45 protein-coding genes (2 of these 45 cut by a window edge) are annotated in these 57,671 nt (G+C 47.4%); 5 read left to right on the top strand and 40 right to left on the bottom strand.

Annotation, left to right across the window (positions count from 1 at the left end; genetic code table 11):
• The 17 genes from AC58PV_RS28550 to AC58PV_RS28470 form a co-directional block, all read right to left on the bottom strand.
• Nucleotides 1–249, bottom strand: partial view of a putative endonuclease domain-containing protein gene (locus AC58PV_RS28550; protein WP_497436143.1) — the start only. Its footprint begins 426 nt before the window's first position; the window shows 249 of its 675 coding nt (coding positions 1–249); its start codon is at nucleotides 247–249; the stop codon falls past the left edge of the window.
• A gap of 147 nt (nucleotides 250–396) precedes the next feature.
• Entirely contained in the window at nucleotides 397–1,278 is an 882-nt protein-coding gene (locus AC58PV_RS28545; protein WP_497436142.1) for a TolB family protein, read from the bottom strand.
• Nucleotides 1,279–1,374: 96 nt separating this feature from the next.
• Nucleotides 1,375–3,384, bottom strand: a complete 2,010-nt coding sequence (locus AC58PV_RS28540; protein ID WP_497436140.1) for a heparinase II/III domain-containing protein — start codon at nucleotides 3,382–3,384, stop codon at nucleotides 1,375–1,377.
• A 26-nt stretch (nucleotides 3,385–3,410) separates the two neighbouring features.
• Entirely contained in the window at nucleotides 3,411–4,181 is a 771-nt protein-coding gene (locus AC58PV_RS28535) for an SDR family NAD(P)-dependent oxidoreductase (RefSeq protein WP_497436139.1), read from the bottom strand.
• 40 nt (nucleotides 4,182–4,221) lie between these two features.
• Nucleotides 4,222–5,259: an SGNH/GDSL hydrolase family protein gene (locus tag AC58PV_RS28530; protein WP_497436138.1), complete on the bottom strand. Its 1,038-nt coding sequence runs from the start codon at nucleotides 5,257–5,259 to the stop codon at nucleotides 4,222–4,224.
• A gap of 33 nt (nucleotides 5,260–5,292) precedes the next feature.
• Nucleotides 5,293–8,901: a chondroitinase-B domain-containing protein gene (locus AC58PV_RS28525; RefSeq protein WP_497436137.1), complete on the bottom strand. Its 3,609-nt coding sequence runs from the start codon at nucleotides 8,899–8,901 to the stop codon at nucleotides 5,293–5,295.
• A gap of 247 nt (nucleotides 8,902–9,148) precedes the next feature.
• Nucleotides 9,149–10,957: a sensor histidine kinase gene (locus AC58PV_RS28520; RefSeq protein WP_497436135.1), complete on the bottom strand. Its 1,809-nt coding sequence runs from the start codon at nucleotides 10,955–10,957 to the stop codon at nucleotides 9,149–9,151.
• Nucleotides 10,954–11,967 (bottom strand): response regulator transcription factor, encoded by a 1,014-nt coding sequence (locus AC58PV_RS28515; RefSeq protein ID WP_497436134.1) that lies wholly within the window; start codon nucleotides 11,965–11,967, stop codon nucleotides 10,954–10,956. Before AC58PV_RS28515 ends, AC58PV_RS28520 begins: the two co-directional genes overlap by 4 nt.
• 82 nt (nucleotides 11,968–12,049) lie before the next feature.
• Entirely contained in the window at nucleotides 12,050–13,648 is a 1,599-nt protein-coding gene (locus AC58PV_RS28510; RefSeq protein WP_068662047.1) for an extracellular solute-binding protein, read from the bottom strand.
• A 108-nt stretch (nucleotides 13,649–13,756) separates the two neighbouring features.
• Complete coding sequence (locus AC58PV_RS28505; protein WP_497436133.1) at nucleotides 13,757–14,635, bottom strand: carbohydrate ABC transporter permease; 879 nt, start codon at nucleotides 14,633–14,635, stop codon at nucleotides 13,757–13,759.
• A 28-nt stretch (nucleotides 14,636–14,663) separates the two neighbouring features.
• Nucleotides 14,664–15,626 carry an ABC transporter permease gene (locus AC58PV_RS28500; protein WP_497436132.1) on the bottom strand — a complete coding sequence of 321 codons (963 nt, stop codon included), beginning with the start codon at nucleotides 15,624–15,626 and terminating at the stop codon, nucleotides 14,664–14,666.
• Between the two features lie 156 nt (nucleotides 15,627–15,782).
• Nucleotides 15,783–17,126, bottom strand: a complete 1,344-nt coding sequence (locus AC58PV_RS28495; RefSeq protein WP_497436130.1) for an LLM class flavin-dependent oxidoreductase — start codon at nucleotides 17,124–17,126, stop codon at nucleotides 15,783–15,785.
• 35 nt (nucleotides 17,127–17,161) lie between these two features.
• Nucleotides 17,162–17,971 carry an ABC transporter permease gene (locus AC58PV_RS28490; RefSeq protein WP_497436129.1) on the bottom strand — a complete coding sequence of 270 codons (810 nt, stop codon included), beginning with the start codon at nucleotides 17,969–17,971 and terminating at the stop codon, nucleotides 17,162–17,164.
• Complete coding sequence (locus AC58PV_RS28485) at nucleotides 17,968–18,825, bottom strand: ABC transporter permease (RefSeq protein WP_497436128.1); 858 nt, start codon at nucleotides 18,823–18,825, stop codon at nucleotides 17,968–17,970. Before AC58PV_RS28485 ends, AC58PV_RS28490 begins: the two co-directional genes overlap by 4 nt.
• Nucleotides 18,826–18,835: 10 nt before the next feature.
• Complete coding sequence (locus tag AC58PV_RS28480) at nucleotides 18,836–19,873, bottom strand: aliphatic sulfonate ABC transporter substrate-binding protein (RefSeq protein ID WP_497436127.1); 1,038 nt, start codon at nucleotides 19,871–19,873, stop codon at nucleotides 18,836–18,838.
• A gap of 27 nt (nucleotides 19,874–19,900) precedes the next feature.
• Nucleotides 19,901–20,677, bottom strand: coding sequence for an ABC transporter ATP-binding protein (locus tag AC58PV_RS28475; RefSeq protein ID WP_497436125.1), 777 nt, complete (start codon nucleotides 20,675–20,677; stop codon nucleotides 19,901–19,903).
• A 234-nt stretch (nucleotides 20,678–20,911) separates the two neighbouring features.
• Nucleotides 20,912–21,520: a TetR/AcrR family transcriptional regulator gene (locus tag AC58PV_RS28470; protein ID WP_497436124.1), complete on the bottom strand. Its 609-nt coding sequence runs from the start codon at nucleotides 21,518–21,520 to the stop codon at nucleotides 20,912–20,914.
• 546 nt (nucleotides 21,521–22,066) lie between these two features.
• Between AC58PV_RS28470 and AC58PV_RS28465 the strand changes: the two genes are divergently transcribed.
• Complete coding sequence (locus AC58PV_RS28465; RefSeq protein ID WP_497436123.1) at nucleotides 22,067–23,041, top strand: aldo/keto reductase family protein; 975 nt, start codon at nucleotides 22,067–22,069, stop codon at nucleotides 23,039–23,041.
• A gap of 604 nt (nucleotides 23,042–23,645) precedes the next feature.
• The gene (locus AC58PV_RS28460; protein ID WP_497436122.1) at nucleotides 23,646–25,118 is read left to right on the top strand and encodes an oligosaccharide flippase family protein; all 1,473 of its coding nucleotides are present in this window, start codon (nucleotides 23,646–23,648) and stop codon (nucleotides 25,116–25,118) included.
• 77 nt (nucleotides 25,119–25,195) lie between these two features.
• On the opposite strand, the gene AC58PV_RS28455 is transcribed toward AC58PV_RS28460, so the two are convergent.
• From AC58PV_RS28455 to AC58PV_RS28395, 13 genes are all read right to left on the bottom strand, one after another.
• Complete coding sequence (locus AC58PV_RS28455; protein WP_497436120.1) at nucleotides 25,196–25,975, bottom strand: ATP-binding cassette domain-containing protein; 780 nt, start codon at nucleotides 25,973–25,975, stop codon at nucleotides 25,196–25,198.
• A 15-nt stretch (nucleotides 25,976–25,990) separates the two neighbouring features.
• Nucleotides 25,991–26,773, bottom strand: coding sequence for an ABC transporter permease subunit (locus tag AC58PV_RS28450; RefSeq protein ID WP_068662060.1), 783 nt, complete (start codon nucleotides 26,771–26,773; stop codon nucleotides 25,991–25,993).
• Nucleotides 26,742–27,926: an FMNH2-dependent alkanesulfonate monooxygenase gene (gene ssuD / locus AC58PV_RS28445; protein ID WP_497436119.1), complete on the bottom strand. Its 1,185-nt coding sequence runs from the start codon at nucleotides 27,924–27,926 to the stop codon at nucleotides 26,742–26,744. Before ssuD ends, AC58PV_RS28450 begins: the two co-directional genes overlap by 32 nt.
• A gap of 38 nt (nucleotides 27,927–27,964) precedes the next feature.
• The gene (locus AC58PV_RS28440; protein WP_497436118.1) at nucleotides 27,965–28,969 is read right to left on the bottom strand and encodes a sulfonate ABC transporter substrate-binding protein; all 1,005 of its coding nucleotides are present in this window, start codon (nucleotides 28,967–28,969) and stop codon (nucleotides 27,965–27,967) included.
• Nucleotides 28,970–29,331: 362 nt separating this feature from the next.
• On the bottom strand, nucleotides 29,332–29,787 hold the full coding sequence (locus AC58PV_RS28435; protein ID WP_497436116.1) for a DinB family protein: 456 nt from the start codon (nucleotides 29,785–29,787) through the stop codon (nucleotides 29,332–29,334).
• A gap of 62 nt (nucleotides 29,788–29,849) precedes the next feature.
• Nucleotides 29,850–30,263 carry a GNAT family N-acetyltransferase gene (locus AC58PV_RS28430; RefSeq protein ID WP_497436115.1) on the bottom strand — a complete coding sequence of 138 codons (414 nt, stop codon included), beginning with the start codon at nucleotides 30,261–30,263 and terminating at the stop codon, nucleotides 29,850–29,852.
• 335 nt (nucleotides 30,264–30,598) lie between these two features.
• Nucleotides 30,599–32,089, bottom strand: coding sequence for a protein adenylyltransferase SelO (locus AC58PV_RS28425; protein ID WP_497436114.1), 1,491 nt, complete (start codon nucleotides 32,087–32,089; stop codon nucleotides 30,599–30,601).
• Nucleotides 32,090–32,257: 168 nt separating this feature from the next.
• The gene (locus AC58PV_RS28420; protein ID WP_497436112.1) at nucleotides 32,258–32,737 is read right to left on the bottom strand and encodes a DinB family protein; all 480 of its coding nucleotides are present in this window, start codon (nucleotides 32,735–32,737) and stop codon (nucleotides 32,258–32,260) included.
• A gap of 19 nt (nucleotides 32,738–32,756) precedes the next feature.
• The gene (locus AC58PV_RS28415) at nucleotides 32,757–33,632 is read right to left on the bottom strand and encodes a sugar phosphate isomerase/epimerase family protein (protein WP_497436111.1); all 876 of its coding nucleotides are present in this window, start codon (nucleotides 33,630–33,632) and stop codon (nucleotides 32,757–32,759) included.
• Nucleotides 33,633–33,637: 5 nt separating this feature from the next.
• Entirely contained in the window at nucleotides 33,638–34,924 is a 1,287-nt protein-coding gene (locus tag AC58PV_RS28410; protein WP_497436110.1) for a hypothetical protein, read from the bottom strand.
• Between the two features lie 124 nt (nucleotides 34,925–35,048).
• On the bottom strand, nucleotides 35,049–35,741 hold the full coding sequence (locus tag AC58PV_RS28405; protein ID WP_497436109.1) for a hypothetical protein: 693 nt from the start codon (nucleotides 35,739–35,741) through the stop codon (nucleotides 35,049–35,051).
• Between the two features lie 173 nt (nucleotides 35,742–35,914).
• Complete coding sequence (locus AC58PV_RS28400) at nucleotides 35,915–36,724, bottom strand: anti-sigma factor (protein WP_497436107.1); 810 nt, start codon at nucleotides 36,722–36,724, stop codon at nucleotides 35,915–35,917.
• Nucleotides 36,711–37,295, bottom strand: coding sequence for an RNA polymerase sigma factor (locus AC58PV_RS28395; protein WP_497436106.1), 585 nt, complete (start codon nucleotides 37,293–37,295; stop codon nucleotides 36,711–36,713). The genes AC58PV_RS28400 and AC58PV_RS28395 overlap by 14 nt, the downstream gene beginning before the upstream one ends.
• A 188-nt stretch (nucleotides 37,296–37,483) precedes the next feature.
• Between AC58PV_RS28395 and AC58PV_RS28390 the strand changes: the two genes are divergently transcribed.
• Nucleotides 37,484–39,091, top strand: coding sequence for a copper amine oxidase N-terminal domain-containing protein (locus tag AC58PV_RS28390; RefSeq protein ID WP_497436104.1), 1,608 nt, complete (start codon nucleotides 37,484–37,486; stop codon nucleotides 39,089–39,091).
• A gap of 65 nt (nucleotides 39,092–39,156) precedes the next feature.
• On the opposite strand, the gene AC58PV_RS28385 is transcribed toward AC58PV_RS28390, so the two are convergent.
• Nucleotides 39,157–41,190, bottom strand: coding sequence for a Na+/H+ antiporter (locus AC58PV_RS28385; RefSeq protein ID WP_497436102.1), 2,034 nt, complete (start codon nucleotides 41,188–41,190; stop codon nucleotides 39,157–39,159).
• A gap of 426 nt (nucleotides 41,191–41,616) precedes the next feature.
• Here AC58PV_RS28385 and AC58PV_RS28380 point away from each other — a divergent pair, with 426 nt between their 5' ends.
• Nucleotides 41,617–43,788 carry an amidase family protein gene (locus AC58PV_RS28380; RefSeq protein ID WP_497436101.1) on the top strand — a complete coding sequence of 724 codons (2,172 nt, stop codon included), beginning with the start codon at nucleotides 41,617–41,619 and terminating at the stop codon, nucleotides 43,786–43,788.
• A 143-nt stretch (nucleotides 43,789–43,931) separates the two neighbouring features.
• The gene (locus AC58PV_RS28375) at nucleotides 43,932–45,410 is read left to right on the top strand and encodes an S-layer homology domain-containing protein (RefSeq protein WP_497436099.1); all 1,479 of its coding nucleotides are present in this window, start codon (nucleotides 43,932–43,934) and stop codon (nucleotides 45,408–45,410) included.
• A 317-nt stretch (nucleotides 45,411–45,727) separates the two neighbouring features.
• Here the strand turns inward: AC58PV_RS28375 and AC58PV_RS28370 are convergent, their stop codons facing one another.
• The 9 genes from AC58PV_RS28370 to AC58PV_RS28330 all read right to left on the bottom strand — a co-directional run.
• A complete protein-coding gene (locus tag AC58PV_RS28370) occupies nucleotides 45,728–46,948 on the bottom strand; it encodes an ABC transporter permease (RefSeq protein ID WP_497436098.1) in 1,221 nt (406 codons plus the stop codon).
• A 16-nt stretch (nucleotides 46,949–46,964) separates the two neighbouring features.
• Entirely contained in the window at nucleotides 46,965–47,678 is a 714-nt protein-coding gene (locus AC58PV_RS28365) for an ABC transporter ATP-binding protein (RefSeq protein ID WP_057308850.1), read from the bottom strand.
• A gap of 492 nt (nucleotides 47,679–48,170) precedes the next feature.
• Nucleotides 48,171–49,685 (bottom strand): methyl-accepting chemotaxis protein, encoded by a 1,515-nt coding sequence (locus tag AC58PV_RS28360; protein ID WP_497436096.1) that lies wholly within the window; start codon nucleotides 49,683–49,685, stop codon nucleotides 48,171–48,173.
• Between the two features lie 201 nt (nucleotides 49,686–49,886).
• Nucleotides 49,887–50,867, bottom strand: a complete 981-nt coding sequence (locus AC58PV_RS28355; protein WP_497436095.1) for an ABC transporter substrate-binding protein — start codon at nucleotides 50,865–50,867, stop codon at nucleotides 49,887–49,889.
• 97 nt (nucleotides 50,868–50,964) lie between these two features.
• Nucleotides 50,965–52,806, bottom strand: a complete 1,842-nt coding sequence (locus tag AC58PV_RS28350) for a helix-turn-helix domain-containing protein (RefSeq protein WP_497436093.1) — start codon at nucleotides 52,804–52,806, stop codon at nucleotides 50,965–50,967.
• 276 nt (nucleotides 52,807–53,082) lie between these two features.
• Nucleotides 53,083–53,313: a hypothetical protein gene (locus AC58PV_RS28345; RefSeq protein ID WP_497436092.1), complete on the bottom strand. Its 231-nt coding sequence runs from the start codon at nucleotides 53,311–53,313 to the stop codon at nucleotides 53,083–53,085.
• A gap of 84 nt (nucleotides 53,314–53,397) precedes the next feature.
• Nucleotides 53,398–54,738 carry a glycoside hydrolase gene (locus AC58PV_RS28340; protein ID WP_497436090.1) on the bottom strand — a complete coding sequence of 447 codons (1,341 nt, stop codon included), beginning with the start codon at nucleotides 54,736–54,738 and terminating at the stop codon, nucleotides 53,398–53,400.
• Between the two features lie 152 nt (nucleotides 54,739–54,890).
• Nucleotides 54,891–55,979 carry a response regulator gene (locus AC58PV_RS28335; protein ID WP_497436088.1) on the bottom strand — a complete coding sequence of 363 codons (1,089 nt, stop codon included), beginning with the start codon at nucleotides 55,977–55,979 and terminating at the stop codon, nucleotides 54,891–54,893.
• Between the two features lie 18 nt (nucleotides 55,980–55,997).
• Nucleotides 55,998–57,671: the 3' portion of a sensor histidine kinase gene (locus AC58PV_RS28330; RefSeq protein ID WP_497436086.1), read on the bottom strand. It continues 126 nt past the right edge of the window; 1,674 of the gene's 1,800 nt are visible here — the last part of the coding sequence; the start codon falls outside the window, past its right edge; the stop codon is at nucleotides 55,998–56,000.

Here is a 57,671-nt window from a genome sequence, read left to right as displayed (position 1 = left end):
GATCTCGATGAGCAGCTTCACAAAGCCTGGCAACCATGCAAAATCCGCAAAGTAGGAACGACCTCGCCAATCAAGCACCTCATACTCAGGATGAAGATACTCGAAGTCGCCACGTAAAATCCACCAAATTTGTTTGGCAAAAAGCGCTTCCCCATGCCCATGTCCTCTCTCCAATCTACCTCGACGCTCCCCACTACGGTTATCCAAATGCTTCTTAATAAACACTTCGTGCTCTTCCACAACATTCATCGGTCTCATCCCTCTCTAGATAAACAGAAAAACGCCCCGCATCCACTCTGGTAGAATGGAACGGGACGTTCTTCGTCACTTGATTGACATTATAAGGTAATTGCTGACAAATGACTAGCCCTGATCATCGAAATTCCTTGAATTTATCTAACTCTTCAATTTATAGCTGACAAACGCTAATTTCTGACTATCTGGCGACCATGAATTGACGTTGATTGTCCCTTGTCCGCCAAACAGCGATACTAAGGTCCGAGAGGGACCTCCCTCACTTGCCATCAGTCGGATTTCAACTTCTTTGTTTGGAGGGTGTGCATTAGGTTCAACATCTCCTTCTCGATAAACAATATAGGCAACCGTATTCCCGTCTGGGGATACGTGAGGAAACCAATTATTACTAGGCTCATCTGTCATTTGCGTCTGCTCACTGCCGTCCACATTCATTCGCCACACTTGCATCAAGCCGGATCTTGTCGAATTAAACCAGATATGCTGACCATCAGGCGAATACTCAGGACCATCGTCAAGTCCTGGAACATCTGTGAGTTGACGTTCCACACCACCTTGAACCGGAATCGTATAAATATTGTACACGCCATTGCGTTCCGCACAATAGGATAATTCGCGACCATCCGGCGACCAGCCATGCAAATAACTTGGCGCCATCGGTGTAATCAAGGCAGGTTGTCCACCAGCTAACGGAAGGACATAAATACGTGACTGCCCATCTTCCTTGGTGTGATGACTCACTGCAATCTGCGTATTATCCGGGGACAGCACATGGTCATTATTGCACCAATCCGCATAGCCAGAATCGATTACTTTGCTTTCACCTGTAGCAATCTCATGGGCGTAGATCAGGCCTCTCCGATTGTAAATGAGGCGCTCGCCATCATTTGTCCAATTCGGTGCCTCAATCAAATCGTCGATTTCAGCCAATACCTGACGCTCACGAGTAGTTACATTTACAACTTCAAGTGTACTAGTAACATGCCGTTCCTCCCGCTTGCGTGGCTGCTGCAATGTATTCATGGGCTTCACCTACCTTTTTAGTCCCATCATACTCACTCCGTAAAAGTAGTGTCAAATTTGACCGAAATGGTACCTTCCTTAAGCAAAAAAGAGCCGCTAAACCATCAGCAGCCCTTGCTCTTGAGAAATGTGAACGGATGCTGTACGACCCTCCGACGTAATGCCTAGTCGATTATCGGCAGGATCATATTCAAGTCTTGCTCCCGTTCCAACCTGATACAAATGAATGAACTTTGCCTGTTTCCCCATCTGGCGATGCAGTAGCGCCGTCAACGGTATGCTAGGATCGATGGTATGGCCTGGCGTTTGAACTGTTAGCAACTCTTGATTCGGTAACACCATTGCCGTTTGGGAAAGCTCGGAATCTTCCTTAAGCCGATACTTCATGCCTACATGCAATGCCTCAGGGGTAAAGCATCCCACGATAGGCAAATCTGGCAAGTTTTCATGAATCGGAATAGGTGGGTAGTGGATTTTATCTGCAAAAGTTAGCTCTGCCAGCTGCCTCGATTGTGGCGCAACTACAGGATGCATCCACCATTCAATAGATTGGTCTTCCTCCGTCGTTAGCGTAACCTCGAACCAATCCAACAACCAATCGCTTGTTAAAAGAAGATGACGATTCAACAGGCACCCTTCGTAGGCTGCATCACTTTGCAACCACACGTAGGTGCTTGCTTCCGTTTGTTCAAAACGCACACAACGCCCCGTATGCTCAGCTTGTGATTTACCAGCCAGTGAAACCGTGTTATGACTGGCGGTCTCACCAAACCACGGACGCAGCGTGGACCCATACGGAACTACGCCGAAATCTGGCGATAGTGTTCGATCCTTATGCATCAATGTGAGATGCAGCTTATCAAGGTGCCCATGGGCGCCCCCGTGTTCGCCGAAATCCACAAGAAAAGATAGCGGATTGTCGGCCTGCCTCCCGATCACAAAACCGGAGGCGGGCCATAGCTTCGAGCCCCGCGGTTCCGCAGGGACGATGGCGGGATTCGTGATAGCTGGCGTAGTAGAGCCATACAGCAGGGCTTCAAGACCGCTGCGCGAGCCGTCGCCCGAGCCCATCTGCCGATAGGCTTCGCGCAGAATCGGCACGAGGCCTTCCACGGCATAGTGGCTCAAGCCCTGCTCGGCAACCTCCGCGATTTCGCGGGCATAGGGCAGCCGCTCCATCGGACCGTCGTGCAGCGCTGGCAGCACGCCTTGGTCATCGGCGAGCTCCGCCAGCGCCTCCACCATGCCGCGCATGGATTGCCCTAGCGCGCCATCGCACGCGTACAGATCCTTCCCACATCGCTTCGCCATCTCAGCGAAGATCAAATACGCCCGCAGCACGAAAACATGATAATACGTGCTGCCCTCGAATTCTAACTGATCGGGCTTCACGCCGATCGAGAGATGATGACGGAAGCCTCCCTCGGCTTCTACCAATGCTTCGAGCGCATGCCGCTCCCTGCGGGCGGCATATACACAGGCTAACGACGCATTCAGCCATGCGGTATAATTGTTCTCCGCATTGTTCCGGTCGTGGATCAAAATCCCACGATACGCGCGCATACTCTCTTCCAATAGATGAAGGAACACGTCTATCTTCTGCTGCTCATCTGAGCTGAACACAACCCCTTCATCCACCAGCAACACATATGCCCGAATCAGCGTCGTGGACCAGATCGATTCCGTCAGCGCTTGATGAAAAGCGCGTCCTTTCAGCATCCACGGCTGTGCATCCGGATGCACAGGATACACCGGAAACTGCGCCGCATAGTCCACGATCAGCCGCTTGCTGAGCGCAGCATAGACGTCGTCGCGCAGCGCCGCATACACCCCAGCAGCTTGCAGCGCGATCCGCGCGAGCTGCTGATGCTTATACACCAGCCAGGCGCCTCGATACTCGGCCCCCTCCACCACACAGCCGTGCGGACAATGGAATTGTGTCGCATCGGCTACGTAAGGATCGAACAGCAGCTCCGTATGGTGCTGCGGACATACATACTGGTGCCACCAGCCGCCTGGCTCCAGTGGAATGATTAGACTGCCGCTTGCCAGCAGCCCATCCATCTCCTCCTTCAGCGAGTTTGCCAGCTCACTCTTGGCGCGCATGAATTCCATCACCTTAACGGTCTCGCTCATCGCATCATCATCCCGCCGTTAACTTCAATCGTTTCCCCCGTCAGGTAGCCAGCTAAGTCTGATGCTAAGTACAGAACGGCACCAGCCACGTCCGCTGGTGTGCCCTCACGCCCAAGTGGAATGCCACCGATGGTAGCTTGACGTGCAGCGTCACTCGTGAAGGTGGCATGGAACATCGTGTTGCCAATGAAACCAGGCGACACGTTATTTACAGTAATTCCGCTCGCCGCCACTTCTTTGGCAAGCCCCTTTGAATAGGCCATCACAGCAGCTTTGCTAGCGGCATAAATGCTAGAACCAGGCCCACCGCCGTTATAGGCAGCAACCGATGACATATTAATAATGCGACCGGCGCCTTTGGCTTTCATGCCGAGCAGCACTCTTTTGCACATAAATACCGTGCTTTTCAAATTCACATTCAGGATTCGTTCGTACATCTCCTCGGTCATCTCTGTGTTCGGCACGCGCTGCACCAAATGGCCTGCATTATTCACAAGAATATCGATAGAACCGCCAAAAGCCTGCTCAACCTCGTTCACTAATCGATCAATCTGCTCGGAATCCGTCACATCCGCTTGCACCAAAATCGCTTCTCCGCCGGCCGCACGAATGGCTGCCACTGTTTCTTCGCCTTGGGCTATGTTACTGAGACAATTCACGCCAACCTTAGCGCCATTCGCAGCCAAAGCCTGAGCAATCGCTCGACCGATTCCCGCATTCGAACCTGTTACAAGTGCAATTTTTCCCGTTAATGTTATTTCATACATATGATTTCTGCCTCCTATTTAAGTGCTTATTATATGGTGATCAACCTTGTGCAGTCCGCAACTTATCCACAAAAGGTCGTAAAAACCCAGCTAATTGCTCTCCCATCCGACTATGTCCATAATCCGAAGGATGAATTAAATCACTTGTCAAAGACGTAAAATCAATCATGATCTGTGCCCCATCTAACAAGGTCAGATTTGCATGTTGGCGACTCTCTACGTATCGCTGTAGGATCTCATTAAATTGCTTTTCAGCCTGGCTAAATGGATGTGCCTTATCGTTAAAATACGTTGCCCGATTGGGATATATCGTTGTTACTAAGATCGGTTTAGTGGGATGATTACGGATAATGCCATCCAATAAATAGGTTGCTCGACGTTGAAAATCCTCCGTGCTCACAGTTCCCCTCATATTGACGCCCAGCTCCAGATAGGCCAAGTCCCAATCCTCCCGCTCCATCAAATGATCTGCCAGCAATGGCTCACAGTAGCAGGACCCGCTGAGACCTAGATTCAACACATCCATGCCAAGACGGCGTGCCGTCTGCTGGACATACCCGTTATAGTGGCTCAACGCGCCAGCCCCTTGTGTAATCGAGGAACCATAAGCGAGCATCGTTAAATGTGGTACTTCCTGACACTCCGGAGGCCTAATCGCATACCCATATGGATCTATATCATAAAAGATGGCTGTAAACCGGTCGCAATAGATACGCCACACCTTGGTAGAAAACGCACCATTATCTAGTAACGCTGCCGGTACTTCCAGGAATCTTTCGGGAGCTTCCAATTGTAAAGTGGTAACGACACCAGCCTTCAAGTCATACGCAGCATGGAAAAAATCTCCCTTGAAGACGAGCACTCGTCCATCCTTTTCTTGCGCTGCCATCGTCACCCTGATATTCGCAGCCTCAGATACAAACCGAATTTCACAGCCGCTAGACTCGGCAGCTTTGGTTCTGCCTTTCTCCGTTAGCGATTCACGAACCTGCTTGGGAAACCGCTGCAGTCTCACGCCAGGTAGATACGCTCTTGACTCCAACTCCGCTGTATTATGAAACTTCACGTTCTCCAGCATCGCTTCTCTCCACGCTTTCTCTCTATGTTTGAATTACGGGTTAATGGTTGTAAAAATCAAGGTTGGCGCCTTGTTCATATCCGTATATTCTCGGGTATATACCGTAGCTGGATTGTCGTCTGACACCATCGTTAATCGGAAGCTGAGTGTGCCATCGCTTTGGGTCTGAACATATTTCGTTACGTCAAAAGTCACGTAGGTGCCAGCACTCACTGGGAGATCGCCCCCATCCACATCCGTAAATGCTCGAACTGGTTGGTTCGCCGCAGTGATTAGCGTTGGATCCCAGCTATCCGTGGCAATCCCATGCAGCAGCAGATCGGCTCCGGCTTGTGCAGTCGCCACGTACAAGCGCAGCTGAACTGTATCGACAGTACCTGATAAGGTCGGCACGCCTACTTTCATGTACCCGGCTTGTTTCCCGCCATCTGTCTGAATGAGCATCGTGGTCGTTGTACTGTAGTTCGTATTGGCATTGGTCGATGTAACGCTGTCTACGTACGTATCTGCATCGACAACTTTCGTTGTTTGTGACGGCGTCTTTACCGTAATGGTCAGTGCGGAAGACGTAAATCCGTTATACGATGCAGATACATTGGCACTACCTAGACTAACCCCCGTAATACCACCGCTGCTCGATACCGAAACAATACTTCCCTGACTACTTGTAAAAGTAACACCTGCCCCAGTCGCGTTTTCCGTTGAAGCATCTGCGAAATGAGCGGTTACCTGAAGTTGCTTCACCCCACCGCCGAGTGCAATACTCGCAGGTACGCCTGAGATCGTAATGCCCGTCATCGCAGGCGTAGCCGCAGTGATCGTATTACTTACGGTTGTTCGGTTGGCTTGATCCATTGCTTCAACTTTAAACGTGTACGAAGTGCCCGGCAGAAGCTCAGTTGCGGTATACGAGGTCTTGTTGGCAAAAGTAGTATCGTACAGTACTCCGTTCCGATAAATGCGATATCCAACGATGTTCGTATCATCATTTGCTGAAGGCCAGTTCAACGTCACTTGGCGTGGCGTTATAGTGCCAAGGGATAACGGTGTGCCTGAGCTCCAGCTTGGTGCTGTAAGATCCGTCAGGGGATCTGCGGTGTACTCATCTGCTCCGACATCAGGAACACCCGCCCTTGTTTCGCGCTCGACATCTTCTGTCACGAACGAAAGTGCGCCGCCACTGCCGTAATTACCAACCGAGCTATTAATCGCGGGGCTATTGGCTGCAAGCTTTTTATAAGGAATCGATCTGAGTCGGTCATACTCACTTGAGGTCCAAAGCCATGCATAATCGGCTTGACTCAAATTTAGCACCGCTTCTTTCATCATCGGATAAGCAACTTTCACTTCAGATTCCGTAAGTGCTGCCGAATTCCCCGTGATAACGGGTACGCCATGCTGTGGAAACATGATATTGCCAGACCAGCTTAAGCCTGGAATCGGCGTCATGATTTTAATTAGTTCTTGCTGACCGCCCACCACCACATTATTGGCAAAAGTTACATTTTGCGGAGCCATGCCGTAACGCACAAACCCCAGCTCGATACCACTTTTGTTGTCTACGAGTGTATTGTTGGCGATCATGATATTCTTGGCAATGTAGTGATTATTACTCGGAATCGGTTGCGTCAGATTATCGTTATCTCCGGTTGTTAAGGCAATCGTTGCATCCCATTCCGTACCTGTCAGCCCCTGAAAATAATTGTTATACACCTTGTGATTCTGACCGTAAACGCGCACACCGCCCGTACCTAGCGTTCGGCTATCTGGGTTGGTTGGAAGCACTTCACGTCCATTTCCAATAAACATGTTGCCATAGACACTGGAACCATTCCCGGATCGAAGGGAGACTTCGCCTAGGGATTCAATGAAATAGTTGTAGCGAATGACATTGCCGCCGCTTTTGACAGAGACGTATTCAGGGTCGCTATCGACATGGTCGAAAATGTTGTACTGAATCGTCGCATACGCATTCAGATGCACCAAATCCGTCACGCCGAGACGGATCCCTTCGGACTCATTTTCCTGACGAGGCAGCGTATTGCGGAAAATATTGTATTCCACCACATCGTACTGGGTAATTTCGTACGTACCCGCCACGGTGTCTCGGTTGCCGTCGAACAGGATAAACTTGCCGCGATCCTTTTTATTTTCCATTAAATTGTGATCCACTTGGTTATGATGTGAACTCCAACCGTCGATGTACACCCAGCTGGATTTGGTCGCATCTGTCGCTGAACTTGGCGAATGAAAATAATTATTCGTGATCCGCATGTGGTTACAGCCTGTAATCCGAATCCAATTCGAGGCCGTACTGTCCATCACGAACGTCATATCTTGAATAGTGATGTAGGAGCTGTTGGTAAATTTGATCGGACCCGCGTTGAATACCGCCATTCCTTTATTCTTCGCTTTAATCACAATCGGATTGCTAGCGTCGCCATGTTTGCCCGTAATACTGAAGGATGCGTAATTTCCATTCTCTAGCTCGATCACCGCACCTGGGTTTGCTGCATTAATAGCTTGTGCAAGCTGGGTCGAGTTGCTTACGGAGACAGGCGGATTCGCAATCGTTTGCGGAATTGCCGAAATAGCTGGCGTGCTGTTCGAACTTTCGCCCGCAGTATTCACTGCACTTACGACGAAATAGTAAGTCTGACCTACCGTTAAACCAGTCACCGTATAATTCGTTGCGGAGATCGGTGAGCTGTTCACTGTCGTGAAAGGTCCACTCCCACTGGACGCCATCTTCACGTTGTAACCCGTTGCCGTGGCTGATGCTGTCCATGCTATGTTCACGGCACCTGTGCTAGGCAGCGAAGTCGATACACTCGTTGGTGCGCTCGGTGCTGTCGGTGTTGATGTTGATCCGCTTGCAGCTGTTGCGGTTATATCGTCAAAAGCTGTCGCACCCGCATAACTATAGAGGCCAACTTGACCTGATGTATAAGGTGACGTATCTGTCCCTGAGAGGACAAGCGTGCTGCCGTAGTAACCTTGGAGAGTCAGGCTGCCATCCGTGTTTTGGGTGATTTGCAGCTTCACAGGCAAGTAGCCAAGACTATCAAATGAGGTGCTTAGCGTCGTGTTCGTAACGGAGACACCACTAGCATTCGGCGTTCCTGCCGTTTGGGGCACGCTGATCTTCGTGTTGCCAGTTACTTTTTCGAGATAAAACTGATAGCTGGATGAATTCTTCTTCATCGTAAAACGGTAATATGTAGCCGTCGTCCCGCTACCTGAGTATCGGGTCACTAGGCCAGCATAAGTGCTGTTGGCACCAGTCACTTTGAGTTTGCCGGATAATGTGAGGTCGTTTGTTTGAATGGCTGGTGTCGCTGCGCCCCACTGGTCATTCGTTACTACATACGTGACGCCTGTAGTCGCATCCGTCTGTCTTAAATAATGATTCTGGGTCGCTCCTTCCTCGTTCATGGACCAACTTGTGCTTCCCCCGACGACAGATTTCCATGGCTGGGTGCTGGTCGAAGTGCTGCCCACTGGTGAGGTATAACCGGTTGTTGCGTTGCCGTAGTTTTCGAAATCCTCCGTTAGCGGGAGGCCTGCTGCCTGGGCTGCAGGTATAGGCATGATGGTAAGACACAGGGATAACAGCAATAGTACGGATACCAACCCACTCAAAAGCTTCCGTTTCCTAACCATCACTACATTCATAAATATAAATTCACCATCCTTTTCGTTGAACTAAGACTCATTATAGTGAGGTGTGGCGCCGAAACATATGATCGAATTTAAGCAGTATTGTGCTTTTTTAAACAGCGAGGGTTATATCCAGAAGTTGCGGAACGTCGTTCCGCTACGATTTGGTCGCGCCAAAAAGCCCCACCCCAGAGTGGGGTGGAGCTTCGGTGGCCATCGCCCCGCTCCCTCACGTCCCTATATTCGGAAACCGAATATAGATCGATGTACCAACGCCGAGCTCGCTGGCGATGCTTAGGCCGTACTGCTCGCCGAACACCAGCTGGATGCGGCGGTGCACGTTCATCATGCCGATGCCGCCACTGTTGCCGGCGCCTTTATGCAGCTTCGCCTCCGCCAATTGATTGGCGCTCAGCTGCTTGTTCAGCGAAGCGAGGTGCTCCGGCGTCATCCCGACGCCGTTGTCCTCGAGGACGATAATCAGATCATCGTCCTGCACCCACGCATCCAGCCGAATGTAGTGATGCGCCTCGATCCCATCCGCAAAGCCGTGCTGGAATATATTCTCGATGAGCGGCTGCAACGTCAACCGAGCCGTCTTCTTTAAGAAGAATTCCGGCGGAATTCTGACATCCAGCTCGAATTCCCGCCCCACCCTATGCTTCATGATTGTCATATAGTTCAGCACGTGCTTGAGCTCATTAACGATCGCCGTCTCTTCGATATGTGTCTGCACCGAGTAACGGAACATCGTCGCAATAGCATCCACAATCTCCGTAATTTCCGTGGATTGCTGAATGACGGCGTAGACGATAATATTTTCCAGCGTATTGTATAGAAAATGCGGATTAATTTGCAGCTGCAGCGATTGCAGCTCAGCCTTCTGCCTTTCCAATTCAGCGTCCTTCTTACTGAGCTCTGTTCGGTATAAGGTGTCCATTAATTCTGACAATGAGACGACCATCAGATTGTAGCGCTGGATCAACTCATCCAGCTCATTATTCGTTTGCAGCTGGGGGATTTTCACCCAGTTTCCTTTTTCTGTTTGGCGCATGCCATTTTTCAAAATTTGAATCGGCTTCGTAATATTTCGTCCAAATCGGTAGGACAGCAGCAAGGCCAGCAGTAAAGTAATGCTCCCTACCCAGAAGGCAGAGTAACGAATGCTCGATAATGGGCGATTAATATCCGCCGTCGGAATGGAGACCATCAGGTTCCAACCCGTATACCCCGATTTGGAGCTAACGACCATTCGCTCTTCCCCAAACGAGGAATCCTTGAAAGATTTCAAGTCATTTCCTTCTATTTTGGCCATAAGCGCCTGATTCACGGTCGTACCGATTCGCTGCTTGTCCGGGTGATACACGATGCGTCCTTCATTATCGACAATGGCAAAAAATCCGCTCGGCCCCAAATTAATCCCTTTCCACAAGGTCGCAAATTCGTCCGCCTTAATCTCAATTGCGAGAATACCTTTGAACTCATTGAACACTTCGCCATGAATTTTGCGTGCCAAGGTAATGAATTGATTGTTGCTCTCCGAGAACACACTGTTGCTAATAATCGTCATGTTGCCTTGTGGATCCGTCTCTTTGTCCAACTCTTCCATCGTAAAAGCAGGTACAGGGTCTACGATCGGCTTCAAAGCCGGATTCTCGTAGTACACCAAGTGATCGAAATAATCGGCCAAATAGACCGTCATAATCTCTGGAGACTTAATAAAAAGCGGATTGATGACATTATCTATCAAGCTATCCGTGAACTGATAATACTCGTAATCGCCCGTTGGCGGGTCGTCGACGAACTTTTTGACAGAACTATTGGTAAAAAGCGAGAGATGCGCGCGCTCATAATTTTTCAAATATAAATCCGTATGATTGACCGCGTTCGATACAATTTCCGTCAAATGCTGCTCCGTCTGCTCCTTCAGCTTGTTCGAGGAAATATAGTAGGAAGAAAAGCCGATGGACATAACGGTAATCAGGACAATAGCGGCCACATATGCGAAAATACTGCGTGCTAACGATGGCTTCATCATTTGATCCCCATCATATGCCGGTATTCAAGCGGTGAGAGCCCTGTGACTTTTTTGAACATACGGGAAAAATGCGGGTAGTTCTCATAACCGATCTCATACGCAATATCGTTCGTCTTATAATGCGGCATTTCGAGCATCCGCTTGGCCAGCTCAATTCTTTTGGTAATGCGATACTGTACAAACGTTTCCTTGAACACTTTCTTGAACAGTAAGCTCAAGTAAGGCGGCGTAATGCCCAGATATTCGGCAACGTCCTCTAGGGAGAGACTATTGGTGATGTTGGCATCCATGTAAATCTTCGCCTTCTGCATAAGATCCTGACCACCCCGCTGCAGCGCCAGCTCATCAATGACCTTCATGATTTGCTCCTGAAGCTGCAAGAAGTACGCCATCATATCCGTTGTATCGGTCACTTCTTCCATTTTCGGCTGAAAACTGCGAAGGGATAATCGCTTTTTGATCATGGGCAGGCAATCCTGCAACAGTTGAATGAACTCGGAATCCGAAGTGGACGCCGACATGCAATACAACCGCAATTCCTCCAAATGCGCTTCGACTTCATCAATTCGCAGTGTCCAGATGGCTTCTACAATTTTCTCAATCCAGTCCTCATACTTGGAAATGGATAAAATCGCATGACCGCTCTGTGCAATCAGCTTCGTCAGCAGATCATGGATTTTGACCGGCGTAAACGGTTTCAATAAGTACTCTTTGACCCCATAAGACATACCCGCCTGGGCATATTCGAAGTCACCATAACCCGAAATAATCACTTTTTGGATCAAAGGATACCTCTCATGCACCTGCTTGCATAGCTCGAGTCCATCCATCTTCGGCATCCGAATATCGGTAAATAACAGCTGCGGCATCGATTCCTCGATCATTTGCAGCGCCTTCACACCATTGCTAGCCGTGCGTATCGAATCAAATTTATGGGAATGCTGCTTCAGCATGATAACCATACCTTTTAGAATAAGCGGTTCGTCGTCGACAATCAGAATTTGCTTCATCCAGCCGCCCTCCTTTTATGGCAAAAAACATTTATCCTCAACCCGAGAATAAATGCTTTCTACCTAATGCACAAGCTATTTTTTAGTCGCCCATCACGATGCCTTCTTTTTTGTTGTAACGCTCAGTTGCTTCCTTAATGATTTCATTTCCGCCCTTGGCTTTCCAATCTTCCAGCGCTTTCGGCCAATCGGAGATCGGCTCCTTGCCGTATACCATTTTCAGCATATGATCCAGAATAACTGGCGGCATATCGGAGAATTTCAGACCCGCATCTGTAAATTTCGCCGTCGTTGTAAGCTCCGGTGCGAAGGAGATCCCGTTTCTACCTTCTTTGGTCACGATCGTGTCAAATTGTGTGATTAGCTTTTTACCATCTTCGGTGGTGTTCAAAAGTGTTCTGTTCAGCGCCGTGTCTTCCACAAGTCTCAGCATGACGGAACGGAATTGCTCTTCCAGAGAGCCTTCTGGTGTTGTCGGTTGTTTGTAAACGACTTTGTTATCCTGCATCGTGTACGTGTCGCCTTCAATCCCGAAGTTAAAGAAACGATCGCCCGCTTCGGTCACCATGTAGTTCATCATTTTCACAATAGCGATCGCTTTCTCCTTGCTAACTTTGCTATTGATGTAGGATAATCCGCCTGTGTAGCTGTATTTCATCATGCCGCCCTTCCCATCGTCACCGACCGGAGACGGAATAATGACAACTTCGGATTTGGCATTGGCAGGTTTCGTCGTACTAATCCAGTTCATCAACAGGTTTGCATTGTGATTCCACACCCCTGATTTGCCTGCATTAATGTTGTTCGTCCATTTGTTACCGTCCAGACTCGCGAAATCTTTCGCCATCAAGCCTTCATCGTACATCGTTTTGTAGACAGTAAGTGCTTTCTGCATGGCTTCCACTTTGAAAAACTTCGGAACAACCTGATCGCCAATTTTCTCGAACATCGTGCTGTACGGCATAACATCATAGGCACCAAATATCACATCGGAGTAGACAAAATCTTTACGGAACGCGTACGGTTCAGCTACACCATTCTTCTTCATGGCACGTAATACGTTGAGGAAATCATCCACGGTTTTCGGTGCTGGCAGTCCTGTTTGATCTAGCAGATCTTTACGGATAAATGTGGCACGACGGCTTGCATTGGATAAATATTCAGGGATCGCATAGATCTTGCCATTATATTTCACTTCATTCCACGCTTGCTCGGGAATCGCTTTCAACAAATCTTGGCCATATTCTTTGAGAAGATCATCCAGCGGCATGAACAGACCACCTTTGATCGCTCCGCTCATATCGGGACCCGTAGGGAACATCCCTTGAATCGTATTCATGACATCCGGTAGATCCGTGCTAGCGAACATCAAAGCTGTTTTCGGTTTGAACTCCGCATGCGGTACAAGTCGAAGATCGAGCTGTGTATTGGTTAATTCGCCAAGCTTTTTCACCCATTTATCATTGTTGATGTCTGTGCTGCCGAGCGCGTATTTATTTAAGGAGTCACTTAAGGAAATAGAGATTTTCACCGGTGCTTGCGATTTAGCGGAACTTGCAGGGCTTGCTGGATTTGCTGGGCTTGCACTAGTGCCAGTCGTACTTGTTGAGGAGTTAGAGCAACCCGCGATGACCGCCACCATTAACGTTGAGACGAGACCCGTTTTCAACCAAGCTTTCATTGTATTTCCCCCTAGTCGATATGTTGTTGATTCGTGATCATCTTATCGTGAAAGAAAAACTTGGAACATTGTGTTTTTTAAGCTCAGTTGATCTTTATTATACAGATTTTACGATTTTATCGAACCGATTAACATCCCTTTGATGAAATGCTTTTGCAGGAACGGATACACCAACATGATTGGAATTGTCGCAATGACGATAACAGCCATCTTCAGTCCTTCAGGAGATAAATTGGCGATATCCCCAGCCGTATTGGCTAAATCGGAGGAATCCGTTACGACAAACTCACGTAATTTCACTTGGAGCGGGAACAGCGCGCGATTGTTGATAAAATAGAGCGCATTCGAGTAGTTGTTCCACAACGCCACCGAATAAATAATACTCATCGTCGCCATCGCCGGCTTCGAAAGCGGCAAAATAATGCTCCAAATCGTACGAACCTCACCAGCCCCGTCTATACGCGCAGACTCGATCAGTTCATTTGGAATGGACAGAAAGAAAGAGCGCATGACGAACAAATTGAAAGCACTGATCGCGCCAGGCAGCATTAAAGCCCACAAGCTATCGAGCAATCCAAGATTACGAACGAGCAAATAATTCGGGATCAGCGGAGCATGGAAAATCATCGTAATGAGGACGAGCAGCAAAATATATTTGCGTTCGCGATACTCATTTCTTGATAGTGGATACGCTAAGCTAGCCGTCATGATTAGTGCGATTAGCGTACCAAAAACAGTAATCATGACGCTTACGCTAAAGGCCCGCCATATCGCAATCTGTTTCAGAACCGTGATGTAGTTATCCATCGTAAATTGAACAGGCCATAGGACGACCTTCCCCGCACTGAGTGCAACAGGTCCACTTAAGGACTGGGCGATAATATTTAATATCGGCAGCACCATGATTAAGCTGATCAGAATGAGGCCGACAGGGTTAAGCATAGATATAGGGCTTGGTTTATTCAGAGCTGACTTACTGTTAGACATACGTAGGCATCTCCTTTCTTCGGGCAGGTTAGTATAAACCCTCGCCGGTTGCTTTTTTGCTGAACATATTAGCAGTAACGATAAGCACGAACCCGATCACCGACTTAAATAGGCCAATAGCTGTCGTGTAACTGTATTCACGCTGAATCAGCCCCACACGATAAATGTACGTATCCAGAATATCCCCCTGCGCATTATTTAAAGGATTCAAGAACACGAACACACGTTCAAATCCTAAATCCAAGAAATTACCTATTTGCAAAAGAAAGAGGATCGTAATCGTCGTTAAAATACTAGGAATCGTAATAGCCCATGTCTGTTTCCACCGTGTTGCCCCATCCATTTGTGCTGCTTCATACAGATCTGGATTAATTCCGCTCATCGCCGCCAAATAAATAATGGTGCTCCACCCGGCATCGCGCCAAACACTGGAACTGACGATGATCGTTCGAATGTAGGAATCCTCTCCCATGAAATAAATCGGCTCATGTCCGAACAGCGTCACGATATAGTTAACGACACCGCTTGTCGGATTTAAAATTTCGATCACAATGCCTCCAACCACCACCCAGGACAGGAAGTGAGGCAAGTATACGGCCGTCTGGACGAAACGTTTGAAAATCTGATTGCGCAGCTCGTTCATCATAAGCGCCAATAGGATCGGGATCGGGAAGGCGAAGAACAAGGTGTAGAAGCCGATGGCCATTGTGTTTTTTAAAATGCGCCAGAAATCCGCATACTCGAACATGCGCCGAAAATTGTCCAAGCCCACCCAATCGCTTTTCCATATCCCGGTGAAAATACTATAGTCCTGGAAAGCCATCACGGACCCCGTCAGCGGGATATATTTGAAGATTAAAAAGTAAATAATACCCGGAATCGACAGCAGGTAAAGCACCTTGTAGCGATTGTAATAGGCTAATATCCCTGTTTTCTTGGCCATTTGCCCTTGAGGCTTGCTCACCGTCTGCTCGACCTCTGAATAGCTCATATTCTCCATCACCCTATCGTCGTTGTTATGTATGAAGTGTACCGTAGGCGAGCCGAAAGATGGATACCGTGAATTAAGGGCACTTATCTTTTTTTAATATTTTCAAAATAAAAATAAGCCCCTCGACGAATCGAAGGACTTACCGTTTCTATCTGTTTAACTCGTTACAACAGTCTGCTTGAAGTGCCCCACGCTCGGCCTTGCCAACTCCAAATGTTCTCGCAATGTGGTACCCGAATACTCGTCTCTAAATAATCCTCTTGCCTGCAAAATAGGAATAACCTTGTCGACGAAATCCGTTAAATCATCAGGGAGAACAGGCGGCATGATGTTGAAGCCGTCGCAGCCATAAGAATGGAACCACTCCTCCATGAGATCCGCCAGCTGCTCAGGCGTACCTACGAATTGCATATGTCCCCGCGCTGCAAGAATACGACGGCCAAGCTCAAGAATGGAAAGCTTCTCTTTCCTCGCCACATCCATGATGAGTTGAATACGGCTTTTCATCCCATTGGAGGCTTCCACTGGATCTGGAATTTCAGGAAGTTCCTCGTCCACCGGGTAACTAGAGAGATCGAAGCTTAGGAATCCAGACAGCATCCGAACGGCCGCATCTGGCGGAATCAGGGACTGTAGTTCCTGATATTTACGCTGAGCCTCTTCCACTGTGTCGCCGAGAATCGGTGAAAGTCCTGGCATAATGCGGATCTCCTGATCGGTTCTCCCATACTTCGCTAGCTTCGCATGAACCTCACTGTAGAAAGCTTGTGCGGCTGCCAGAGATTGTTGTGCCGTGAACACGACCTCGCCTATACTAGCAGCAAAATCCTGCCCTGGCCCAGAGGATCCAGCTTGGATCAGCACCGGATAGCCTTGCGGCGGACGCGGAACATTGAGAGGGCCCTTGGAGGCATACCATTGTCCTTTAAAATCAATCGGTGTGATCTTCGCGGGGTCAGCGAATTGGCCTGATTCTCGATTCAAGACGAGCGCATCATCGGCCCAGCTATCCCACAGTTGCGTAACCACGTCAACGAATTCACGCGCCATTTCGTAGCGAAGCCCATGCTCAGGATGCTTATCCTTCCCGTAATTGTGCGCTTCAATATCCTGCTGGGAAGTCACGATATTCCATCCTGCTCTACCGCCGCTGATGAAATCAAGCGAAGCAAACTTCCGCGCCACATTGTAGGGCTCACTATATGTCGTCGACACCGTTGCGGTAAGGCCGATTCGCTCTGTGGCTTGCGATAGCGCTGACAGCAGCGTTAACGGCTCAAGCATCCCTGATGCGGCTTGTTCAACGCCATATACATACAGCAAATCAGCAAAGAAAATCATATCAAATTTTCCACGCTCCGCTGTTTGTGCCAACTTTTTATAGAGCTGGATATCGAACATTTGTTCCACGCCGGAGTCAGGATGACGCCATCCTGCACTATGATGTCCTGTATAATAAATGAAGGCTCCTAGATGTAGCTGTTCATCTCTTTTTGTCATCTTATCTTCCTTCTTTCTCGTTCGCTAGTTTTTGCTTATCCTTTGAAGGTATCGCGCCACATGAGCCATTTGCGTTCGAGCAAGCGTACGGAGGAGTCGGATAGCTTACCCACAAGGGCAAAGATCACAATGCCAACAAACACGACATCGGTCTTCGAATACGTACGGGCATCCTGGATCATATAACCAATGCCCGCGCTCGTTCCCATCAACTCAGCTACGACGAGTACAAGCCATGAAATGCCTAGTGAAAGCCGCAAACCTAGTAAAATATGAGGTAAAGCTGCTGGCAAAATAAGCTTGGTAACCTGCTGATATTTGGAATATTGCAAAACACGGGAAACTTCATAGAGCTTCTCATCGACACTTCTCACACCTTGAAAGGCATTAATGTAGATGGGAAAAAATGCCCCCAATGCGATCATTAGCACTTTAGAAAACTCCCCGATGCCAAACCATAAGATAAATAACGGAATAAGCGCCAATAACGGGACAGTTCTTAACATTTGAAGCGAAGGGTCCATGACCCGTTCCACGAATTTACCTAACCCTGCGGAAAGTCCGAGCAATAGCCCGATGCCTCCCCCTAGAAGAAAGCCTAGCGCAGCCCGATACATACTAATCTCTAAGTTACTCCATAGTTTGCCGCTCACAGCCAAGTCAATGAACTGTTTCAGGATCGCAAGTGGTGTAGGCAATAGGCTCGCAGGCACTAAACCATACATCCCTGCCCCCTGCCAAGCGATCATGACGATGACGGGTACGATCCAACCATGCAAATAGGGAGGTATGCGACTGCCCGATGGACGGAGCGTTGTACGTGTACTAACTGGTAATTGGCTCATTGTCCACCCTCCCCTTGAAACGTTCCACGCCAACGCAATAAGCGATGTTCTAACCATTTAACAAGGGAATCTGTCAGCTTGCCAACCGCAGCGAATACGATGATCCCTACAAATACGACAGTCGTTATGGACATAAACCGTGCATCATTGATCATATATCCTACACCTGAGCTGGATCCCATCATTTCAGCAACAACAAGTCCCAACCAAGCAATGCCAAGCGATAAGCGAATGCCTAGAAAGATATGAGGCAGCGCCGATGGCACAATGAGCTTCGTAATCAATTGCCATCTGCTAAATTGGAGAACGCGTGCAACCTCAAATAGCTTAACTTCTACGGACCGAAGACCGAGGAACGTATTCACATAGAGCGGGAAAAATGCCCCTTTCGCGATGAGCAGTATTTTGGACGTTTCCCCAAAACCGAACCAAAGCACAAATAATGGCGCAAGCGCAAGGTGAGGCAGTGTGCGCAACATTTGTATGGAAGGATCCAGAAGCCTTTCGGTTCGATAGGAGAACCCCACCCATAGGCCCATTGCAAAACCAAGTCCACCGCCAATAAGAAAACCGACGAATGCTCGCCAAGCTGAGATTTGCAAATTACGCAAGAGCTCGCCAGAAGCTGTCATGGCGATAAATTCCTTCACGATCGTCAGTGGCGATGGCAGCAAGATCGGATTCAAGATGCCGAGTGCGCTTCCCACCGACCAAATGATGAGAAGAACAACTGGCAGCAGCATGCCGAGCGCAATATTAACAACTTTGATGGATGGACGATACCCTCTTACCTTCCTACTCCTGACTACAGGAATTGGAAGGTGTTGTTTGATCTGAGATTCATTTGAGAGCATAGGAAACGCCTCATTTCTTTTTCTCATCAGCAATCTGTTTAAGTGCTTTCTCTACATACTGATTATCAATGATATCAGCGACTTGAATTTGTTTACGGATCGACTTGATACCGAATTGGAAATCCGCCGTCTTTTGCAACTCAGCAGCAATATCTTTGCTTGTCGCAATATTAATCATCGTAGAGCGTTCGAATGTTCCCTTAATGACTTCCACTGGAACCTTGCGTTCATCGGCATATCGTTTCAATGCTTCGTCTTTATTATCATTTTCCCACAGGCGTGTTTTCTCTAACACTTTCAAGTAAAGGGTAACCAGATCCGGATATTTCTCTGCAAATTGCTTGCGTACAATATTGAAGGAAGGTGATAGGACGCCCAATGCCTCGCCATCTGCTAAGACACGGCCTTTACCGTTCAACGTATTCAAGGTGATGTACGGATCCCAAGTTGCCCAAGCATCTACACCGCCATTTTCAAAAGCAGGCTGAGCTTCATCTGGCTGTAGTTGAATGACTTCAACCTCAGATGTTTTCAACCCACTTTGCTCTAAGCTGCGGTATAAGAAGTTGAAGGCGTTACTCCCTTTGGCAACCGCGATTTTCTTGCCTTTAAGATCTTCAAGCTTTTTGACCGGACTGTTCGTCGGAACGATGAGAGCCACATTTTTCTTACCATCCAGAATCTGAGAAATAATTTTGAATGGAATATCGGCAGCTTGTGCTGCAACGACCGGCATGTTGCCAAGTCCAGCAAAATCGAGTCGATTGGAAGCCATCGCTTCCGTCATTGGAGGACCGCTTTGAAATTCAGACCATTCTACCTTTACGCCCAGCTTTTCAAATTCCGTCTCAAACCACTTTTCCTCACGAGCTTTTCCGAAAAGCCCTCCACTGCCTTGCACACCAAGTTTTACCGTTAGACCTTCATAATTCGTTGCTGCCGCCGTAGACGTTGCATTAGCAGGCTTATTTTCCGTTGATTTGGCGCAACCACTCAAAACGATAGTAAAGACAACCAGTATGGCAATGAGTAAACGAATATTTTTCATAGTAATACCCCCCAATAAATTGTGTAATTAAATGCCCGCTCCATCTACGCTTACGGGTTCTTCAACCTTCTCGAACTCACTCAGAACAATACGTCGCAGCTCTTGAAAAGAATGACTAGCTTTCTTACGCGGAAATGGCAAGTCGTTCTGCACGATGTTGCGGATATGCCCCGGTCTCGCATTCATAATGACTACACGCTTGGCTAGGAAGACGGCTTCATCGATGTCGTGCGTGACGAACAGCATCGTTGTGCGGTTCTTCTGCCAAATGTCGAGCAGCACTTCCTGCATATGCGATCGCGTAAAGGCATCCAGTGCACCAAAAGGCTCATCGAGCAGCAGCACATCAGGGTTCCGCAGCAATGCTCTGGCAATCGCTACCCGTTGAGCCATGCCCCCAGATAATTCGCGGGGATACGCTTTGGCAAAGTCTTTCAGCCGCACAAGCTCGATCAGCTCATCTACCTTGCCTCTAATCACAGGGTCCTTCAAGGAGTAATTCGCAGCAATATTCTTCTCCACGGTGAGCCAAGGAAAGAGTCTTGGTTCTTGGAAAATAACTCCCTTCTCGATGCTCGGTCCGTCAATCGGTTTGCCGTTGAGAAGCACTGTTCCGCTGTACGCTGTATCCAAACCAGCAATAATCTTGAGCAGTGTGCTTTTGCCGCAACCACTGGGCCCGATGATGGTAATAAATTCACCCTGCTGCAATTCCAACTGAATATTACTCAGTGCAATGGTACGGCCGGTCGGCGTATCGAACTGCTTATTCAGACCGGAAATCGTAAGCGTTTGAGTTGTCACTATTGATCACACCCCTTTTAACAAACTATTCACATCATATTACTTGGTATTAAAATGCAAAAAAGAGACTCAACGCTTCTAAATGACACAAAAGAAAGCATACGTCGAATCTCCAGTTGGTCTGGTCGATTGATCTTATGTAGTTATTGTTATTTTGCTCTATTCCACAAACCGAATTTCGATTCGGTTTGTATGAACCATATCTTAACAACTACGCGGACGTATTGTCAATACTTATTTTCTTAATTCCACCTGGAATAATCGGATTATACTTTCGGTCTTTGGTGTAATGTTAATTTCAAGACCAGGTGCCCGTTGAAGCGTTAAGCCTTGAATTAAACTAACGAAATAAAAAGCCAGTTCCAAGGGGTCTTCTTCGCCAATAATGATGCCGCTGTCTTGGCCTTCCTTCATAATCGCAGCAACAGGCTGCAGATTGTTGGTGAACCGCTCCGTAACAGCTTTTCGAATTTCGAGCGGTACACTTTCTGTTGTTCGCGCTGTTTGTATGAGAATCGTGAACGCCCAGTTGTTACTAGTCGACAGCCACAACGAGCAGATATAACGCAGTTTCTCGATCGCGTTGCCTTCCATCTGCGAAACCTCTGTTACGAGACGTCCATAATCACTCTGTGTCGCATAGAGCAACTCTGCGTAGATCTCTTCCTTTGATTTAAAATAATGATATAGATTCCCGATACTAATGCCTGCTGCTGCTGCAATATCATTCATATGCGTGGCGCCGATTCCCTTGGTTGCCGTGACCTGAACCGTCGAGTTTAATATGTGTTTCTTCCGTTCCTCCCGCAATTGCAGATCTTTTTCGATGTTCCGTGGTGACATGAATTCTCCTCCTACTGTAAAGTTATACTGTGTGCTGTTACAGCAACGTTTCCAAGTATACTAGAGGTGCCCTTTATTTTAAAAGCTTAAAATAGTCGTGCAGGTGATGTCCATACGAAATAACTGGATTTTGTCCAGCTAAATTCGCTCATTTCGCCAGGTAATCAGAATTAACTGGATAATGTACATCTATATTAGGTCATATGCGCCATATCGAGCTAAATGAGCTGAATTAACTACATGTTTTACATCTAATCGGTGGAATGAGGGATTTCCGACGAAATTAGCTGTATGTTTTCCAGTTATTCGGTGCTGGGATGGGCTGCTTGAGGCATGATGGAGAATAGGTACTGGGGTGGACCAAAGAAAGCAAATGTAGTGAAACTAAGGTGAGTTACTGAGCAGCGTTACTACTACTGGAAGTGGTTACTTCGCCCCCCACCACTTAACTCTACGTAACTAAGTGAACTAATAGTGCCTTCTTGTCGGCCAACCCGGCCTCCCTTATACTTACAGCACACGGTAAATGAGAGGATGATTGGAGTCATGAAATATAGAAACATGGGACGCAGCGGGTTAAAAGTTAGTGAAATCGCCTTAGGAAGCTGGCTCACTTACGGGACTGCTGCCGAGCAAAAAGCTGCGGATGCGTGCATCGCAAAAGCTTTTGAAAGCGGCATTAATTTCTTCGATACCGCGAATGCTTATAATCGTGGCGAAGGCGAGAAAGCCATGGGCGCAGCGCTCAAAGGGTATGAACGCTCGAGCTATGTGCTCTCGACGAAGGTCTACTTCCCGATGGGCGATGGCCCGAACGATCGCGGGCTGTCCCGCAAGCACATCATGGAGCAATGTGATGCGAGTTTGAAACGACTTGGCGTCGACTATATCGACATCTATTTCTGCCATCGGTATGATATTCACACGCCGCTGGAGGAAACGCTTCGCGCGCTTGACGATTTGGTCGCTCAGGGCAAAATCGTCTACCCCGCCGTTAGCGAGTGGAACGGCGCACAAATCACCGAGGCCGCTAGCATCGCTGAGCGCCTTCGTCTTCGCCCGCTGATTTCCAATCAGCCGATCTATAACATGTTCGAGCGCTATATTGAGCGCGAAGTATTACCAGTTTCCGAGCACAAGGGGCTCGGTCAAGTTGTCTTTTCGCCGCTTGCGCAAGGTATACTGACTGGCAAATATAAGCTGGGACAACCGCTTCCAGCCGATAGCCGCGCTGCGAACGATTCCGTCAATGGAGTCATCAACAGCTACCTGAATGACCGCGTACTGCAGACCGTTCATGAGCTAGAACAAATTGCTCAAGGGCTGGATATCTCGATTGCTCAACTTGCAATCGCATGGGTACTTCGTCAGCCTGGCGTAAGCTCCGCACTGATCGGTGCGACCAAACCAGAGCAGATCGAAGAGAATGTGAAGGCTGTGGACGTCACGCTTGACGCAGCATCATTAGAGCGAATCGAGACAGTTTTGAAAGGAATTGCGGACTTCTCTCCGGCACGATAACATTGGTGGACTAACATCTGACATATATACTAGGAAGACAGCGCTTATTAAGCACTGTCTTCTTTTTTTTGCTTCATATCCCCCTGCACGGCGGCAACGCCCTCTCGTTAACGCCCAAAATGGGCGTTAACTCGGCCTTTCCGCGCGGCGCGCGGCCAATGGAGCACGTTAAGGCCCCTTATGGGCCTTATCTCTCCTGCAGGCCAGCGACCCCTTATGTTAACGCCCAAAATGGGCGTTAACTCAGCATTTTTGCGCGGCGCGCGGCCACCGGAGCACGTTAAGGCCCCTTATGGGCCTTAACTCTCCCGCGCGCCAGCGACTCCTCACGTTAACGCCCAAAATAGGCGTTAACCCAGCCCATCTCCTGCTACTCTACCCCCACGCCTACTGCAAATCCATACCATTCCCCGAGAAAGCTCACACATTCTTTATTCCAATTGTGCAATCCCCGTATTACTCTTTCAACTATTCGAGACGACATATAACCTCTGAATATCTCTATATTTCTCTACTTATCTACTATTTCCTCGGTTGTCAACCTAGGAGGGGTCTGCTACTCTTTGGATAACAAGACTTATAAACGGGAAAAGGGGAAACCCCCATGCTGAATCGGAATTTCATGTTAACGGATACGCAGCGATTTTTGCTTCGAAATGTGTCCATCATTGTGCTCGGTCTCTTCATTAACCAAATGCTCCAAACAGTCGGAAGCATCGTTCTAGCTCGTGTACTAGACGATCCTACCAAATTCGGGCAAGTGAATCTCTTGCTGCAAATTTTCGGTATGGCCTCCTTGTTTCTCAATGTTGGGTTCAACTCTTCTTTAATCTATACCTTTTCTAGGAAGCCAGAACAAGCAGTACAAACCAATTTTCGCGTTGCTTTTTTCGGAAGCTCCCTCTTCGGGATAATCTTCGGAATCATACTCGCGCTGCTCGCACCAATTCTAGCGAATTATTACCAACTGCCTGAGCTAAAAGGCGCCATGATCCTGAGCTCCATCATGTTTGTTTTCAACTCCATCATCAATATTGGTGTCGCTTCTTTCTCAGGAAACCGCGAATTCGGTGTTCAGGCTTTCTTCATGGTTATCACCACTACACTTGCCACTTCGGGGACGGTTGTCGGCGTTTTATTGCCCGTTGGCTCGCTCAATCTCCTCGAAAATATCTCGCTATGGATGAGCGTGGGGGCGATCCTGACGGCTCTTTTTATTGGTTGGAAAGTTGAACGTGTGCATAGTCCGAAATGGTTCGGCGGTATCCCTTTGAAAGAGGTCAGAGCCATGATGGCGTACGGCTTACCCTCTTGGGCGGGAAATATCGCAAAAGCATTCCAACAGCCTTTTCTAGTCATGATGGTCGGTTCCAGTTCAGTCATCGCTGTCGGTTACTTATCGAATGGTTTCCGTATAACAGGCTTCATCGGCATCATTACATGGGCATTCATGATCGTGACTTTCCCCTTCGTGGCCGAAAGCGCACAGGATTTGAAGGAAAGCAAGGATCGTGGGACGAGTTGTGTTCGATATAACAACATTTTTCTATATCCACTGACAGCGCTCATCTGTTTATATCCCAATCAAATCAACGGTTTTCTATTCGGAGAAAGCCTCACATCAGGTGATTCCGCAGCTTATATTCGCTTGATGGCTTTAGGTGTCTTATTCTCTTCCGTAGGCCGACTTGGCGGAAGTATACTAGCTGGAATTGGCAAAACAAAGTCTAACTTCTGGGTCATGATCGTGGCTGGTATCTTCGTCATTGCGATCGTCCCCTTCATTGCGGCTGAAAATCCCGTCCTAGCTGTAGGTATTTACACGGGGGGATGGGCTGTCTCCGCGATTGCCATGATTGGATTTTTCTACTTCGAAAAATTCCCGCTGGATTGGTGGAAGGCTTACGGACAACCTCTCCTACCTACTGTAGGGATGATGGCGATTATGGAAGCCGGCTCGTTGGTGAAGGGATGGTATCCCATTTTCATCGTAGCTGGTCTCGTAGGCTTGCTCGTATTAACGATATTGATTGAAAAACGTCCTAATCACGATGTACATACGCAAGAGGTCCTCTAAATCTGAGCACTTCCCAAACACAAAAAAGCACTTCATAGGCAGTCATACTGCCTTGGAGTGCTTTTTACATGCAAACGTTAGATTGTATACGCGTATTTGTTATTGGTCGCAATCTCCTCTAGCGCAGGGTTCTGCTCCTTCACCAAGATGCGATCCAGAATCAACTGTTCAAAATAAGCGAACCCGCTGTCCCGCACGCGAGGGCGTGGGAGCGTGATTTTCACATCGAGGGCAATCTGTCCCTCTTCGATTAAAATAACCCGATCCGCCAGCTGAACGGCTTCGGACACATCATGCGTTACGAGCAGCGCCGTAAACTTCTGCTGATACCACAGCCGCTCAATGAGCTGCTGCATCTCGATGCGAGTCAGCGCATCAAGCGCGCCGAGCGGTTCATCCAACAGCAGCAGGCGAGGCTGCCCTGCCAAAGCACGTGCCAGCGCAACGCGTTGGCGTTGCCCCCCTGACAGTACTCCCGGCCATTCGTTTGTTCTGTCCGCCAAGCCTACTTGCGCAAGTACTTCCTCGGCTCTCCAGCGAGAGCCATCCCTTACGCCAACCTGCACGTTCGCGAGCACGCGGTTCCACGGAAGCAAGCGAGCATCCTGGAACAACACGCGTGTTTCGCCATGGATGCCCTTGAGCGCCTGACCATCAACCTCGATCTGCCCGCTCGAAGGCTTATCCAGCCCGGCGATTAAGCGCAGAAGTGTGCTTTTGCCGCAGCCGCTTCGTCCGACAATTGCGATAAACTCGCCTGGTGCTACGTCCAGCTCTACACCTTGCAGTACTTGCTTTTGACCAAAAACCTTCGCAGCCTGCTTCACTTGTAATCGAATGCCAGTGCCTTCCGCCATCGTGCCCACTCTCCTTTATGGTTTCAAGAAATTAGGATGCCATTGCAGCCATGCATGTTCCAGAAGCTTCGCCATATAGTCGGATATTTTGCCTAGTAAGGCATAGACGATAATACTTAGAATCACGACATCCATTTGCAAAAATTCTCTCGCATTCATCGCCATATAGCCAATCCCAGAACTCGACGAAATCGTTTCAGCCACGATTAAAGTTATCCACATAATACCTAGAGAGAAACGAACCCCGACCAAGATCGAAGGCAACGCACCGGGAATGATGATTTTGCGGAACAAATGAAAATGGCGAAGCCCATACACACGCCCCATTTCGATTAATCCCGGATCTACGGAACGAATACCATGAAAGGTATTTAAATAAATGGGGAAGAAAACGCCTAGTGCAACTAAGAAGATCTTGCCTTCTTCTCCAATACCGAACCAGAGGATGACCAAAGGAATCATCGCTAGATGAGGGATATTCCGCAGCATTTGGACGGAAGTGTCCGTCACCTTTTCAAAAATAGGAAGAAGTCCATTAATTAAGCCTAGGGCAAAACCGATACCGCCGCCAATCGCAAAGCCGATAAATGCCCGTTTGGAACTGGCACCGATATACGTGAATAGGGTCCCTTTCTCGGCCAAATGAACACCAGCTGCGAATACAGCTGACGGCGTCGATAAAATGCGAGTGGAAATCACGCCAAATTGCCCTAGTAGCTGCCATAAAACAAGAAGTACGATCGGAAGCGCCCAAGGGAGCAACCCTTTAGCCAGAGACTTTGACAGGTTGGTTGTCATGGGACCGAACCCCCTTTGCTGGCTTCGGCAACTCCGTATTAGCGATGAGTTCTCCAAACGGACTTACGTAATTCGCAGATTCAGAGGAGCGCTTCTTCTGGTTCTTCAATGGCAAATGCGGGAACAACAGCTCCGCTGTCCGATACGCCTCTTCCAAATGTGGGTAGCCCGAGAAAATAAACGTCTCAATGCCTAGGTCCGCATACTCCTTCATTCGCGCAGCAACTGTCTCTGGATCACCGACTAATGCTGTCCCCGCACCTCCGCGCACAAGCCCGATGCCTGCCCACAGATTAGGACTGATCTCTAATTTAGTCCGATCGCCCTTGTGCAGCTCTGCCATACGGCGTTGACCGACGGAGTCCATGGTTGCAAATATTTTCTGCGCAGAAGCTATGGTCTCATCGTCCAAATGGGAAATGAGGCGATTGGCATCCGCCCAAGCTTCCTCTGAAGTTTCACGCACGATGACATGCAATCGAATGCCGAACTTCACTGTGCGGCCACGCTTCGCCGCAGCTTCGCGAACGGTCTTAATTTTCTCCGCTACTGCAGCTGGCGGCTCTCCCCACGTTAAGTACACATCGACATGATCTGCTGCAACTTCAATCCCTGCGTCTGAGGAACCACCGAAATAGATTGGCGGGTACGGCGCTTGGATCGGTGGATACACAATTTTCCCGCCTACCACTTTCAAATGCTCACCAGTGAAATCGACTTGCTCACCGGCTAGCTCTTTCCGCCAAATGTGCAGGAATTCGTCGGTCAACTTATAGCGCTCATCATGCTCCAGGAAGAGTCCCTCGGCTTCAAGCTCTTTCGCATCGCCGCCTGTGACGACGTTGATCAATAAGCGACCATCCGATAACCGATCGAAGGTGGAAGCCATTCTGGCCGATAGGGTCGGTGACATCAAACCCGGTCTGACTGCGACTAGAAATTTCAGCCGCTCGGTCACGGGAATTAAGGAAGAGGCAACCACCCATGCATCCTCGCAAGATCTGCCCGTTGGCAACAGTACGCCACCATAACCTAGTTGATCAGCCGCTTGCGCAATTTGCTTCATATAGCCATAATCAACTGCGCGCGCCCCTTTCGTTGTTCCAATGTATCTGCTGTCTCCGTGTGTCGGAATGAACCAGAATACTTCCATCTTCATCGTCTCCCTTATCCTTTATAAGTAGCTCGAACCTATTTCGTGGCTGGTAATACGGCATCTTTCACTTTAATTTCTTTTGGAATCAGTCCTAGTTTGAAAAAGGTATCCGCGATTTTCTGTTGCTCATTGATCAAAGCATCATCGATTGGTTGAATGCCGTATGCTCTGCGTTTTGCCGCGCGTTCCAAGGAAGGAACGTCAATACCTAACTGCGGAGACAACGTTTCGGCAAGCTCTTTGGGATGATCTTTGGACCACACATCTACTTTGGCCAATTGGTCTAGAATGACTTTGACCGTGTCCCTATTGTTTTCGGCATAAGTGCGGGTAGCTAGATAAAATTCATGGTTAGCAACGGTGTCCTTGCCGTCAGCCAATATTTTGGCTTTCGCAGAAGTCTCTGCCGCAGCGAAGAATGGATCCCAGATGACCCAAGCATCTACACTGCCTTTCTCAAAGGCTGCCCTAGCGTCCGCAGGTGGAAGGAAGGCTACTTGGATATCCTCATATTTCAAGCCAGCTTTCTCGAGTTGCTTCACTAACAGATAGTGCACGTTCGAACCTTTATTCAACGCAACCTTCTTCCCTTTCAGCTCGGCAACGGATTTAATCTCCGACTTCTCTGGGATGAGGATCGCTTCACTAGCAGGGCTTGCAGGTTCATGCCCTAAGTAAACGAGTGGCGTTCCTGCAGCTTGTGCAAAAATCGGCGGCGCTTCACCCGTATGCCCCACATCAATACTGCCAACATTCATCGCTTCCAGCAGCTGCGGCCCCCCTGGGAACTCGGTCCATTGGATGGTGATGCCTTTTTCTTTTAACGCTTTATCCAGCTCGCCGTTTGCTTTCAGGAAGTTCACGGTGCCGTATTTCTGATAGCCGATGCGAAGCGTTGTGCTTTTCTCTGTTTTCGCTGAAGCCGCAGGTGCGTTTGTGTCAGCAGCACCCGTAGTCGACTTAGAAGCCGCTCCGCAACCGCTCAACACCGTAATTAACAAAGTGGATAGTACAAGACTTGCGAGTAGATTTTTTTTCATCGTAAAGCCCCCCTTATTTCTAATATAGTTGTGTAAAGCGTGCACCTATCGGACACAAAAAAGAGACACAGCTCTTCCCCTTCATGGAAGTTTAGCATGTGTCTCCGGCGGTCCGGTCGATACATAATTATTCTGATAAGATTACTTGGTTTTAATTTATCAGCATTCTTTCTGTTCGTCAATAGTTTATTTGAAATATTTTCTTGGGGAGGTAAATGACACCATCTCAAAGTAAAATAACGGCCGGCTAGGACTCGAAAATCGAGTCTTAGCCGGCCGTTATGGTAGTTACATTAAGTTCAAGGTTTAAGTTCAAGCTGCTCGGATAACGTTATGGCGTAGCGCTATTTACATGAGTCCTGCTAGAGCCTCGTAAATGTGATGTAATCGACTTGGCCAGGTACTGCTGATTCCATCCGAAGGGCCCGGTTAATCTGTCCCCGATGATATTGCCCATGCAAGAGAACCTGCAACAGGATGTCCCGGACGGACGTTTGGAAGGGAACACCGCTTTGGTTCGTGTAGTTGATGATCTTGTCCAACTCGGATTCTTCTAGCCCTTCTATATAGATGCGATATTGCTCGGTGTTCTCTTGGAACATCGTCCAGATCGCGCTCAGGTCGTCCGTTTCCTCCCACAACGAATATTGCGCACTCCCCTTCCTCTGCAAGCGGGAAAGCCAAACTCGTTCCGCGACCGCGACGTGCCGAACTAATTTCAGAAGGTCCTGATCCTTTGTTTTACTCTCCTCGAGCGCATCCATAATACGTTCATTCGCCCAATACAGATGGTCCATCATGCTCTTGATCGTCTTCATTTCGGGTTCCCCTTCTTCGTTTTATCGATCTCCTAGACCTAGTATATCTAATGGTTTATTTGTCAATTACCTAATTGCTTAGTCATAATAATTTCTAACGGCTCTTTCTCGAGTAACAAGCATCCGGCATCGCGATAACCTATTTTTCTATAAAAGTGCTGAGCCCCTTCACTAGCCAAAGTTGAGGTCATGACTAGCTTAAAGCCCTTTTCCCTCATTTCTTCTTCCCAATAAAGGACAGCTACCTTACCACATCCCTGACCTCGATGGGACTCTTCGAGCCATAACATGTTCATGAACGGTGTGTTGTCCCAGAAATAGCCGAACCTCATCCATCCGATATTGTTGTCATTTTCGTCCCGCAGCATATAGATTTCTTGCTCGTTAATTTTCTTAGTGATTAAGCTTTGTACAATGTGATGGTCACGTACTTGTAGATAGGCATAGTCAGCATTAGTTGCAACCTCAATTTTCATCCGTATCCCGCACCTCCATAATCCACATTTTACCATGATTTATGAGGGAAAACTAAATTCGCGCAGGCCGACTTCCGCAACATCTGATCGATGGCACGAGCTGACAGTTTAACTGGAAAACATACAGTTAAATTCCACCAATTCCCCTGATTTTCAGGAATAGATGGATAAAGTCCAGTTAATTTATCCGATATGGGACGATTTGCGGTTATAAGCTGAGATTAGCTGTAGGAAATACAGTTATTTCAATAACTACCCCAATTTCATCTAAAATAGATGGAGGAAATCCAGTTATTTGGGTTTGTGGAGTGACGTGGGCGCAGTTTCAAGAATACTCACGTGCCACAAAACGTTTGATACGCACAAGCCGATGGCTCCGGCAGCGCGGCATACGCCTCCTGCTCCAGTGCGTGCGCGAATGGATTCGCCAGCACAGCGAGAAGTCGCTCCATCACGCTGTAGTCACCATGTTCGACCGCGGCTTCCAGTGCTTCCTCAACCCGGTGATTGCGCGGGATGATTGCAGGATTACTACTGCGCATCAACTCCTGCGAAGCGGATTGGTCTTCCTGCTGTCTACCTAATCTCGCCTGCCATTGTTCCCGCCAAGGGGCAAACTCCGGCGTGCCGAATAGGGGTGATTCTTCTATTTTATCAAACGTCAGAGCTAAGAACGTATTCGTATAATCTGCACTATGCTTCTCCATTAAGCTAAGCAGACCTTCAATCAGCGCGAGATCCCCTTCCTCTTCGCCCAAAATCCCTAACTTCGCTCTCATTCCCGCGAGCCATGCTTGTTGATAGGTCGCGGAAAACTCGGAGAGAGCACCCTCGGCTAGTTTAATGGCTTGTTCCTCATCCTCATGCAGCAGCGGTAGGAGCGTTTCTGCAAATCTCGCCAGATTCCAGACCGCGATGCGCGGTTGATTGCCATAGGCGTAGCGACCATGTGTGTCGATAGAGCTGAATACCGTGGCTGGGTCATAGGCATCCATGAAGGCACAAGGACCGTAATCAATGGTTTCACCGCTGATCGCCATGTTATCGGTATTCATCACTCCGTGAATAAAGCCAACTAGTTGCCATTTCGTAATGAGCTTGGCTTGACGCTTGATCACTTCCTGAAGGAAGTGAAGATACCGTTGCTCTTTGTGATCACTCTCTGCCTGAGCCGTTACTTCTGGATAATGTCTCTCGATGGTATAATCCGCAAGTCCCTGAAGATCCTCGCTGGTGCCATATTGGGCTGCATATTGAAAAGTTCCTACCCGAATATGACTTGCCGCTATGCGTGTTAGCACTGCGCCAGGCAACTCGGTTTCACGGTAAATAACATCCCCCGTTGTAACTACAGCTAAGCTCCGCGTCGTTGGAATGCCAAGTCCGACCATCGCTTCACTGATGATGTATTCGCGCAGCATCGGTCCGAGCGCCGCTCGGCCATCGCCACGACGGGAATACGGCGTTCTGCCTGAACCTTTCAGCTGAACATCCACCCGCTCCCCTTGGGGAGTAATCTGTTCCCCCAGCAGGATAGCCCGGCCATCCCCTAACATGTTAAAATGCCCAAACTGATGAGCTGCGTAAGCTTGTGCGAGCGGTATCGAACCTTCTGCAATGTGGTTCCCTGCCAGCGTAGCGACGCCTTCCTCGCTTCGCAATGCCGAAGCATTCAACCCGAGCTCCTCAGCCAAGGCCTCATTAAGAACGATTAACTTCGGAGCGCGCCCAGGCGTTGGGTTAACTTGTGTAAAGAAGGATTGCGTAAGTCGTGCATAACTGCTATCAAAGTTCCAGCCTGTATGTTGTTTTGCTATATCTGTCATTGTATCTCCTCTTTCTTGCTCGACTTGTTACTTTCCCAATTATATCATAATAGACCAAAAAACCTCTCCACAAGCCTAAGCAAGTACGAAGAGGTTCTTTTATTGTTAACGTGTTGATAGCCACCGTATGGCAGATAACGCGCCGGGTGCTACGTGCTGTGCGGAATGCTAGGATTGTTGATGGGTTGCAAAACGTTTTAGTAAGGTTATCGAATTGAAATGCATGCCCTCGTGATATAACGTGAAGTTTAAGAATTCGCCAACTGTGGTTAGGAGTAAACCGCTGCCTGTTGTGAATGGCTTAGCCACGCTTTCATCCAAGCGATCATGTAAGATACTCTGAATTCGTTTGGGTTGCTCAGCAAGCAAAGCAAGTAATTCTTCAAGCGAAGGGAGTTCCTCAGCCCAATCTGCTGGTTTGGTGCCTTTTGCAAATAATCGCTCAAAGTTCTCAGGGATTTGTAACGGCTCACCAATAAAATGAAAAGCAAATTTCTCTTGCACGAAAATAATGTGCCCCAAATTCCAGCGAATATTGTTATTAAATCCTTCGGGTATATCGTTTATTGTGTCTTCCGATAGCCCTTCAACCGCTTTGATCGTAGATTTGCGAACAAAATCCAGTTGTTTGAGAGTCATTTGCTCCATAGAATATATCCTCGCTTTTTTACTCTACTGTAGCACGTTTCCAGCAAGCCTGCGCCATATTTTTCAAAATCAGTGCTTGCTCCCACCGGTTAGAGAGCTCCCGACCCCCTTGCCCCTTGATGGCATAAGGTGCCGGCCCCAACTCGCAAACAAAAGGAAGCACATCGCCAGGCTTAGCATCCTGCAGCCAATACCGCATCGCTTGGGTCCACCAACGCTCATAACGTGCCAGCATCGCATCCGAGTAACCAACATCGACTTGAATCTGCTCCCCCGACGAAATTCGGCTATGAATCGCTGACGTTCGTTGCAACACTGCATCAAGAAGAGGCTCCGCTTTCTCTTGCCCCTCTGTCATTTCCCCTGCCAGCACGTAGTGGGAAATATCCAGCGTAAACCTCAGATTCGGCAACGCTTGCGTGTATTGTACGGTGCGAATTAGGTCCTGTGTAATTTTGCCACGATGCGTCTCTACATAAAATGGCATGCTATGCGTAGCCGACACGGCGGCGAGTCCGCCTAACAGATCAATCGCTTCTTCGTCGATCACGAAAGCGTCCGCCACCTGACCATTCACATACAGCATATCCATATCTGCGGCATTCTGGATGTGTGCCAATAAGTCACTCGGGCTGAATGGAAAACAATGTGAGCCAAAGCTTAGACTGTATTGATTCAGTAACCTTTTCCACTCATCTCTAACATCGATCTCCGGCACTCTCGCTAAGATGCCAGTAAAGCCTCCATCTGCAATGCGCTCCAGCTTTGCCTCTAGCGAAAGCTCTGTCCCCACTTCCCCTAGCTCCATCATCGCCCACATGGATTGATGAACTTCAAGCCGCGGAGGGCGATTAGAGCCATCATTGATCCTGGATATGTCGAATTGTCCGATCATGCGTATTAGTAGCCTCCCAGGCTGCCCGCCGGTTTATTTTTATCGGAATCACCATGCGCCTCCATGTACACTGCACGTTTCTTCACAGTTCGCTCCGCTTCTTCCTGTGCCGCACGGGCATCGCCGCCATGAACATCTTCAATCATCCAACGCTGCCCAAAGCCTGCATGTACAACCTCATCGGCCCAGTCAAAATCTTGAAACGTCGTCATTAGTGGATCCTTGGCGATATCGCGGCAGAATTCCCACTCTTCACGCTTGCCTGGCGGATACTTCATCGCTGCCTTCTCAATGGCAATCGTCAAATGCGAATAAGCTTCCGTGCCCTCAAATAGCTGCGCCGTCATATCATACCATCCCGTCCAATTCGGGAATTGATACACATCGTACCCTTTCACGCGAAGCGCCGCCTCACCGAACCAACTATGACGAACCTCATCCCACATATGCCTGGCTGTATCCCGGTAGAAATGCCACGGCTTGCCCTCTGTTGTAAAATGAACATAAGCCACGCCTTCTGCTGGCGACATCTCGTAATACCTCGAGAGCATCATCGTCATGAAACGGCCCTCTACATTGTCAGGAAGGTTCATCCCTTGCATTTTCACAACCTGTGGGGTAAACCGACTGTCCCGTGAACTGATTTGAGGCATCTTGAAAGGTTCGGTAGCGATCCGAGCAGATGGTTGTACGGGAACTCGTTCCTCCCATCCTGTCACACCCCCAGCTGCAACAAGCAGTTGTTCCACATACAGTCTCCATTGCTGTGCTTGCTCCTTCTCCGTGTCCGATGCGGATTGCAACAGATCATGAAGCGCCTCGCGCCCCCAGTCCATCTGCTCCTCACGGTCAATGAGCTGATGCTTCATGATATGAAGCGTAGGTTCATCAACGAGTGGCTGTGCTTTGGCTTTGTAAGCATGAATGGCGGCAATTTGCGCAGGTTTCACCACGTCAAAGAGTGCGGTCAACAAACACAACGTTGTTGCTGAATTCAGCACCGTCTCCATAAGTTCCTTCAGCGTTGCATCTGGGCATTTATCGAACGCCACCGTACTCATGCGCAGCTGTTTGATGCGATTGCGGAATTGATCGTGATGCTCCGCATCTTGCGAGCTTAAACGTGCAAGCGCTCCTTTTATTTCATATTGGGGCCTAGCCGCCATATGTGCTGCCTCAATTCGCATAAGTTGGCGATCGACATACGCAATGCGTTGTAAGGTTTTGGCGGACTCCTCTACGGACATGCCGATACGATCCCAATCCTTGATTCCCATGAATGGATGCAACATAAGTACCCCTCCAGTATCTTTTGCACTATATTATGAACCCCTGAACTAATCATAGTGTTATTCACTAGAAGAATACATGCATTGAATCACCTACAAATTTGCACTAAAACACATAATTCAACTACTATATATTTTCATCAGGTCCCATAAAGCTTAGTCGAACGGTCATAGCCCATTTGGCAATTTTTAACGTTTCCGCTATGGTCGAATACGATAACATCGTTTGCTTATCGGTTCCTTGCAAACCCCATACCACGATACTTTCATCGTTCGGCGCTTTGACGCTCTGCTGTAATTTCATTTCACCTGTCAGGCCAATTCCTGCTGGTTTATCCACTCTGAGGGCTGAACTATAGGAACCATAATGTTCGATAATGGCATATATCAATTCGCTATAGACAACACCGCCCGGGTCTTGCCGATCCTTAAACGAATAGACAAAATCACCATCAAAATGATAATTCCCCATCTTGTCCCTGTCCTTCTCCATCATGATCACGCTCATGCCCGCTGAGGTATTCTTCTTCACACCTTCATCCCAATAATCGAAATTGACTGCAAGTTTCTGAAGAGGCCCATCATATCGAAGCGCAATTGAACCTGACATCATTCCTAAAAATGGTTTGAACTTTTCATTACTTGTATCAAATAGCGGTTCAGGAGAAGCTGACCAAGTTAAACTGTCTGTTTTATCATCCACCCGAAGCTCATGTGCGCTCATAACTTTACGACTTGAAGCGTCATTCACAACAGCCCAAGTGATTAGACCTCCCAGTACGATGACGGAGAGTATTTGCGGTATTTTATTTGCACTCATTTCTATGCGCCTCCACGAAGTAATAAATGCTTATATTTTATAATACTACCACAATTTGGTTGGATCAGCGTGTGAACAATTCCTCGCTCGGCCGCCGGAGTTGCCACTTGCAGCGTATGAGAAAAAGGACGATAGCCGCTCCATCCATTGATGTTGCGAGTATCGTCCTTTATTTATCCTCTTTTGATCGGTGCTGCTAGCACGATTTTCCCTCTTGGATTTACGCCTACAGCGTCAGGTTCAAGCGTAATCGCCACTGTATCGTAATTCTGCGGATTGAATGAATAGTATAACGCTCCATTCCCATCTTGGGAAAGGAAGGTACCGGCATTAAACGTATTCTCGCCTTTGATCAGCCAAACTTGATACGCTTCCGTACCTTTGAGTTCTGGCAAATTCTCTGCTTGAACAACAAGATGTGTACCACTCTTATCCACGACAATGGTGGCTAAACCTTTGGCAACGATGTCCTTCGTAGCTGGATTAAGTGTGACGGCTTCATTTACTTTAAGCCCTTGCACGGGCCCGGTATTACTAGCAATTTGCTGCTGCAGTTGGCTCACATCTTGCCGTAACTGCCCTGTATACAGGATCAGTCCAATCACAGCGGCAACCAACCCTAGACTCGCATAGCGCCAGGCTCGGCTTCCACGCATTGGAACTGCCCCTTCTTGCGTGCTTGGAGTAACCAAATCCCCCCGAACTACAGCCGGACTTTCACTCTCCGCTTGCTTCGCTATTTCCCATTCGATTTCTGACGCCAGCACCTTCGTCAAAATTCTTGATTTCATGCCTGAAGGTACTTCCATTTGTTCCGATGCAAGAGGAAGAAGCTCTATAACCTGGCGTGACGCCTTCACCACTTCCTGACAATCCTTACAAGTCTTCAAGTGAGCTTCGAAGCTCATCTTTTCTTCATGTTGCAAAGCCCCTAACGCATACAATTCTGCTAATTCACACGCTTGATTCTTAGTGTCCGTCATGAACCCGATCCCTCCTTCCCCAATGACTTAAACGTTGCTGCAGTTGCTTCATGGCCAATCTAACCCTGCTTTTGACGGTTCCGAGCGGGATTGACGCGAGATCCGCGACTTCCTGCTGTGTCAGTCCCTGATAGTAAATCATATCCACAACTTCTTGCTGATCGGGATTTAGCCCCTGCAAGGCTTCCTTCACATGCTCTCCGATTATGCGTAGTTCGACGATGTCCTCCGTCGTTTCCTTATCTCGAATGAGATTCAAATGATCCCTATCTACGGTCTGCTGCGCCGTTCGCGAACTTCGTCTGCGAAGATGGTCTACCGCGATATTCCGAGTAATCGCAAACATCCAGGAAGTAAGCTTTCCCTGTGAATGATCATAATTTTCTGCTCCGTTCCAAACCCGCATGAACAATTCTTGCATGACTTCTTCGGCCGCCATCGCATCCTTCACGATACGGAAAGCAAAATTGTAAATCAGTTGTTCATATCGGTCGTACAGTGTTTCGAGGGCTTCCGAATCTTTTTGAGAGACCAAATGCATCAGTTGCCTGTCGTCCATTGTTTCGTTCAATCCATAGTCCCCTTTCCTCGGCATTCCCTCCATATATCTTTCGTATGAATTTCCATGTTGGATTTATGAAGGTTCACTATCGAAAAACTTTTTTTGGATCCGAGTGATCCAACTCAACATCTCTTCCGTTGCACTAAGTATAACCGCTTTACACAAGCGGACCAACTTTAAATGAGGGAGTGAAGAGAATGAAAAGTTTACGAAGCAAATTTGCTATCCTAATGTTATGTTTCAGTTTATTACTACCCACACTTGCAAGCGCCCATGAGGTCAAAACAACTGGTCCAGCACCTGATCTCCAGATGGCTCTTGGCCAATTACTTGGGGAACACGCCTATCTCGCCATTATCGCCATGCAAAAAGGTTACGACGGTTCAGCTGATTTCGGTGATGCTGCTACTGCACTTGGCAAGAACACCGATGATTTATCTGCAGCGATTGCATCGGTATATGGTCAACCTGCTGGTGATGCCTTCAAGCCTATTTGGTCCTCACACATCGGTTATTTCGTTGATTATGTGAAAGCAACTGTAGCCCAAGATGAAGCTGGTCGACTTAAAGCGGTCGCTGAGCTTGAAGATTACCGAATGAAACAAGCTGATTTTTTTAACAAGGCGAACCCTACGTATTTTGATAAAACAGCCATTGCTGATGGTTTGAAAATGCACATTACCCACCTACTCGACGCTTTCAACGCCTATGTGAACAAAGACTACGATTCGGCCTATGCTGACGCACGTACCGCTTATGCCCATATGTTCATAACAGCAGCCGCTCTAGCGGGCGGCATCGAAGCCCAATTCCCTGAGAAATTCCCAGCAGCTACTGTGAAATCACCAGGTATTGACCTTCGCGCTGGCCTTGGCCAACTGCTTGGCGAACATGCAACCCTCGCTATCCTCGCTATGCAAAAAGGCATCAATGGTGCACCAGATTTCACTGCAGCAGCAGGAGCACTCGGTAAAAATACCGATGATTTAACTGCAGCTATCGCATCTGTTTATGGTAAAGAAGCAGGTGACGCGTTCAAACCGATTTGGTCTTCCCACATTGGCTACTTCGTAGATTATGTGAAAGCAACAGGTGCAAAAGATGAAGCTGGCCGCACCAAAGCCGTTGCTGACCTTGAAGAATATCGCATGGAGCAAGCTCAGTTCTTCAACATGGCGAATCCTGCCTACTTCAAAACGGCAGAAATTGCTGATGGCTTGAAAATGCACATTGACCATTTGCTGCAAGCTTTTAACGCCTATGTAAACAAAGACTACGCTATGACATATACAGATGCACGTACCGCCTATGCGCACATGTTCATGACAGCAACAGCACTTGCTGGTGGGATCGTCGCACAATTTCCTGAGAAATTTCATGGACCTGCTGCTACAATGTCACCTACAACGAGCATTTGGATGAAAATTGGAAGTGGTGCACTTACCATTAATGGCAGTACAACTTGGATGGATGTCGCTCCATTCATGAAAGACGGCAACACATTTATCCCATTGCGTTACCTTGGTGAAGCCATTGGTGCCGAAGTCACGTGGGATGCGGATACGCAAACAGCTTGGGTCCAAACAGGTGGAAACACAGCCACGTTCTGGATTGGCAAACCTTACATGGAATTGAATGGACAACGCAAAGAAATCGGCACGCCGATCTTCCTGCAAGGTGGACGTACGCAAGTTCCTCTACGTTTTATAACTGAACTTCTCGGTTGGGATGTCAAATGGAATGAAACCGATTGGTCCATCACGTTGACGAAACAAATGGCCATGGAGATGGGACACTCTCATTAATTAGTGGATAGGCGTCCCGCCAAACATATAAAAAGAGCTAAGCGCAAACCGCTTAGCTCTTACTTCTACTTCTCGCCATTGTCCAAAATAAGCATTTCCTCATAATTGATCGCCTGCAATAATTCCAGCACAGTTCCGCTTGAGATTTGTTCAGCCTCTTCCAACTCTTGAATCCCATCCCGCTTCATCTGTACGCTTCGCAATTGAACAATTCGCAACTGTTGTAGAAACTCAGCTTCCGAATGCTCGCCAAAAATCTTACTCTCGTGTTTCTGACTGCGAGCGTAGTGTTGGATAACGAGCAGCGCTTCTAATTGATGCTTCGGCGATTGCTGACTACGAATGGCTTTGACAGCTGCTTCTTGCAATTGTTTCTCAATCGTTTGCAACTCTTCGAACATCTCGGTGACGGATCTGAATCTCTCCGGAATTCCTTCTCTTCGGTGCTGCTGAATCTTGCGATTAAGTAGACTCAACTTCAATCTAACCCACATGTATTGCAGCCTTGCAAGAAAGAACGATTCCGACTGTGGCTGATGAAGTAACGTAAACACCGGCTGCAACTGCGGCGAAATGACACCTTGCGCAATTAATTCAGCTAGCCTAGCTGCTTCGGCTGTTCGGCCAATTTGTTGAAGTTCTCGAATATAAGGCCCGGATACCTTGACTGTCCCATAACAGTCCATCCGAATTTGCTCCTCCAGCTGTTGAACAACCGCGAGCGTAGCATTGTAGTTCTCGTCATTCTTCTCCGATTTGAGCGCTAGAATCGTTCGCTTCGCCAACTGAATACTTGCTTCTTTCAACGATAATGTTGCCTGGTCGGGTGTTGCCGCGGTGACTGACTTGCCAATAAACGGCATGGCGAACGTTGCGGCTAACATACTGATCAAGATGACGCTGGCCGAAATAAACAAAATGGTATGGCGCAGAGGGAATGGCGTCCCATCTGACAGTTGGAAAGGGATCGACAAGGCCGTTGCTAACGTGATCGTACCATGAACGCCGCAGAAACTAGCCGCAAGCGCAAAGCTCCTTCTGCTCGTATGCGTATTGGGTTCCGTCGTCTTTGGATTAGAAGGAACGAACTCGTCATGAAATAGATAAACCCAGATGAACCTAGCCACAAATAGCGCCGCATAGATCGCAAGCGCTAATCCAAGCTCCTTCACAATGGAAGCCTCACCGCTATGCAGTAATCCTGTTATGACCTCTGGCAGTAGTATGCCGAGCAAGGCAAATACGAGTCCATTCAAAATGAAACTTAACACTGACCATGTATTGGTCGAGATGATGTGCAATTTGGTGGTTGTTTGCTGTAATCGATCGCGTTCTAACCCGTGCACAATCCCCGCAACAACAACCGCTAAGATACCTGAAACATGGATCTCTTCCGCAACCAAGAAGATCACGAATGGTGTTAGCAACTGAATGGTAACGAGCGAGTTGACTTCTTCTAATCCTTTTCTCCGTAAGAATAGTCTGAGATTCACCAAAAGCGCTCCTAGTACGAGTCCAACGATAATGCCGCCTATGGCGACAAGCAGGAATTCCCAAGCTGCTGATTTGGCCGAGAAGACGCCTGTCATCACAACCCCCAAAGCTACTTTGAAGGACACTAAGCCTGCTGCATCGTTTAACAGTGACTCGCCCTCTAGGATTGGCATTAAACCTTTCGGAAACGTACGCCCCCTTGTCATCGACTTCACAGCAACGGCATCCGTTGGTGACATGACAGCTGCTAGCGCAAATGCGACGGGAAGTGGCATCGCAGGAATTAAATAGTGAATAAAATACCCGATGCCAATAACGGTGAAGACGACGAGCCATAACGCCATTAGCAGAATAGGCTTGCGGTACTCCAGCAATTCTTTGCGTGAGATAACACGGCCATCTCCAAATAAAATAGGTGCGATAAGACAAACCATGAAGGCTTCTGGTTCAAAATCGAAATCCGTAGGAACGAATGGCAGCCATGACACCAAAGCGCCTAAACCAATTAAGTAGAAGGGCAACGGGATTCGGGGATAACGCTTATTGAGCAGTGTAGCTGTTACGATCACTGCTGCCACAATGAATAAAGGCAACAAAAGTTCCATCAAAACTTGCCTCTCTTTCATTCCCTTGTAGAGGGAATTATTGGGTAGCATCCGCTAATTCAGTCGGTGCATGCTGTTTGAGTTTTACTGGTTCACTGCCAGTTGTGGCTCACGAATAGTTGGAAAAAATGAACTTTTGCAATTGGATAGAAATGCAATGGAAGAGTAAGCAATGATAAGACTACTATTCATGTATACGTTTTTTTGACGAAATTTGCATTTGATAGACTGCTATAAATCTATTAACATATGTCATATAATTTAACATTGGTCATTTATTTTAATGAATTAGAAAGGATGTGTTAGGAAAACCACTTGTTTTCCCGTCTTAAACCTTACATTTTTAAACATTTCCAGCTTAACACCCTTACTTTTTATTTATTAAATCAAATTATATGTCATATTACATAACATCAGGAGGTAACCATGAATACATTATTTAATAGAACCTTTTCAAAAATTACAGTTTTGTTGCTCTTCAGCATATTAATGAATGTATTGGTATTGTTCAATCCGATTGAAGTTTCAAGAGTCAGCGCCGCTACACCCCCTACTCCAACTAGCGCAACAGTTCAACTATCCGGTCCAGCTTCCGTCAGTGTAAATGATCAAGTATATGTAAATGTTTCCTTGATAGGAGCACCTAGCAATACGACGGTAGGTAAATTTGTATTTCAATATAATCAAACATCTTTTGAATACATAAGTACGACGTCGGCCAAACCCAGCGTTAGCATCGTCGGGGAAAATAACGAGCCAGGTAAAGCTAGCGTTGTTATCACCGATTCAACGGGAGGACTGACTCAAAACAGTGCAGTACTTACTTTGGCTTTTAAAGCCAAGGTAGCGACAGACCTTAGTGGAATCACTGGTTCCGTAGAGCTAGGACTCTCCGACGGCAGCACGATACTGACACAAGCCACCTCCATTCCATTCCAAATTTCCGGTACAATCCAAGGTGACCTTAACGGCAACAATGTTCTAGACGTCGGCGATCTTTCTTTATTAATTAACTACTTCGGTATCGATTCCTCGAATCTGAACTGGGGAGTGGTCTCATCCGCGGACTTTAACGATGACGGCATCATCAATATAGCTGATCTTGCTTATCTCGGTAAAAAGATTGTTTTTGACAATGGACAGCCTTTTGAATTAATGGAAGCAGATATTATGGGTATTCAGAATGCCATGGCAGCCGGTAAGTTGACCTCAGTCCAACTTGTTCAGATGTATTTGGATCGGATTGCCGCGTATGACAAACAAGGACCGACTCTTAAATCCCTTATTACAATCAATCCTAACGCCGCAGCAATTGCAGCAAGTTTGGATCAGGAACGCAAGGATAATGGTCCTCGTGGCCTGCTGCATGGAATCCCCATTATCGTAAAAGATAATTATGACACCGTCGACATGCCTACAAGTGCGGGCTGCACATGTTTGGCAGATAATCAGCCAGTGAGCGATTCATTTATGATTAAGAAATTAAAGGATGCAGGAGCCATCATTTTGGCTAAAGCCAATTTAAGTGAATTCGCCATCAATACAGATACGAATAGTTCATTAGGTGGACAAACGAAGAACCCTTACGTATTGACTCAAAACCCAGGTGGTTCCAGCGGTGGAACTGGGGCATCCGTTGCTGCTAATTTTGGCGTCGCAGGCCTTGGTACAGATACGGGCGGTTCCATTCGAATTCCATCCTCCTATAACAGTATCGTTGGTATCAGACCAACGATTGGATTGACTAGCCGAGATGGCATCATTCCTTTGGCGCTTTCCCAAGACGTTGGCGGTCCCATGGCTAGGACGGTGGCGGATGCTGCTATCTTGCTCGATACCGTTAGCGGTTACGATCCTAATGATATAGTAACAGCAAGCAGCATAGGCAAAAAGCCGACTAGCTATACGAATTATTTAATTAAAGATGGGCTAAAAGGCGCGCGTGTCGGGCTCGTCACCAATACCTCCGTGATTGGAACCAACAAAGACGTACTTGCCCTACTGAACAAAGCAGCGGAGAGTATGCGCGAACAAGGTGCGGTTGTCACAAACGTATATATCCCTAATGCAGACACGATCGTGAGTTATTCGAGTTTAAGTGCCTATGAATTCAAATACAACCTGAATGATTATTTATCGAACACGCGCTTGGTCGATCCTAGTTCACTTCGCTATCATTCTCTTACGGATATCGTCAATTCTCAAACGGATTTCTTGTCCTCGTTGAAAAGTACGTTAACAACAAGAGACACCGTGGCGCCTCTTGACACAAATCAGGCTTATAAAGATATTTTGTTATTCAGAACACGTATGACGCAGCAATCACTACTTAGTCTAATGGCCAACAATAATCTCGATGTCTTACTGTATCCAGCTACCACGACACCTACTAGTGGTGGTAATGCCAATCGTTTGAGTCCGTTCTCCGGTTTCCCAGCGATCAGCGTGCCAGCGGGATACGTAACAAATGGAACACCAATTGCTATCGAATTGCTTGCTCGACCTTACGAGGAAGGTGAGTTAATTAAAATCGGCTATTCTTATGAGCAAGCAACGCATAACCGAGTAGCTCCGAAGAGCGTCCCTGCACTCCCGTAACAATAATCCAGCTCGACAACATTATGCGATCCAAACAAATGGAGCATAGAGACGGAAGCGGTTAAACTTCAACCCTTCCGTTTCTCCTAATTAGGATGGATACTATCAGCCGATTCATTACATAAGAAGGGACGAATCTGGATATGGCACGTAAAAAACAGGCACTATTTATAACGCTAATTTTGTTAACCATGCTGCTGCCGCAACAAATTATGGCGGCAACATATTCACCATCGATTTTCATGGAAGCTTCCAAGACTGCCCTCAATAGGGGAGAAGAAGTCACAATTACGGTTAAGGGCAACAATTTAGAAGATTTGTACGCTTATCAGCTAAATCTTTACTTTGACCCTAATTTATTAAAATTTAAGCTAGGAAGCGAATCAACATCGAAGGTCGGCTTTAGTACGCCAGTTACTTTTTCTGAAATAGGTGGCACGCATCTTGTATTCGGCCAAACTAAGACAGGGAAAGTGACTGGGGATAACGGATTGCAGGATTTGGCAACATTCACCTTCACAACGACTGGTTACGGTACGGCCAACATTACTTTGAAAGATACCCTGCTTATTGACTCCAAAGAGCCTCAATCTACAACAACTGTAGCCATGGCCACCTATTCAATTGTTACTAGAGATTATAATGAATATAGTGGAGTCGGATCACCTTCAACACCATCCAACGAGGGAACTATTGTGGCTGAGGGTGGAACTTTAACTTTAAATGGCGCTAAAATCGATGTGCCTGCCGGAGCAAAGGACAGCGGTATAAAAGTGACCGTAGATAAAGTAAGTGATACTTCCATTCTGCCGATTGACTCATCTCTTAAATTAGTTAGCGATGTTTACGAAATCAAAAAAGATAAAGAAGGCGATTTTAATAAGCCTGTTACCATTACATTACCTTTCGACAAGACTTCCGTGGACTTTACGAAATCGTCGGTAGGTGTATACTGGCTGAACGAACAAACTCATACGTGGGTACAATTGGATGACTTGCAAGTGGACCAAACCAATGGAACAGCATCAGGGTCTGTTAAGCATTTCACGAAATTCGCAGTTCTAGTTTCTGATAAAAAGGGTGCTAATCCAGATGAAACTAGTTTGACCGATGTCAAAGGACATTGGGCTGAGGCTAGCATTCGTGAATTAATAAAACAAGGTGCAATCAACGGATATTCGGACAATACCTTTAAGCCAGACAACCAAATCACGAGAGCTGAATTCGTTACCGTTATCGTCAAGGCTTTGAAACTCAAAGCGCAGGATGGGAATAGTTTTGAAGACACGTCAACTCATTGGGCGAAAAGTGTGATTTCAACTGCCACAGCACTTGGTATTGTTAACGGATATACGGAACAGTCATTTGGTCCAGATGATTTAATCACAAGGGAGCAGATGGCAGCCATCGTAATTCGTGCCGCTCAGATGGAACCGATTAACAAGAATATCGATTTCTCGGATCGTTCAACTATATCTGATTGGGCCTACTCGGCTCTTGCGACCGCGATTGCTCAAGGATTGATCAACGGATATGATGACAATACAGTGAAGCCGCAGGCGAACGCTACGCGTGCCGAAGCCATAACCGTCATTCTAAGAGCATTGGATTTAAAGAAGTAAATGTTTATTGAAAGCTGGTTAGCGCGTCTCGATATTTTATCGGGGCGCTCTTTTTAAGTTTGGTTTGAAGTCGGGATGATGAGCATCCTTATTGTTAATTTGTACCCAGTTTACCAAAAGTATCCCTAACGAGACATATGATAACCAGATTTGATTGAAACTACACTTTTTAGTTTGATAATAATTTTTCTAATAAAATGTAACACAAATCGACTTCATATGAATAGAAGCTTGCACATGCAGAGCCTGGCTGCCAAACATAAAGAAGGAGTCAGAACATCTTGATTCCTCCTTGCTTCCTTTGCATCACAAGCCATTTAATACCAACTAGTAAACACCGAAGAAGTTCCATAAGTTAGCGGCACCGTTGCGCCCATCATGACAACCGGCCCCCACCAAGTATGCATCGAGATGCCCGTCACTAGGCTAATAACCATCATTGCTGGCAGCACGAGGATCGGAATGGCTGTCTGAATCGCTTGGTGTCTCATCGGGTCTTTAATCGGGAATAGGGATAGGAATGGTGCCGTTAGTTCATCTTTGCAGAATGATTTGCGCCAGAAAACCAGCAAGACAGCGGCAACAATCCAGACGAGAATTTTAATCGCACCTGGCAGAATAAACAGAGCACCACTGATGACGACTACAAATTGTATGGATTGCCGCCATTGCAAACCATTTCGGTAATACGATTTCACTAATAGCTCCGCAATGCCTGTGCCGGCTCCTTTCCCTTTGAGCAACCGCTGAGATCTGCTGAACAGAAGCGGGTATCTGCGGGTTGGTTTTCTTTTGCGTTCCATCACACGGATTAACATAAGGGAAACAATCCGCATCCGAGCATCGCGCTCGCGTGCGACATCCGCGAAGAAGGTACCTTTTTCACGCAGCCGCGTTCGAGTTAGAAGTAAGAATGTTCCGATCAGTACCAGGGTCACAAGCCAACTGTACACCTGTTGATCCCTGACTTCTACGACTAACCATTGGAATACGAAAACGCCGCCTGCAAAAATCACAATACGCAGCATCCACAGCAAGAACCGCTGGAAGCGAAGGGCAAGCATTTGTCGAATAAGGCCGATATTCAATTTGACCACATAAGTTACCAGCCAAAAACATACGACCTGCGCAATGCTAAACGAATAAACAGGTACAAGTAGGGGGAGGAAAAGCAGCGTCACAAGCAACGACGTAACGCCTTGCAGCACCACCGAATACCGATAGCCGAGATGACGGAGATGTCGGAACCAGCTTTCATTTTGCCGGAGAAATAACTGATCGCCTTCTTCAACAAAGTAACGCAGCGTGCCCAGCCATGTGAAAATGTAGAAAAGTGTTGCCACCGTATGTATGGATATCCCGCTTAACCAGGCAGGAGGCGTCATGTACCACGCATAATAGTGATAGCCAGCCACGATCAGCAGTGGAATGACGAAATAAATGGCGATGACCCAATCGACGGCCATGCGCAAGGCGCGATACTGAAATTTCAAATCCGAGCGTACTCTGCGTGTAAATACCTGAGAACTGCTGTTCAAACCACTCGTGCCCCTCTCATAATAAAGAATGGAAGCAGTCGAATAACGTAGCATCCGGCATGTCGCATTGTTTCTGAATGTCTTGCAAGGTTCCATTCGCAACCAATCGACCGCCCGATAGCAGTACAAATGAACTGCAAATCCGTTCCGCTGTATCTAGTACATGGGTACTCATCAGAATACCTGCTCCACGCTGCCGCTCCTCTTCCAGCATTCCCAAGAAATCCTTGATCGCCTTCGGATCTAGTCCAATGAAGGGTTCGTCCACGATGTACACATCGGGTTTATTCAGAAAACCAAGAATGAGCATGATCTTCTGCTGCATCCCTTTGGAAAATTTCCCAGGCAATTGATGCTTCTCATCTAGTAGGCGGAACCGATGCAAGAGATCGTCAGCACGCTCTAAGAACACGGTGCGATCCAACTCATAGACCGATGCAGCGAACTCCATGTGCTCCCACAGCGTCAATTCATCATACAGAATGGGATGCTCGGGAATATACGCGTAACTTTTGTTTTCACCCATGAAGGAGATTTTGCCTTTAAAATCTTTCAACAAACCGAGAAGGCTCTTAATTGTCGTGCTTTTGCCTGCCCCGTTCGGACCCAACAAGCCCACGAGCTCCCCTTGCCTTACTGTAAAATGAATCCCCTTAATAATATCCGGCACCTCATCGTAGCCGGCCTGTTCAATGTACACATCTAATACTGCTAATTGTTCATCTGACATTCCGTGACTTCCCTTCCATCTGAATCATGCAACCCATTCACATTGCTTTGCCCTCATCTTATCATGAAAGCTTGCCCAATATATGAAGGTTAGATAAAAATGAAAAAAACCTTTAAGCACGATCCCTCTTTGAAGAGTGACCGCGTTAAAAGTTGTCTATGGCGCATGGAGCTTATACGTAGTAAAACCTAACATAGACCGACTAGTACCATCTCAAAGCAACAGGCAGACATTGGATAAACAAAACTAGGTTCTTCATATGTTTCATCATCGTATTCACCCTTTCAAAAAAGACAGAAAACGCCTATCCTGTGGTAGGATAGGCGCCATTGCCTCGAATATTAGTTGCACATCGTCGTGCGGTTAATTCGAGTATACAGGTCAGATAAGTTTATGTCAAGTATAATAACATTAATTAGACTAAGTTTTTCTATTAAAGTTTAAATTCAATTTATATGTTATATATAATGACATATATTTGCGTACCGTGTTTTATTGAGTAACCACTCGCAAGTTTTGCTCCGCTTCTTTAATGCGACCCAAGTTCTTACGGTTGTTGACGAGCAGCGATTGCAAGGTTGCTGACAACTCTTCGAGTGTTGCAGATGCTTCCTCAGAGATTGCCGCCAAGTTGTTCGTGGAATCGCTAATCGTCACGGATGAGTTGCTGATCCGATCCATAAGCTCACCATAACTCATGGAAAGCTCCTTTAGCATCGTGACAGAATCGGTAATGGATTCGAACGCTTGCTTCGTTTGGCCTGTAATCTCCGTGCTCTGCCCCATGCGAAGGGATACTTGATCCATCCGAACACGTGTTTGGCTAGACAGTGCTGTGAACTCCCTCAATTGCTCGGAAATACGAATCGCAGATTTTGCTGTCATATCGGCCAGCTTACGGATTTCGTTGGCAACGACTGCAAAACCTTTACCATGTTCACCGGCTCTTGCCGCCTCAATGCTGGCATTCAGAGAGAGAAGGTTCGTTTGATTCGCGATATCCTGAATCGTGTCACTGAATTGGCTTGTTTCATCCAAGCGCATGATCAGTGAAGTGGTGTCCTGCGAAACCGCCTCAATATCTTTGGTGAAAGCTAAGAACGTATCTGACAGCTGCTCCATACGGCCGAGACCTTGGTCGGAGAGCGTAGCGGCTTCGGTAGTTTTTCCAAGCAAGTTGTAGATCGAGTCCGACATTTCTTTAATCAGCCCATTCATGTGATTCACGGACTCATTAATGGATAATGTTGAATCAACTTGGTCGCCTGCACCTGTTGCAATATCCTGAAAAGCATTGTTCATTTCATCAAAGGAAGAGCTGTCTTCCTCGGCTGATTGAGCAATGGAATGCAAATGCTCCGAGACCAACTTCACTTGCTTTGTAGCGATTTCGCGTTGCTCCTGCTGTAGAGCAAGGAACTGCTCCGCCTGCTTACGAGCTTCTTCCATGCTTTTATTCATATAACCAGTAACCTTCAAGGCACCGAACATCAGAACGCTGATCAAGACAAAATAAATGAGATATGTAGGCGCTGTCTGTGGATCGATTTGCAGCATATCTTTTTGTCCGACGAATTGATAGAGAACTAAAGCAAGCCCCCATACAGCAGAGATGAGCCAAGGCAGCATTTTCATAAAGATTAGCGCCATAATCATCATGTAATAGACAGAAAAGATATTCGTGACATCCGACTTTCCAACCAGCTGCACAGTAGTCGAAATACCGCTGGTAATGACCGAGAAATAACATAAATAATGAATAAACTTCTTGGTGTAGTGCAAGTAACCAAACGTCAACCAAATGAGTGTTTCAAATATAAGCGTAAACTTAAGACTGAAGTCCATCTCTCCCGCACCTAGGGTAAGCACACTCATATAGATGAGTAAAGCGGTTGCAGAAATAGCAAGAAAAACAATAAAATTGCGTCGTATTACGTCTTGATCACGAAGTGAGACTTGTGATTGTTCTTTAGCATTGTGCCCGTTGAAAACGTTCGAATAGCTCATTTTCATCCCCCATTGTTTACGCCGATCAATGTCGGTCTGTGTAGGAGGGTAATTCTGTACGATCTGGAGTAACTCCTTTTAAATAAGTGCTTAGTATGCACATGTAAAATATTTCCAATTGGTGCTTAGTGCGTAAGTTTCACGCAAAAGAACCTGAGCGCCACTACGCTTTAAACGTGGGGGTTCAGGTTCTTTGAAAGACTACTTCTTAACCAACATGTCCGCGATTAGATCCGCTTGTCCTAGAATCGAGATTGGATCGTAATGTAAATACGTCTTGTAGTCTAGAATGTGTACTTTATTGTTCTTCACAGCGGGAAGCGTCTTCCAGATCGGGCTTTCCAAGATCGCTTTCACTTGCTCGTCCGTCGTACCAACATTCATGCAGATAAAAATATGATCGGTATTCGCATAGGTCGGCAATGTCTCCATCTGAATTTCGACTAGCTGCTTGCCGCTATCGATGGCTTCCTTTTGCACGAAATCAGGCGCTTTGAGCTTCAGCATATTGTAGATGACTTCACCACCGCGGCCGTAGTTATCACCGAGCAGGGAAATCTTTTTCTCACGAACATTAATAATGACGGCTGTTTCGCCTTCTTTCACCGAGCCTTTAATTTTCTCCCGGCTCTCTTTGGCCTTCTGCTCATACTTGGCCAGCCACTGATCCGCTTCCTTCTGTCTGCCAAATGTCTCCCCGAGCAATTTCACTTCTTCACGAACGTTTTTGTACGCGGTATATGGAATGAACACGGTTGGTGCAATCTTCGAAAACTTATCGTAATTGTCCTCCGAAAACCCATTAATAACGATTAAGTCTGGATCTAGTGATGTGACCTTCTCAAGAGAAGCCGGCGAGCCGATATCGGTCATCTTTGCTTCTTGCTCTGTAAGGAAAGGACTTCCCATCCACCATTCTTTGCTAGCGGCAATTGGTGTCAGGCCTAATGCTGCCAAAGTACCATGATAGTAAGCTGCTGCCACTCGCTTCGGTTCTGCCGGAATTGTGACGTCTCCCTTGGTTGTCTTGGCTACAATTGTCTTCGGTGCAGCCGAAGCTGACGCTTCTACTTTCGCCGTAGAGGAAGCTGAATCCAACTTATCTGTACTGCTGCCACATGCGCTCAAAACGAGCAGCAGGGCTGTCATCCCCCCGGATAACCATGCTTTCTTTGTAATCATGATGTATATCTCTCCTCTTGATAATGATAATAGTTCTCACTAGGATCATATCAATGACTTTATAATAACGTCCATACACATTCATGACGATATTTACTTACAAATGTGATGACAGCCGCTCCAGCATTTCCTCTAGTTGGAGCTCCAAGGATAGGGGATCAAATCCATAAAAGATATCTGGATTCACCTCATACACTTGATCTTTGCGCACGGCAGCTAACTTCTTCCAGTTCGGGTGGGACTTGAACGACTCCGCTCCCTCCAGCCAGTTGGATTCATAATTAACGAGGAAGATGTGATCCGCTGTATACTCGCTAAGCTCAGTAAGCGAAACAAGGCGGTTAAGCAACTTAGCGTTGATAATGCGTTCCTTGACGATACGCGGAGGGGGCAGCTGTAAGCCTTGATAGAGCATCGGTCCACCTAAACTTCGCAGATCGCCATAGACATATATTTTGCCTGAAACAATCTTCATGATAAGAAATGTATCTTCGGGATCGATAATTCGTCCGAGCTTTTCTCTGGCTGCAGCAATTCGTCGATCGAGCTCTTGAAGCCACGCCTCTGCCTCCTCCTGCCTCCGAACAACATCTGCTATGAATCGCAGCTGTGCCCGCCAATCCATCTTCTCGAGATTAATCTCTGCCACGGGTCCCAAGGTGCGAATCATCGCCATATCCTGTTTATTTACATTGCTGAAAATCAGATCTGGCCCCAGCGCTTTGACCTCTTCAGCACTTTGTTCATCTAAGCCTTCAATCGGCTTAAACTCCCCCCGAGTCAGCACTTCTTGATAGTGGGAAGTCATCCATGGATTGATCATCCCAACACGCGGAACCACGCCCAGCGTCAGCAAACTGGATGTGAGACAAGCATCCAACGATACATATGTCTTCGGCTGGTGAACATAAGTGCTCGGCGAGAATCCTACCAATTGCTTAAATTTACGACTAAAATAATACTGACTCTGAAAGCCAACTTGCTGGGCGATTTCTTGTACATTTGCCCTCGAGAGTTGCAATAGTTCACGTGATCTTTCCATGCGAAAATGAAGCAAATAGTCGATAAATCCCATGCCCATTTCTTTTTTGAACAATCGCGAGAAATGCTCTGGGCTGACACCGAGCTGCTCCGCGATCTGATCACGTGTCAAATCATCGCGATAATGCTTATGAATCAGTGTAACCGCATGCTCGATCACATTGCGTGCTTCTTGCGGGCGGGCTTCGCCGGTATTTTGAAGAATCATATCCATCATCGTATAAAATAAGATTTGCCTTTTGAACACATCCTCTGGCTGGCTGCTAGCTTGCCTCTCCTCGAGCTCTTGGGATACTTGCAGCGCCCAGTAAGGAGTTTGCAGTTGCGTCGGCTCCTGAAACATCCGCTGTATGCGATAGGGAAGGTAGGTTCCCTTCTCTGCAGGCGACCCGCTTCTGATAATCACATCGAAGGCAATTCGATCCAACTGCAGCTGAATACTGCTGGTGTTGACGACATGCATCCCACTGCCAGACGGCGCATAGACGACTGTTCCGTACTTGAGCGTAATCTTTTTGCCATCCATGAACAGCTCACCTGTACCCTCACGCACGAGTAACAGCATATCCACTTCTGTCACATTCCACTGTTTCTGCACGAAAGGTTCATATAGTAGCAGCTTAGCGTCATGCAAAATAAATTGCGGCACTTCCTGCGGCAACTGAACCGTTGTACGCTGCGCGTCTATTTCAACCGGCTCCTCAGCATTCTTGGCTTGCAGCGAGCTCTGCTCCTTCAACACTTTGCGCACCTCTGCTACCTCTTCCTCCGAGAGCTTACCGAGATGCTTGATCACACGATGCTTATTTTTACCCGAATCATCTTTATAGGTGCTGACGATTTTATAGTAGACATAAGACTTGCCATTCCGAGTAAACGTGCTCTTTTTTACAAACATTTGCGCATTCCCTCCACCTATTGGTGACTTTATTGGGTACTATTATACGTGAAGATAGCTACGTTTGTCGCTACTGTAAGTCGTTTTTGGATGCGTTTAGTCGATTTTTTCGACTATCTCAGGTGCCAGTGGCGCTTTTGGTGGCGAGATAGTCGATTTTTTCACTTACGGATGCACTTATTGCTCTTTCGAGCACCACAAATAAAAGTGCCACATAAAACACAAAAGCCCCTCACCCAGCCAAAAAGCTGGGTAAGGGGCTTTTTTTTCATCCATCTACTGTTGCATCTCCTCAACACTGTAGCTATTGATGACCGCCGCCGCAAAGGTTACACGATTGTTTCGGAAATAGTGATATAACAGACGAGCCTCGGCAGATTCTTCATCGTAGCGCGAGAAGTTAAAAAAGTCGTCATCAACCCAACCTTCCTTGCGCAGGCTTTCCATGGATTCCGCTATTCTGCTAGGAATGACGGGTTTAAAGACGTTCGATGCTTCTGTTGTCATCGTTCCAACTCCACCTCTCACTAGAATCTACTACTCTAGTAAAAGGATACCCAGATCTAGCAACGGATAAACGTGTCCGATCGTTTAGTATTCCACATAACTCGTCACGGATTTACCTGGCAGCGTAACCGTAATCGCACCGCCCGTCACAGCCATATCCGTTAATTTGGCCAGATCCTCCGTGGCGCTGGTGCGTCTTCCTGACACATTAGCCAATGTCAGACCGCTAATCGTCGTCGTGATCGCCGACGTGCTATTATTGATCAGCACAACAGATGCGCGCCCCGTCCCATTCTTCCCACCGATTGTAACAAGATTGCTGTCGCTCGAGGATGCCAGAATACGGGTATCGTCTGGACGCAAGTAACGGCTGAATTGCCCCATTACGTAGAGTCTCTTGTTCACCGTGAACGCATTATTTGCCCCTAAGTTGATGAGCCCTTCGCCTGAGGTGCTGGCAGCAGGGTTCACTGCCCACCAGTACAGCCAGCCTCGCTCGCCGCGCTTCAAATCAGCGGCAATCATATTCGCCCACTTCAACCCATCCGTGATGCTTGGATCATTGGCAGTTTGGAAATTGCTAACTTCCGTCGCAATCAACGGTTTACCGTAATGGTTCACATCGACATACGTACTGTAATCGTGGACCGAGACAAAATCCAGCTTCGCCCGCGTCGCCGCACTGAAACCGTTCATGTAGTTGTTCGAAGCGGTGCGATTAGAGCCCTCTGGGGCACCAACCAACACGCCTTGATTCAAGCTGTGAACCGCATCGGCGACCTTCGCAGATACTTGATCTAATTCACTATTCGTATACTGCGCCGAAGCATAAGGCGTTGCTAAATCAGGTTCATTTTGCACACTGACCCACTTGATATTGAACCCGAATACATTCCGATACTGATTCACATACGTCTTCATATAATTGGCGAAATTATCATATTGCGAGGTGTTCAGATGCCCGCCGTTGTTGGGCGAACCGTTCGTTTTCATCCAGCCTGGAGGGCTCCAAGGCACCGCATAGAACTGGTTCATCCCGCGATTTTTCGCCTCTTGGGCGAACCATCTCTGATGCAGATCCGTGTTCCAATCTGTCACACCTGAAGAAGGCATGAACGTTGTTTGTACAGCATCCTGCTCAGCCGTATAGGGGTTGATCTCCATTCTTACGATCGACAATCCAGCATTGGAGGCATCCGTGCGAAACAGTTTATCTAGAATTTGCCCTTGCGTGGTTGCATTGTAATTCGTTCTCAACTCATTCACCGGGTGATTGGCTGCCGCACCGAATCCCCAAATCGTTTGGTACGTCGTATCTTTGTACAACGCTACCGTACTTGCTGCTGAAACTGGGGGAGCCACGCTCACCAACATCCCAATCGCTAACCCAATTACACCATAAACCTTCTTTCTGTGTGAAATCATTCTGCATGCACCTCTTTTCTCAAATTTGGCCCACGTTCAACCTCCCTTAACTTACAATGAAATCGTTTTCAAAACACTGAGGCAAAAAGGTTATTTACTGCACGAATACGACGAAATCGGGGGAAGTGCCCGCTCCGCCCCCACCCCTCACCTCATTCACCACCAAATCTTTCCTTATACTCCATCGGATTCAGGCCATGATACTGTTTGAAAATACGCGAGAAGTGGATGCTGTTCTCATAGCCCACTTGCAGGGCAATTTCGTAGCTCTTCAACGAGGAAGTCAGCAGCAAATCCCGTGCTTTACGCATTCTAACGTTGACGCAATACGTCCAGATCGTCATGCCCGCCTGCTCTTTAAAAAGCTTCGCTAAATACGAACGGCTCATCGCCACATGATCCGCCAACTCCTGAAGCCCCCAGTTCTCTGCGTAATGCTCTTCGATATAGCGCTTGACTTGGTCGACGACGCTCTCCTTCTGCAGGTTCTTCGCTTTGCGGGCACGATCCATCAGAATGTTCGCTGCTTGCTCCAGGCGTCTCACCGCACACAAACGGAAATACTGCCGCACCTCCGAGTGCTGCAGGTTATGCTCCCCAAGCTCAACGTCTTCGCCTTCCTCATACTTCACGTGGATGTCCTGCTTCTTCAGCTCTTCGATGACAAGTGAGGTCCATGCCATGGATAGCTCATTCAGAATCTCATATCGTCCGTCGACCCAGGATTCCAACATCGCCAGCGTGTCTACGATAATCAGCGGCTGTCCGTGCAAATAGACGGACAACACCATCTCCAGCCAGCTATCCAGCATCGGCTTATAAACAGGCAGCTTATGCAGCAGCAGCTGATTCGCCTCATGACGCCGACCGGTGCGGATGCGGGCGCTCGCCTTCTGAACAGCCTCTTGCAAGAGGGTGCTATCCGTAGGCTTCAGCACATAATCAACGGCGCCAAGCTCGATACTCTTTTTGGCATATTGGAAATCATCATAGCTTGAAATCACGATACAGATCATCCAAGGATACAGTTGATTAATTTCTTTCATCAATTGCAATCCATCCACAAGCGGCATCCGCACATCCGTCATGCAAATATCAGCATAGTGCTCTTTGAGCCAGTCCAGCGCTTTACGGCCATTAGGGAGCGAGCCAGATACCGTGACTCCTTCCATTTCTGACACTTGTATCGCCAAGCTTTCACGAATGAGATCTTCATCGTCCACAATAATAAGTCTGTTCATCTGATCGCTATCCCCTTTCTACGTATCCAAACTATCTTGTAAGGGCAATATGACTTCAACAACCGCTCCCCCTGAGACAGGATCATTGAAGAATGTAATGTTAGCTTCCCCCGCATAAAACATATGCAAACGGTAAACGAGATTCGAAAGTCCGACTTGATTGTGTCGGTACTGATGCGCGTGTGAATCCGCTTGTTCCTGCTTTAATCTGACTAACGTCTCTGTTGAGAAACCAGGTCCATTATCGGCAACCGTGAGCAGCAGCTTGTCCCCTTTATCTCGCTGAACGACCTCCCCGCGAATATGGATATGTACGGATTCCCCTGTCGTTTCTCTGCCGTGTTTAATACTATTTTCCACCAGTGGCTGCAGAAGAGCTTTCGTACATATTGCCTGCAAATGCGCCTCAGGCACCTCAATGCTATAAGTAACCTCATCCTTGAATCTGACTTTCATGATCGTCAAATAATTCTCCAAGTGCTTAATCTCTTCTTTGAGGATGACTTTCATATTTTTGAAATCGGACGTGTAGCGCAGCATATTCGAGAGATTGACAGCAACATGACCAATATGCGATTGCTTAGCAATGACAGCCATGGAATTAATCGTTTCGAGCGTGTTATATAAAAAATGCGAATTAATTTGCGACTGAAGCGCCGAAATTACAGCCCGATGCTGCAAAACGCGCGTCTCCGCATGATCATGTATGGACTGCTCCAGATGACCGAGCAAATTATTAAAAGAAATGCTCAAATCAGCAACCTCATCCACGCCCTCCACCTCGGCCCGCAAATGGAAGGAGCTCGTCAGTTGCATCGCTTTCATCATTTTACGCAAACCTAGAATACGCCTTGTAATGGAAGAAGCAGCGAAATAGGTGAGCAATACCGAAATAATCAAAGCCGAGATCGCAATGACAATCGTGACGTTTCTCGTATAATTGATGCTCTGGGCAATCTCTTGATAGGGCAGGATCGCAATAATTTTCCAGCCTGTCATCTGAATGGTTTGAAAAATAATAAGCTCTTTCCCCGACTTGTCGAACACGGAGCCCTCCTGCTGCCCCTTCACCGCTTGCACAATATGATCATCCATCTGCCCCATCACCTCTGCGGAATGAGAATGATGAATAATCGTACCGTCTTGGTCCATGACGAGGGCTGAACCCGTATTGGCAATATTGATTTGAGACATGACGCTCTGAGACGGTTTCAGTGAGATATCGATTTTCAAATACCCGTTGCTCAGCTGCTTAAAAAGGGTCAAGACTGGGATCTTCATTTTCTGATTCGCTGCATCAATGTAATTCTCAGAAATGCCGGTTATAAATTTAACCTTCTCATAATTGCCGCTTTGGGCAAAATAGGGTTCATTTTTAATCGTATATTTTAAAGGAAGGGCGTACGTATTGACAAAATGCTGCTCAAAGCCGCTCGGATTATACAAAGAGACCGATAATACCTCGGGATATTGCAGAAATAAGCGATTCAAATAATTATCTTTAATTCTCTCGTACGTTCGGATGAGCTCAGAAGATACATTGGGAGACGAAACACGCATCCAATCCCGTACTTCGAGACTGTTGCTTAGCATTAGGAAGGCTAACTCGTACTCCGAGTAATATCGGTTTAAGTTCATATTGGCTTGCTTAAGAATTTGCATACTGAGATGGTCAATATCTTTACGCACCGA

The sequence above is a fragment of the Paenibacillus sp. J22FR83 genome (assembly GCF_059691955.1).
This window is presented reverse-complemented; position numbering and strand designations above follow the sequence as displayed.

Coding starts and splice junctions, on each gene's coding strand:
- ssuD (WP_497436119.1), bottom strand. CDS start 27,926: ATGGAAGTATTCTGGTTCATTCCGACACACGGAGACAGCAGATACATT.
- AC58PV_RS28435 (WP_497436116.1), bottom strand. CDS start 29,787: ATGAAGACGATCAAGAGCATGATGGACCATCTGTATTGGGCGAATGAA.
- AC58PV_RS28385 (WP_497436102.1), bottom strand. CDS start 41,190: ATGGAACTTTTGTTGCCTTTATTCATTGTGGCAGCAGTGATCGTAACA.
- AC58PV_RS28510 (WP_068662047.1), bottom strand. CDS start 13,648: ATGAAAGCTTGGTTGAAAACGGGTCTCGTCTCAACGTTAATGGTGGCG.
- AC58PV_RS28485 (WP_497436128.1), bottom strand. CDS start 18,825: ATGCTCTCAAATGAATCTCAGATCAAACAACACCTTCCAATTCCTGTA.
- AC58PV_RS28360 (WP_497436096.1), bottom strand. CDS start 49,685: ATGAGCTATTCGAACGTTTTCAACGGGCACAATGCTAAAGAACAATCA.
- AC58PV_RS28420 (WP_497436112.1), bottom strand. CDS start 32,737: ATGGAGCAAATGACTCTCAAACAACTGGATTTTGTTCGCAAATCTACG.
- AC58PV_RS28415 (WP_497436111.1), bottom strand. CDS start 33,632: ATGATCGGACAATTCGACATATCCAGGATCAATGATGGCTCTAATCGC.
- AC58PV_RS28530 (WP_497436138.1), bottom strand. CDS start 5,259: ATGCTGGAGAACGTGAAGTTTCATAATACAGCGGAGTTGGAGTCAAGA.
- AC58PV_RS28440 (WP_497436118.1), bottom strand. CDS start 28,969: ATGAAAAAAAATCTACTCGCAAGTCTTGTACTATCCACTTTGTTAATT.
- AC58PV_RS28545 (WP_497436142.1), bottom strand. CDS start 1,278: ATGAATACATTGCAGCAGCCACGCAAGCGGGAGGAACGGCATGTTACT.
- AC58PV_RS28345 (WP_497436092.1), bottom strand. CDS start 53,313: ATGACAACAGAAGCATCGAACGTCTTTAAACCCGTCATTCCTAGCAGA.
- AC58PV_RS28410 (WP_497436110.1), bottom strand. CDS start 34,924: ATGTTGCATCCATTCATGGGAATCAAGGATTGGGATCGTATCGGCATG.
- AC58PV_RS28455 (WP_497436120.1), bottom strand. CDS start 25,975: ATGGCGGAAGGCACTGGCATTCGATTACAAGTGAAGCAGGCTGCGAAG.
- AC58PV_RS28540 (WP_497436140.1), bottom strand. CDS start 3,384: ATGCGCGCCAAGAGTGAGCTGGCAAACTCGCTGAAGGAGGAGATGGAT.
- AC58PV_RS28490 (WP_497436129.1), bottom strand. CDS start 17,971: ATGAGCCAATTACCAGTTAGTACACGTACAACGCTCCGTCCATCGGGC.
- AC58PV_RS28450 (WP_068662060.1), bottom strand. CDS start 26,773: ATGACAACCAACCTGTCAAAGTCTCTGGCTAAAGGGTTGCTCCCTTGG.
- AC58PV_RS28405 (WP_497436109.1), bottom strand. CDS start 35,741: ATGAGTGCAAATAAAATACCGCAAATACTCTCCGTCATCGTACTGGGA.
- AC58PV_RS28515 (WP_497436134.1), bottom strand. CDS start 11,967: ATGAAGCAAATTCTGATTGTCGACGACGAACCGCTTATTCTAAAAGGT.
- AC58PV_RS28340 (WP_497436090.1), bottom strand. CDS start 54,738: ATGATTTCACACAGAAAGAAGGTTTATGGTGTAATTGGGTTAGCGATT.
- AC58PV_RS28365 (WP_057308850.1), bottom strand. CDS start 47,678: ATGTCAGATGAACAATTAGCAGTATTAGATGTGTACATTGAACAGGCC.
- AC58PV_RS28465 (WP_497436123.1), top strand. CDS start 22,067: ATGAAATATAGAAACATGGGACGCAGCGGGTTAAAAGTTAGTGAAATC.
- AC58PV_RS28505 (WP_497436133.1), bottom strand. CDS start 14,635: ATGTCTAACAGTAAGTCAGCTCTGAATAAACCAAGCCCTATATCTATG.
- AC58PV_RS28380 (WP_497436101.1), top strand. CDS start 41,617: ATGAATACATTATTTAATAGAACCTTTTCAAAAATTACAGTTTTGTTG.
- AC58PV_RS28470 (WP_497436124.1), bottom strand. CDS start 21,520: ATGTCACCACGGAACATCGAAAAAGATCTGCAATTGCGGGAGGAACGG.
- AC58PV_RS28500 (WP_497436132.1), bottom strand. CDS start 15,626: ATGAGCTATTCAGAGGTCGAGCAGACGGTGAGCAAGCCTCAAGGGCAA.
- AC58PV_RS28400 (WP_497436107.1), bottom strand. CDS start 36,724: ATGACGGACACTAAGAATCAAGCGTGTGAATTAGCAGAATTGTATGCG.
- AC58PV_RS28495 (WP_497436130.1), bottom strand. CDS start 17,126: ATGACAAAAAGAGATGAACAGCTACATCTAGGAGCCTTCATTTATTAT.
- AC58PV_RS28480 (WP_497436127.1), bottom strand. CDS start 19,873: ATGAAAAATATTCGTTTACTCATTGCCATACTGGTTGTCTTTACTATC.
- AC58PV_RS28350 (WP_497436093.1), bottom strand. CDS start 52,806: ATGTTTGTAAAAAAGAGCACGTTTACTCGGAATGGCAAGTCTTATGTC.
- AC58PV_RS28390 (WP_497436104.1), top strand. CDS start 37,484: ATGAAAAGTTTACGAAGCAAATTTGCTATCCTAATGTTATGTTTCAGT.
- AC58PV_RS28535 (WP_497436139.1), bottom strand. CDS start 4,181: ATGTATGAAATAACATTAACGGGAAAAATTGCACTTGTAACAGGTTCG.
- AC58PV_RS28335 (WP_497436088.1), bottom strand. CDS start 55,979: ATGAACAGACTTATTATTGTGGACGATGAAGATCTCATTCGTGAAAGC.
- AC58PV_RS28430 (WP_497436115.1), bottom strand. CDS start 30,263: ATGAAAATTGAGGTTGCAACTAATGCTGACTATGCCTATCTACAAGTA.
- AC58PV_RS28520 (WP_497436135.1), bottom strand. CDS start 10,957: ATGATGAAGCCATCGTTAGCACGCAGTATTTTCGCATATGTGGCCGCT.
- AC58PV_RS28425 (WP_497436114.1), bottom strand. CDS start 32,089: ATGACAGATATAGCAAAACAACATACAGGCTGGAACTTTGATAGCAGT.
- AC58PV_RS28460 (WP_497436122.1), top strand. CDS start 23,646: ATGCTGAATCGGAATTTCATGTTAACGGATACGCAGCGATTTTTGCTT.
- AC58PV_RS28355 (WP_497436095.1), bottom strand. CDS start 50,867: ATGATTACAAAGAAAGCATGGTTATCCGGGGGGATGACAGCCCTGCTG.
- AC58PV_RS28375 (WP_497436099.1), top strand. CDS start 43,932: ATGGCACGTAAAAAACAGGCACTATTTATAACGCTAATTTTGTTAACC.